The following is a 55,238-nucleotide window of genomic DNA, read 5'->3' on the forward strand; positions in this document are numbered from 1 at the left end:
TTCGCCGGCGGCTACGATACACCGGTGGTCGAGGCGCCCGTAGCGCCCGCGCCGGTCGTGGTGCCTGCCAATGCCAACTGGGACGGCTTCTTCGCGGGGCTGCAACTCGGTTACGGCAAGCCCGATGAACTGCTGACGACGGATGGCGCCTTTGGTGGCGTGAACGCGGGTTACATCAGGGATTACGGCAATTTCGTTCTGGGCGGCGAGCTTGCCTATAATGCGGCCAACATGGATCAGGGCGATGCCGGCAAGGTGAAGGACTTTACCGATCTGAAGCTGATCGCCGGTGTTCCCTACGGCAGGTGGCTGCCCTACGGCACGCTCGGGGCCTCCTACGTCAAGGCCGATGTCGATGGAGAGGGCAAGTCCGATACCTTGCCGGTGGTCGGTATCGGCGTCAAATATCAGGTCAGCGACCAATGGTCGGTCGGTTCGGAACTCGCCTATCGCAAGGGGAACGGCTTTGACGGCACGGGCGAGGATCTGAACATGACCACGCTTGGCGCCAACGTGGCCTTCCGGTTCTGAGGGGCGTTTCCGCGGGAGCGGTTCAGCGGACGGGAACGAGGCCGGGCGGGTTCCGCCCGGCTTCGTCATTTCCGGGGGTCAGGTATCGGGTGGCAGCAGGCCGAGCCCGCGCAGATAGATGCCGATCCCCGATTCCAACAGATCCTCGGGCGTGTAGGGCGCGGCGCCGCCCGGCGCGCGGGCGTAAAGCTCGACCACGCCATGGCTCATCGCGCGGATATGGGCGGCGACCATGCGGGGCGGCGGGCGGCGGGCCTCGGGGATATGGCGGGTCAGCGCCTCGGTCGCGTTCAGGATCACCTGTTCGGCCCGCCCCGCGGCGGCGGCAAGGTCGGGGCTGCGGTTCGGGGAAATGCCGCTTTCGAACATCGCGACGTAATGGCCGGGAAAGCGGCGGGCGAAGGCCAGATAGGCCCGCCCCGTCGCCCCGAACGCCGCCAGCGCCGAGGGCGCGCCGCCGTTCCACGCATGTTCCATCAGATCGGCGAAGATCTGATAGCCCTGCCGCGCGCATTCCGCGATCAGATCCTCGCGCCCGGCGAAATGGCGATAGACGGCGGCGGGCGTCACGCCCGCATCCTTCGCCGCCTCGCTGAGCGAAAAGCCCGTCGGGCCGTTCTTCTCGATCAGGCGCAGCGCGGCCTCGATCAGCGCCTGCCGCAGGTTGCCGTGGTGATAGCCGCGCTTTTCCATCAGCTCAGCAGATCGAGCCCGCCGCAGATGCTGTCGTCGATCTTGCCGATCGCATCCCTGTCCTTGCGGGCATAGTCGATCGCATGCAGCACCGACTGGATCGCGGCGATCCGGGCGCGCTTCTTGTCGTCCGAGCGGATCACCGTCCACGGCGCGTAGCCGGTATGCGACCGTTCCAGCGTTTCGCGGATGGCGATGGTGTATTCATCCCATTTCCGCAGCCCGTCGACGTCGATCCGGCTGAGCTTCCACTGCTTCAGCGGATCGCTTTCGCGGTCGAGGAAACGCTTGAGCTGCTCCGCCCGGTCGACCGACAGCCAGATCTTCACCAGGATCAGGCCTTCCTCGACCAGCAGATGTTCGAAATCCGGCAGCTGGCGAAAGAAGTTCCGGCGCTGTTCATCGGTGCAGAAGCCGAAGACATGTTCCACCACGCCGCGGTTGTACCAGGACCGGTCGAAGATCGCGATCTCGCCCGCGGCCGGCAGCCAGTCGACGTAGCGCTGGAAGTACCATTGCGTCTGCTCGCGTTCGTCGGGCTTCGGCAAAGCGACGATATAGGCCGAGCGGGGGTTGAGGTTTTCGCGCAGCCGGTCGATCGTGCCGCCCTTGCCGGCGGCGTCGCGGCCCTCGAAGATCACGGCGAGCCGCTTGCCCGTGGCCTTCAGGTCCCACAGCATCTTCACCAGCTCGACCTGAAGCGCGGCCATGTGGCTTTCATAGTCCTTGCGCTTCATCTCTTCCCGGTAGGGATAGGATTTCGACAGGATCTCGTCCGGCTTGGCAGTGGCGATGGCCTTGCGGACGGCCTCGGGCGCCTCGGTATTGAGGTAGTTGGTGATCTCGCCGACATAGGGGATGCCGTCGAGCAGCGGGACGGCCGCGGGGGCCGGCTTGTCGTTCTTTCCCATGGGATCCTCGCGGGTATTGGGGCCGGGTTCACTATAGGACGGGGGAGACGCGCCGCAAGGCCGCGCAAGGCGGCACCGTGGCAGGGGGCCAGCCCCCTCGTGCGTTCCGCATTCGGCGGGGCATCCTTCCACTGGAAGGCTGCCTGATCCGCCTCATCCCGGGATATTTATGGAAACACGAAGGGAGAAGAGGTGGCCGGTCTCAGGCGCCGATCCGAGTCAGGTCGTAGGGGGTGTCCTGATAGATCGCGTTGATCCAGTTGCCGTAGAGCAGATGCGCATGGCTGCGCCAGCGGTTCGACGGCTGTTTCGAGGGATCGTCGTCGGGGTAATAGTTCCGCGGCACGTTGATCGCCCGGTGGGCGGCGACGTCGCGGTCATATTCCTCTTTCAGCGTGCCGGAATCGTATTCGAAATGGTTGAACACATACAGCGCGCGGTGACAGGGATCCTCGACCAGACAGGGGCCGGTCTCGTCCGAGGCGATCAGCGTCTTCAGCCCCGCCGCGTCGAATTCCGCCTGATGCATTTCCGTCCAGCGGCTGACGGGGACGAGCACGTCATCCGAAAACCCGCGCAGATAGGGCGAGCAGGGCGCCAGATTGCGGTGCCGGTAGCAACCGAAGGCCTTGCGGTCGAGCAGATGCTTGCGGATTCCGTGGAAGTGATAGGCCATCGCCATGCCCCCCCAGCAGACGCCGAAGGTGGAGAACACATGGCTCTGCGTCCAGTCGAAGATCCGCTGGAGTTCGTCCCAGTAGGTGACCTCCTCGAACGACAGCTGCTCGATCGGGGCGCCGGTGACGATCAGCCCGTCGAATTTCTCGCCCGAGGCCTCGACCTCGGCGAAGGGGCGGTAGAAGGCCTCCATATGCTCGGCGGCGGTGTTCCGGGCGTGGTGCGAGGTGATGCGGATCAGGTGGAAGTCGATCTGCAAGGGCGTCGCGCCGATCAGCCGGGCGAACTGGTTTTCCGTCTGGATCTTCTTCGGCATCAGGTTCAGGAGCGCGATCCGCAGGGGTCGGATGTCCTGCTGCGCGGCGCGGCCGGGGCTCATCACCATGACGCCTTCCTTCGACAGGATGTCAAAGGCGGGAAGCGTCTCGGGCAGGGTGATGGGCATCTTCTTTCTCCGGTTACGCGGCAGGCAGCGCCGCGGCGATCAGCGATGTAAAGTCTTTTTCGTCGCGCACAAGGGCGACATCCTCGGCCTTGACGGCAATCCCCCAGTTGCGGGCCATCGCCGCATAGCGCGGCTGGCGATGGTCGAGCGCCTGCCGGTAGGTCCAGCGCACGAAGGCGTCGGGATCGACCTGATCCTCGGTTTCGTTCCGTTCGGCGCGGTATTGGTCCCACATCCGGGTCAGGAAACCGGGCTGGTAATACATCGGCTTCGGCGCGCGGTCGAAGCGGCGGACGAGTTCCTCGGTATGGGCGTCGGAGCCCTCGATCCAGACCATCAGCGAATGGGCGGAAAGCTCGCGCAGGATCGGGTCCTGCGGATCGTCGGGATCGACCACCTCGCAGATCGAGCCGCCGGAATCGCAGATGAAATGCGGCAGGCCGTAGATGTCCTGCGCGCGGGAGATGAAATGCGTCGTGTCGAGCAGCGCCGAGGTTTCCGCGACGCGGTGCTGATCCTGCCGGTGTCGGTATTCGGCAAAGCTCAGCCCGCCCTTCGCCGGATCGCCGGGCTTGCCCAGATATGTGGACAGCGGCGCCAGATTTTCAAAGGTGATGTTCGAGGCGATATAGACCGAATCCGACATCAGCAATTCGCGCAGGAACGGGTTCTTCATCGCCTCGCGCTTGAAGTTGTCGGCGATGTATTCGCCCATGTAGCGGGTGCCGATCCGGTAATCGACGGAATAGTGGAACCACCCGGAGGGCGAGGCGCGCAGCATCGAGGCAAGCCAGGTCTTCCCCAGACCCGACATGCCGAACATCAGCACGCGGCGATTTTCGGCCGCCAGCCATTCCGCACGATTGCGATAGATCATCCGAACCCCCGGTTTTGCCCCCGTTTAGCGCGCGCGGCGCTGCACGTCACGGGGTTTCATGCGCAGGGGCCAGCCGTTCAGGATGCACAGCCCGGCGGCGATGACGGCGAAGCCCAGCAGTTCCGAGACCGTCAGCCGCTCGCCGAAGGCGACCGTGCCGGCGGTGATCGCGACCGGCGGGATCAGCAGCGTGACGAGCGAGGTGTTCCCCGATCCGGCGATCGCCAGCAGCCGGAAATACAGCAGATAGGCCGCCACCGTGCAGCCGATCACCAGCCACAGCAGCGCCAGATCAACCCGTAGCGGCCAGTCGAAGCGGGGCGCGCCCTCGAAGATCAGCATCGCCGGAATCATCCAGACCGCCGCCGCCGTCAGCATCCCGGCGGCCGCGACCCCGGGGGCGATGCCGCGCGCGGCGACGCGGGTATAGGCGCCGCCGAAGGCATAGCACAGCGAGGCGCCGACAATGGCGAACTGCCCGGCCGAGGTCAGGTTCAGCCCCCGCAGGGCCTCGGGCCCGATGGCGATGACGACGCCCAGAAAGCCCACCGTCACGCCCGCGATGCGGCGCGGGGTCAGGTGTTCGTCGCGAAAGACCATCGCCGCCACCGCCACCCCGAACAGCGCCGCGCTGGCGTTCAGGATGCCCGCCAGCCCCGAGGCGATGAACTGCTGCCCCCAGACGATCAGCCCGAAGGGCAGGGCGCAGTTCAGGAGCCCGATGAACAGGAACCGCGGGATCACCCGCGGGTCGCGCGGCAGCGGGCTGCGCTGCACCAGCACCGCGATCCACAGCAGCACCGCCGCGCCGCCGGTGCGGATCGCCACCACCGTCATCGGCCCCATCCCCTGCAGGGCCAGCCGGTTGCTGAGGAACGAGGTGCCCCACAACAGCGCCAGCCCGCCAAGCAGGATCCAGGCAAGGGGCGTCATCAGGGCGGGCTTGGGCGGCATGGTCTGTCCGTTCGGTTGCCCGCCCCGCATAGCCGGGCACGGCCCCGAACGCCAACGCGATCCTGTGCCCGACACATTTCCGGGTTGCGCGGCGATCCTTTTTGCGTGACCGGGCCGCCAGCCCCTTGCATTCCGCCCCCATGCGTGAAACAGGGGCTTGCCAAACGTTCCCTGTAAGGAGATTCCGATGCAGATTCGCGAGGCGCTCACCTTCGACGATGTTCTTCTCGTTCCCGCCGCTTCCTCGGTGCTGCCGTCGGAGGCCGATGTTTCGACCTTCGTCACGCGGTCGATCCGGCTGAACATCCCCCTTCTGTCCTCGGCGATGGATACGGTCACCGAATCCTCGATGGCCATCGCCATGGCGCAGGCCGGCGGCATGGGGGTCATCCACCGCAACCTGACGATCGAGCAGCAGGCCGAAGAGGTCAGCCGCGTCAAGCGGTTCGAATCCGGCATCGTCTACAACCCGATCACGCTGACGGCGGACCAGACGCTGGCCGATGCCAAGGCGCTGGTCAAACGTTACAATGTCTCGGGCTTCCCGGTCACCGATGAAACCGGCCGCGTCGTCGGCATCGTGACCAACCGCGACATGCGCTTCGCCACCGATGACCGGACCCCGATCCGGGCGCTGATGACAAGCGACAACCTTGCCATCCTGCACGAACCCGCCGACCGCGACGAAGCGATGAACCTGATGAAGGCGCGCCGGATCGAAAAGCTGCTGGTCGTCGATGGCGAAGGCCGCCTGACCGGCCTGCTGACCCTGAAGGACAGCGAAAAGTCGGTCCTGCATCCGCTGGCGACCAAGGATTCCAAGGGCCGCCTGCGCGCCGCCGCCGCCTCGACCGTGGGGAACGAGGGGTTCGAACGCTCGAAGGCGCTGATCGAGGCGGGCTGCGACCTGATCGTGATCGACACGGCGCATGGCCATTCGGCGGGCGTCGCCATGGCGGTCGAGCGGATCAAGAAATACCGCGAGGACGTGCAGGTCTGCGCCGGCAACGTGGCGACCGCCGCCGCCACCCGCGCGCTGATCGACGCGGGCGCGGATGCGGTCAAGGTCGGCATCGGCCCGGGTTCGATCTGCACCACGCGGATCGTCGCCGGCGTCGGCGTCCCGCAGCTCACGGCAATCATGGATGCGGTTTCGGGCGCGGGCGATGTGCCGATCATCGCCGATGGCGGGATCAAGTATTCCGGCGATTTCGCCAAGGCGATCGCGGCGGGCGCAAGCTGCGCGATGGTCGGCTCGGCCGTCTCCGGCACCGATGAAGCGCCGGGCGAGGTGATCCTCTATCAGGGCCGCAGCTACAAATCCTATCGCGGCATGGGCTCGCTCGGCGCGATGGCGCGCGGCTCGGCCGACCGCTATTTCCAGAAGGACGCCGCCTCCGACAAGCTGGTGCCCGAAGGGATCGAGGGGCAGGTGCCCTACAAGGGCTCCGTCGCCACGGTGCTGCACCAGATGGTGGGGGGCCTGCGCGCGGCGATGGGCTACACCGGCAGCGCGACGGTCGCGCAGATGCGCGGCGGCTGCGAATTCGTCCGCATCACCGGCGCGGGGCTGAAGGAAAGCCACGTCCACGACGTGCAGATCACCCGCGAAAGCCCGAACTACCGCATCGGATAATCGACGGCGTGAGCGGCCCTTGCGGGCCGCTCACCACACATCGCCAGAGTACCTCCGGCACCTTGCGGAACGGCTATCGCTCCTGTGGGGCCTGATTTCAAAACCCGGGCCGAGGCGGTGTGGACACTCGCCTTCATGACATTGAAATAAATTCCCTCGCGAAGTCAGCCCGCAGGCCATCGACGCGCGTCGATATGGACATGGGATCCGCTGTGGAGAATCGCATTCTCTGCCGTGTCGCCAGAACCGGGTTTCGACACAGCCTCGGCCCGTTGCCTTTCATCTTTCCGAAAATATCCCGGGGGTGAGGCGCTTGCGCCGAGGGGGCTGGCCCCCTCTCTCCCCATCCGCAGACGCATCCGGCCCCGGAAGGGCCTAAGACGCCTCGACCACGAATTGCGCCGCGACGATCAGCCAGCCCTCGGCGGTATGGGCCAGCGTCGCGCACAGGATCGCGCCGATCCGCCCGGCATCGGTTCCATCCGCCCGCACGATCCCCGACAGGACGAATCGCTGCGACATCACCACGACCTCGGGCACGATCGGGCGGAGCCGGGTCTTGCCGGTCACCAGCCGCGCACGGGCGAAAGCCCCCGCCAGTTCACCGGCGAAGAGTTCCGCGATTTCGTCCCGCCCCTCCGCCGATCCGCCGGTGAGGCTCAGGAATTCCGCATCCGGGGCGAACATGTCAGCCAGCCCCAAGGCATCGCGCGCGCCCCATGTCAGGGCAAAGGCGCGCGGCAGGTCTTCGGGGGATGCAAGCGCCATCAGACTCCCTCCCGATCCGGCACGACCTTGCCCGGGTTGAGGATGTTCAGCGGATCGAGCGCCGCCTTGATCTGCCCCATCACGTCCCAGGCCGCACCATGTTCATCGCGCATCAACCCGCGCTTGCCGACACCGATCCCGTGTTCGCCGGTGATCGTGCCATGCATGGTCAGCGCCATCTCCGCCAGAGCATGGGCCAGATCCTTCGCCCGCGCAAGCTCATCGGCGTTGTCCCGATCCAGCAGCAGGATGGCATGGAAATTGCCATCGCCCACATGACCAAGGATCGGCCCCACAAGCCCGGCCTCCGCGATCATGTCCCGCGCTCGCGCGACGGCCTCGGCGAGATGCGAGATCGGCACGCAGACATCCGTCACCAGCCCCATGCAGCCGGGGCGCGAGGCGATGCAAGCCGCATAGGCGGCATGGCGGATGGTCCACAGGCGGTTGCGGTCCTCGGTCGTCGTGGCCCATTGGAAATCGGCGCCGCCCATCTCGGCCACCACCTCGCCGAAGCGGCGGCTGTCCTCGGCGACCGAGGCCTCGGATCCGTGGAACTCGATCATCAGATGCGGCTTTTCCGGCATCGTCGTGTGGTTGATCCGGTTGAAGATCCGCGCGATCTCGGCATCGACGAATTCGATCCGCGCCATCGGGATCCCCATCTGGATCGTCATCTGCACGGTTTCGACCGCCGCCTCCAGCGTATCGAAGGCGCAGATGGCCGAGGACACTGCCTCGGGCAGGCCATGCAGGCGCAGGGTCAGTTCGGTGATGATGCCAAGCGTGCCCTCGGCCCCCAGCATCAGCGCCGTCAGATCGTAGCCCGAGGCGGATTTCACCGCGCCCGAGCCGGTGCGGATGATCCGCCCGTCGGCCAGCACCACCTCCAGCGCCGCCACATTGTCGCGCATCGTGCCGTAGCGCACCGCCGTCGTCCCCGAGGCGCGGGTCGAGGCCATGCCGCCGAGCGAGGCATCCGCCCCCGGATCGACCGGAAAGAACAGCCCCGTCGCCCGCAGCTCGGTGTTCAGCGCGACGCGGGTGACACCGGGCTGCACGCGGACCAGACGGTCCTCGGGCGCGACTTCGACGATCCGGTCCATGCGGCTCAGATCGAGCGTGATCCCGCCCTGCGTCGCCAGCGAATGCCCTTCAAGCGAGGTCCCCGTGCCCCAGGCGATGACCGGCACCCCTTCGCGCGCGCAGATCTTCAGCACCGCCGAGACCTCTTCGGCCGACAGCGGCCAGACCACCGCATCGGGCAGGGTCAGCGGGAACCACGTTTCCGAATGGCCATGCTGATCGCGATCGGCATGTTTGCGGCTGACCCGTTCGCCCAACAGGGCTTCGAGGGCCGGGATCGCCTGTTCGAGACCCATTTCTTCCTCCGACCTTGAATATCGGCTCCCTCATAGGACGATGCGGTCGCGGAGGAAAGAGCCACGGGCGCACCACACGGAGCGGTGACGGCAAACCGCCGATCCGCGCCCATCTTCGCCGGTCGTTCCGAAACCGGGCGCGCAAGGGGGCGCCGCCCCCTCTGCCCGTGCCGGGCATTCACCCCCGGGATATTTGTGGAAAGATGATTGGAAACAGGCCATCACCCTTGCCGGGCCGGATCGGAAGAAATGCTGGCCTTCATTCTTCCATAAATATCCCGGGGGAGTCTCTGAAAGAGACGGGGGCAGCGCCCCCTTGCGCCCTCAGACGGGGGCGCATGCGGTGTTCAGCCAGTCCTGCGTGGCGGGCCGCAGATGCGGGCCGATGCGCGCGAGCACCTCGGCGTGATAGGCGTTCAGCCAGTCGCGTTCCGCCCGCGACAGAAGCTCGACCGAGATCAGCCGCGTGTCGAACGGCACCCAGGTCAGGTTGCGGAAGGCGAGCATCCTGCGCTGCGGATCGGCGCACGGAAGCTCCGGGGCCTCACTGGTCAGCACGAGGTTTTCGAGCCGGATGCCGAAGGCGCCCTCGCGGTAATAGCCGGGTTCGTCCGACAGGATCATGCCGGGTTCGAGCGGGATTTCTGAGATGCGCGAAATCCGCGCCGGCCCCTCATGGACGCAGAGCGCCGCGCCGACGCCATGCCCGGTGCCGTGGTCGTAGTCGAGCCCGGCCTCCCACAGGGGCGCGCGGGCGAGCGCGTCGAGGTCGCGCCCCGCAAGCCCCTTGGGCCAGCGCGCGCGCTCGATGGTGATCATGCCGCGCAGGACGCGGGTGAAGGGTTCCTTCGCCGCTTCGGGCACCGGGCCGATCGCCACCGTTCGGGTGATGTCGGTCGTGCCGTCGATATATTGCGCGCCCGAATCGACCAGCAGGATTTCCCCCGGGCGGACCGGCCGGTTGGTCTTTTCGTTCACCCGGTAATGGACGATCGCGCCATGTTCGCCCGCCCCGCAGATCGTGTCGAAGCTGATGTCCAGCAGCGCGTTCGTCTCGGCCCGGAAGCCTTCGAGCGCGGTGACCACGTCGATCTCGGTCAGATGGCCCTTCGGCCCCTCGCGGTCCAGCCAGCACAGGAATTCCGTCATCGCCACGCCGTCGCGCAGATGGGCGGCCTCCATCCCGGCGATCTCGGCCGGGTTCTTGCGCGCCTTGGGCAGGATGCAGGGATCGGCACCGGCGAGCGTGGCAACCCCCGCCGCGTCCAGCGCCTGCCAGACGGCTAGCGGCGCCGAGGCCGGATCGACCAGCACCGGCCCCGCCAGATCCTCCAGCGCCTCGGCGAAGGTGCCGATCGGCAGCAGCTCGACATCGGGGCCAAGCGCGGCCAGCACCTCGGCGCCGAACTTCGCCGGATCGGCGAACAGCGCGACACGGCCGGTGTCGTACAGGATGGCGAAGGACTGGACCACCGGATTGCGCGGCACGTCGGCGCCGCGGATGTTCAGCAGCCACGAAATGGAATCGGGCAGCGTCAGCACCGCGCAGACGGCACCCAGACGGGCGATCTCGTCGCCGATGCGGGCGCGCTTGGCGGCGGCGCTTTCGCCGGCAAATTCGATCGGGTGCAGGCGTACCGGAGCCGCCGCCGGGGCGGGGCGGTCGGTCCAGATCGCATCGACCGGATTCGGGCTTGCGACAAGGGCGATATCCTTCGCGGCGGTGGCGATCGCCTCGATCTCGCGCCTCGTATGCAGCCAGGGGTCGAAACCGACCTTCGATCCGGCGGGCAGGCACTGGGCGAGCCAGGGGCCGGGCAGGGTTTCGGGCCAGTCGACGGGGGTGAAGGCCTCAAGGTCGACCTCGGCCCGGACCTGAACGCGGTAGCGTCCGTCGACGAACACCCCGGCGCGATCCTGCGTCACGATGCAGAACCCGGCCGAGCCGGTGAAGCCCGTCAGCCATGCCAGCCGGGCATCCGCCTCGGTCACATATTCGCCCTGCCAGGCATCGGCGCGGGGCACGATGAAGGCGTCGAGCCCGGCCTTCGCCAGTTCCGCCCGCAAGGCCGCCAGTCGCGCGGCCCCGAATTCGGGCGAGGTCTTTGCCGAAAACTCCTGAAACATCGGTCCCTCCGCTATCGCCGGCCGCCCATGGCGCGGGCGCGGGCGCGCGGATCGGCCTCGAACAGCGCGGCCAGCTGTTCGGTCATCGCGCCGGCCAGCTGTTCCACATCGGTGATCGTCACCGCGCGCTGATAGTAGCGCGTCACGTCATGGCCGATGCCGATGGCGATCAGCTCCACCGCCTTGCGCCGTTCCACCATGGCGATCACGTCGCGCAGGTGTTTTTCAAGGAAATTCGCCGGATTGACGCTCAGCGTCGAATCATCGACCGGCGCGCCGTCGGAAATCACCATCAGGATCTTGCGCGATTCGGCGCGCCCGATCATCCGCCGATGCGCCCATTCCAGCGCCTCGCCGTCGATGTTCTCCTTCAGCAGGCCTTCCTTCATCATCAGGCCAAGGTTCGCCCGCGCGCGCCGCCAGGGCGCGTCGGCCTGCTTGTAAATGATGTGGCGCAGGTCGTTCAGCCGGCCGGGCAGGGCGGGCCGCCCCGCCGCCAGCCATTTTTCGCGCGACTGGCCGCCCTTCCAGGCGCGGGTGGTGAAGCCGAGGATCTCCACCTTGACCGAGCAGCGTTCCAGCGTCCGTGCCAGCACATCGGCGCAGATCGCCGCGATGGAAATCGGCCGTCCGCGCATCGAGCCGGAATTGTCCAGCAGCAGCGTCACCACCGTGTCGCGGAATTCGGTGTCCTTCTCGACCTTGAACGACAGGGGCGTGGTCGGGTTCGCCACGACGCGCGCCAGCCGCCCGGCGTCGAGCGTGCCTTCCTCGCGGTCGAATTCCCAGCTGCGGTTCTGCTGCGCCTGCAGACGCCGTTGCAGCTTGTTCGCCAGCCGGCTCACCGCGCCCTTCAGCGGTTCGAGCTGCTGGTCCAGATAGGCGCGCAACCGTTCCAGCTCGACCGGCTCGGCCAGATCCTCGGCCCGGATCTCCTCGTCGAATTCGGTGGTGTAGATCTTGTAGTTCGGATCGGCCTGCGAGGCGGGCGGCGCGGGCTGCGGCTCGGGCGGCGCGTCGGACTGCGGCATCTCGACCTCTTCGCCGTCCTGATCGTCCGAGATCTCCTCGGTCGTCGCGGTGGCGGTGGCCTGATCCTGCTGTTCCTCCTGCGCGCGTTCGGATTGCGACTCGCCGTCATCCTCCTCGCTGTCGTCCATGTCCTGGTCTTGCGAGCTTTCGGGATCGTTCTCGGCGTCCTGCTGGTCGTCGGCCTCATCCTCGTTCGGCGTGTCCGGATCCTCGCCCAGCTGGTCGCCATAGCCGAGATCCGAGATCACCTTGCGCGCCAGCTTGGCGAAGGCGGTCTGGTCGGCCAGCAATTCGTTGATCCGCCCAAGCTCGCCCCCCGCCGACTGGTCGAGGAACGGCCGCCACAGGTCCAGCACGTTTTCCGCCGCGGGCGGCAGCTTGCGCCCCGTCGCCAGTTCCCGCACCAGATAGCCCGCCGCCACGGCCAGCGGCGCCTGATCCTGCGACCGGATCTGGCCGTAGCCGCGCCGGTCGGCGTCCCAGGCGATCTTCGCGTCGATATTGGTCAGCGTGCCCGGCATGTCGCGCGCGCCAAGCGCCTCGCACCGCGCCGTCTCCATCGCCTCGTAGAGCGATTTCGCCATGTCGCCCTGCGGCAGGTAGCGCGAGCCGACGGCGGCATCGTGGTGGCGCTGGTGCAGCGCCAGCGCATCCGCCGTGCCACGGGCGAGCAGCACCTCCTCGCGGGTCATGCGGCGGCTGACCTGCGGCAGGCGCATCGTCTCGCCCGAAACGCCCGAGGGATCCACCGAATAGGTCACCGTCAGATCTGGATCGGCGGCAAGCGTCTTCGTGGCCTCGGCGAGGGCACGTTTGAAAGGATCGGCGGGATTGTCGACGGGCTTTTTCATGGCTTCTGGTAAATCACCCCAAAGGCCCTTCGGCAAGAGGATTGGCACGGTGATCCGCGACAGGTGATCGCGGCGGGGATGTTCCGTCGCGCAGGGGGTCCGTGCGCGGTTGCACCGAAACAAATCCCTGCACCGCGCGTTGTGCGGCTAACCTGTCGGAGCCCCCGCACAGGACCCAACGGAACAGGAGACGGACATGACCGACCCACTGAAAATCGCCATCATCATCAGCTCGACCCGCGACACGCGGCTGGCCGACAAGCCGGCGCAATGGTTCGCCGATTTCGCCGCCACCGAACGGCCGGACCTGACGTTCGAGGTGCTCGACCTGCGCGACTTCGACCTGCCGTTCTTCAACGAGACGGCATCGAACGCCTGGGTGCCCTCGCAATCGCCCGAGGCGGTCGCCTGGCAAAAGAAGATCGCCGAGTTCGACGGCTACATCTTCGTCACGGCGGAATACAACCATTCGATCCCCGGGGCGCTGAAGAACGCGCTGGATCAGGCCTATGTCGAATGGGCGCACAAGCCGATGGGCGCGGTGGGCTATGGCGGTGTCGGCGCGGCCCGCGCGATCGAGCATCTGCGCCTGATCGCCGTCGAATTGCAGATGGTGCCGGTGCGCAACGCGGTGCATATCGGCGGCGGCGATTTCATGGCCATCTCGCCGCTTGGGCAGAACGGCGAGATGTCGGAAATCGCGTCCCATCTGGAAGGCTCGGCCAAGGCCCTGCTGGAGGACATCGCCTGGTGGGGGCGCGCGACCAAGGCCGCCCGCGCCTGAACCGGCCTCCCTCCGGGCGCTACGTCCACGGAACATGGCATTCCCACGCCGGTGCCGCTGACCGTTGCACATCACGGAAACCACCCGGCGCGATCTGCTGCTTTCGTGTTTCCATAAATATCCCGGGGGTGAGGCGCTTGCGCCGAGGGGGCAGCGCCCCCTTTCTCCCCATCCGCATGTCGCGCGATCCCGGTCCTGAACCGCCCGCTAGGATCAGCCCGTTTTGCGTCCCGTCCCCGGACGCATCCACGGCTGGATCAGCTCCCAGCAGCGGGCGAAGGCGACAGCCACGTCGCGGCTGTCCTTCTCGGGCTTCATCCGGTCCAACAGGGCGCGCTTGCCGACAAGCTGGCGCGCATCGCCCGCGCCGCTCATCTGCGCCTTGCGTAGGGCCAGCCCCATCTGCCATTGCGGCACGCGCTTTTCGGCCTCGGCCCGCAGGGCCTGATCGACGGTGGGGGAAATCCCCGCCACCATCGCCGGCTGTTCCTTGCGCAGGGTGCCGAACATCGCGGCGCAATAGGCGTAGATCTGGGCGGTGTCTTCGTCCTCTTCCCCGGCGGGCGCAGGGGCCTGCGGGGCCGGGGTCGGCGTCTGAGCCACCCCGGGGCCGGTCCCGGCCAGCGCCAGTGTCAGCGCGGTCAGGACCGCACGCCCAAGGCTCATTTCGGCGAGACGACCGCCGCGGATTCGGGCAGTTCCTCATCGAACAGGCGCTGATAGAACTCGGCCACGATCGGGCGTTCGAGTTCGTCGCATTTGTTCAGGAATGTCAGCCGGAAGGCATAGCCGACCGAGCGGAAGATCGTCGCGTTCTGCGCCCAGGCGATGACGGTGCGCGGCGACATCACGGTGGACAGGTCGCCGTTCATGAAGGCCTGCCGGGTCAGCGCGGCGACATGGACCATGCGGTTGATGGTCTTGCGGCCTTCCTCGGTGTTGTAGGTGGGCGCCTTTGACAGGACGATCGCCACCTCGGCGTCATGGTTCAGGTAGTTCAGCGTCGCCACCAGCGACCAGCGGTCCATCTGGCCCTGGTTGATCTGCTGCGTGCCGTGATAGAGCCCGGTCGTGTCGCCCAGACCCACGGTATTCGCCGTGGCGAACAGGCGGAAATAGGGATTCGGGGTGATGACCTCGTTCTGGTCGAGCAGCGTCAGCTTGCCGTCCGCCTCCAGAACACGCTGGATCACGAACATCACATCGGCGCGGCCCGCGTCATATTCGTCGAAGATGATCGCGGCGGGGTTGCGCAGCGCCCAAGGCAGGATGCCTTCCTGGAACACCGTCACCTGCTTGCCGTCGACCAGCTTGATCGCGTCCTTGCCGATCAGGTCGATCCGCGACACGTGGCTGTCGAGGTTGACCCGCACGGTGGGCCAGTTCAGCCGCGCCGCGACCTGTTCGATATGCGTGGATTTCCCGGTGCCGTGATAGCCCTGGATCATGACGCGGCGATTGTAGGCAAAGCCCGCAAGGATGGCGAGCGTGGTGTCCCGGTCGAACTTGTAGGTCGCGTCGAGTTCGGGCACCCGTTCCGTGCGTTCGGCGAAGCCCTTGACCTTCATGTCGCTGTCGATGCCGAAGACTTCGCGCACATCGATTTCTTCGGTGGGTTTCGCAGTGATGTCGAGCATGTCCGGGCCTTCCTTCCGCTGGCGCCGCTGTCGCGCCGGATTTCCCTTGGTGTTGTGGAACAAACTGCGCCCGCGTGCAAGGGGCGACGCTTGCGCGGGCCGCATTGCCGGCGCGGCACTCCGCCCCTAGATTGCGGATCGGGGCGGGAAGAACAGGGGGCGGAATGAGCGGTTTGCTCGCATTGCTGGATGACGTGGCGGGGATCGCCAAGATCGCGGCGGCTTCGGTCGACGATGTCGCGGGGCAGGCCGCGAAGGCCGGGGCGAAGGCCGCGGGCGCAGTCATCGACGACGCGGCGGTGACGCCGAAATACGTGCAGGGCTTCGCCGCCGCGCGGGAACTGCCGATCGTCGGCAAGATCGCGCTCGGCTCGATCCGCAACAAGCTGGTCATCCTGCTGCCGCTGGCGTTGCTGCTGTCGTCCTTCGCGCCATGGGCGATCACGCCGCTCCTGATGCTGGGCGGCAGCTACCTGTGTTTCGAGGGGGCGGAAAAGGTCTTCCACGCGCTCTGGCCCGGCGAGGCGCATGAGGATGTGGATGCCAAGGGCGATCCGACCGAGCTGGAGCAGTCCAAGGTCGCCGGCGCGGTCAAGACCGATTTCATCCTATCGGCCGAGATCATGACCATCGCGCTGGCCGCATTGCCGCAGGGCCAGCCGATCTGGATGGAGGCGCTGGTTCTGGCGATCGTCGGCATCGGCATCACCATCGCCGTCTATGGCGGTGTGGCGCTGATCGTGAAGGCGGACGACATCGGGCTGTGGCTTGCCCGCGAGGGACGGGCCGGGGCGACGCGGGCCTTTGGCCGCGGGCTGGTGCGGGTGATGCCGGGCTTCATGAAGGCGCTGATGATCGTCGGCACGGCGGCGATGCTCTGGGTGGGCGGCAGCATCGTGCTGCATGGCGCGGCCGAAACCTTCTGGGCCGTGCCCTACGAGGCGATCCATTATCTGGCCGAAACCCTCGCCCACCGGATGCCCGCGGATTTTCAGGGTGCTGTGAGTTGGGGGGTGACGGCGCTCTGCGACGGCATCTTCGGCGTGGTGTATGGGGCGCTGATGATTCCCGTGGCGAAATGGATCGTCGGGCCGGTGATCGGTTTGTTCCGCAAGGACCCGGTGGCCGGCTGACGGCAAGGGGGGCAGGGGGCCAGCCCCCTCTTGGCCTTCGGCCAATTCACCCCCGGGATATTTATGGAAAAACGACGGGCAAGGGACTGGTAAGGAAGCACGGCGCCCGGACTATTCGATACCCCGGATCAGATGGCTGTCCGGTAGCCGGAGTTTCGGGTCGCGCCCCTCCGCTATCGTCTTCCATGAATATCCCCGGATGAGGCGGATCAGGCGGCCTTCCAGTGGAAGGATGCCCCGCCGAATGCGGATCAGGTGGCCTTCCAGTGGAAGGACGCCCCGTCGAATGCGGATCAGGCGGCCTGCAGGCCAAAGGCCGCTTCGTCGATAAGGTGGCCTTTCATGGAAGAAGGCCGCGCCGAATGCCGGAACGGACGGGGACGGCGCCCCCGGCTATCGCGCAGCTACCGGAAGTTCCGGCTGTCCTTGATCTGGTCCCAGGCCCAGACGACCTCCTGCAGCATTTCCTCCTGCGAGCGGTCGCCGCCGTTCATGTCGGGGTGCAGCACCTTGATCAGCGCCTTGTACTGGGCGCGGATCTCGGTCTTGCTCATCGTGTCGCGGGCGTCGAGGATGTCGAGCGCGCGGCGTTCCGTCGGAGGCAGCTTGCGTCCGACCGTAGTGCGCCCCGGGTTCTGCGTCGCATTGGCGCCGAGCATTTCATGGGGATCGGTGATCCCGTGCCGCGCCCAGCCCATTTCCTCTTTCGTCTTGTGGCCAAAGGGCTTGGTCGGCCGTTCCCAGACCGTCGCATTGTCGAGGAAGCGCTGGAATTCCTCTTCCGACTGACCTTGGAAATAGTTCCAGTTCAGATTGTATTCGCGGATATGTTCCTTGCAGAACCAGTAGTAGTCGTCGAGCACCTTGGGGCTTTTCGGCGCGCGATACTGACCGGGTTCGTTGCAGCCTTCATGGTCGCACTTCCGGGTCGAGGTCTCGAAAGCGCCGGACATGCCGCGCCTGCCTTTGGTGCGCCGCTTCTTGTCGGCGGCTGCCGAGATGTTGAAGCCGAAGGGATCGCCCGTGCTCATCCTTACCTCGTGTTCTGGTCGTCATTCCTCAGGCCGGTTCCGGGGCGGAAGCGGCGCCGGAGCCGGGGCGCGGGGCGTCCGACTCGGGCGAGGCAGTTTAGGGGAAATGGCGGGACTTGTAAGGTCAAAAGCCCCCGGATGCCGCGGATGTCAGGCCTCGGCCTCTTCCGCCGGGCCAAGGCGCGGTGCCCTGCCCTCGGGGGCGAAGGCCGACAGGTGGCCGCTGCGCGGCTGTTCCTGCGTGGGGGCCGAAATCGCGGCAATGGCCTGCGGGGCGCCGCCCCCCTGAACCGGACGGCGGAACACCAGCAGATTGTGGAAGACGGTCGTTTTCGACGTCAGGCCGGTACGTTCCTCGGCGGGCAGGGTATCGGCGCGCCAGTATTCCCAGCCGTCGCGGGCCATTTCATTCATCACCTGCGTCAGCGCATGGGCGAAGCGTTCGGCCCCGGTCTTCAGGCCGCGTTCCTTTTCGCCGCGCGAGGGAGCGGGAATCACATTGTATTCGTAGGACTGCATTGCTGAACCTCGTCTGGCATTGCGGCCGTGCATCTGGGGCCGGGCATCTGGCCGGTGGAACTGCGCCGCTCTAGGCCTTCCCGTCATGCGCGTCAATAAACGATGGAGAGACCGAGATGGGGGCGATGCGGGAAAAAACAAGCCCCGCGTTCCGCGGGGCTTTCGGGGGTCAGAGGCCGAGCTTCTTCGCCACCAGTTCATTCACCGCCGCCGGGTTCGCCTTGCCGCCCGAGGCCTTCATCACCTGACCCACGAACCAGCCGGCGAGCTTCGGATTGGCCTTGGCCTTTTCCACCTGCGCGGGGTTTGCGGCGATGATCTCGTCCACCGCCTTTTCGATCGCGCCGAGGTCGGTGACCTGCTTCATCCCGCGCGCGTCCACGATCTGAGCCGGATCGCCGCCTTCGGTATAGACGATCTCGAACAGGTCCTTGGCGATCTTGCCCGAAATGTCGCCCGACTTGATCAGCCGGATGATGCCGCCCAGCTGCACGGGGCTGACGGGGCTGTCGCCGATCTCGGCGCCGTCCTTCTTCAGTCGGCCGAACAGCTCGTTGATGACCCAGTTCGCGGCGAGCTTGCCGTCTTCGCAGGCGGTCACGACCGCCTCGAAGTAATCGGCGTTCTCGACCTCGGCCGTCAGCACCGAAGCGTCGTATTCGCTCAGGCCCAGATCGGTGACGAAGCGGTGCTTCTTGGCGTCCGGCAGTTCGGGCATGGTCGCGGCGATGTCGTCGACCCAGCCCTGCTCGATTTCCAGCGGCAGGAGGTCCGGGCAGGGGAAGTAGCGGTAATCGTGCGCCTCTTCCTTCGAGCGCATCGAGCGCGTCTCGTTCTTGTCCGGATCATACAGGCGGGTTTCCTGCACCACCTTGCCGCCGTCTTCCAGAATGGCGATCTGGCGGCGCGCCTCGTAGTCGATTGCGGCCTGGATGAAGCGCATGGAGTTCATGTTCTTCAGCTCGCAGCGCGTGCCGAGATGGCCGAAATCCTGCGTTTCCTGATATTTCTCATACTGGCCGGGGCGGCAGACCGAGACGTTCACATCGGCGCGCAGGTTGCCGTTCTGCATGTTGCCGTCGCAGGTGCCCAGATAGCGCAGGATCTGGCGCAGCTTGACGACATAGGCGGCCGCCTCCTCGGGGCCGCGGATATCGGGGCGCGAGACGATTTCCATCAGCGCCACGCCGGTGCGGTTGAGATCGACGAAGGACATGTTCGGATCCATGTCGTGGATCGACTTGCCGGCATCCTGTTCCAGATGGATCCGCTCGATACGCACCTTGCGCGCGACGCCCGGCCCCATGTCGACAAGGATCTCGCCTTCGCCCACGATCGGGTGGTAGAGCTGGCTGATCTGGTAGCCCTGCGGCAGGTCCGGATAGAAATAGTTCTTGCGGTCGAAGGCCGAACGCAGGTTGATCGCCGCCTTCAGGCCAAGCCCGGTGCGCACCGCCTGCGCGACGCAGAATTCGTTGATGACCGGCAGCATCCCCGGCATCGCCGCATCGACGAAGGCCACATGGCTGTTCGGCTCCGCCCCGAAGCCGGTCGAGGCGCCGGAGAACAGCTTGGCGTTCGAGCTGACCTGCGCATGGACCTCCATCCCGATCACCAGTTCCCAATCGTGTTTGGCACCGGCGATGACTTTCGGTTCGGGGGTCTTGTAGCTGAGGTCAAGCATGGTCCGCATCCGTTTCAGGTCCTTCCGCCTTCTAGGACAGCACGGCGACCGGGGCAAGTTCCGAGGCGTCATCCCCGCGGAGAGCGCGCAGGGGGCGCTGCCCCCTCGGCCTTCGGCCTCACCCCCGGGATATTTATGGAAACACGAAAGCCATGCGCTTCTGCCGTCGTTTTTCCAAAAATATCCCGGGGGAGCCCGGAACGGGCGGGGGCAGCGCCCCCTGCGACGGTTCAGCCCAGAAGCCGTGCGGTCATCTCGCCCAGATCGCGGCTGAGGCTCGGCTGCGCGGCGATGCGCGCAAGCTCCGCCCGCATCTTCTCCTGCCGGGCTTTGTCGTAGCGCGCCCATGTCTCGAAGGCCGTGGACATCCGCGCCGCGGTCTGCGGGTTCAGCGGGTCGAGCCGGATCAGCCAGTCGGCATAGAAACGGTAGCCCGCGCCGTCCTTGCGGTGGAAGCCCGCGTGGTTCGCCGACAGCCCGCCGAGGACCGAGCGGAAGCGGTTCGGGTTGCGCCAGTCGAACAGCGGATCCGAGGCGAGCCGGGCGGCGAGGTCCGGGGCCTCGTCCGGTGGGCAGAGCGAAAGCTGCGTGACGAACCATTTGTCCATCACCAGCGGGTTCCCCTGCCACCGCTTGCGGAAGGCGGCGAGTTCGGTTTCGGCCTTGCCCGCGGTCACCAGAATGCCGAGCGCGCCGAGGCTTTCGGTCATGTTGCCGGCCGAGGCATAGAGCGCGCGCGCCCGCGCCGCGTCGTCGCGCAGCGACAGCAGCGACAGGCAGGCGAGCCGCAGCGACCGCAATCCGGCCGAGGCCGCATCGGGCTTGTAGGGGCCGGGGACGGCGCTGGCATCAAAGAGATGCGCGAGCGCGGTTTCATGCCGTTCGGCCAGCGCCGCCATCAGCGCGCGGCGGGCGCGGTGGATCGCATCCGGATCGACGGTCTGGCCCGCGGTGAACAGGCTCTGGGCGATCTCATCCTCGCCGGGCAGGCGCAGGATCAGCGCGCGGAAGGCGGGCGACAGGCTTTCGTCGCCGATCAGCGCGCCGAGCGCCTCGACATAGGCGGGATCGGGTTCCGCGCCGACGGTCATCGCCGTCAGCGTCGCGCGGGCGAGGTTGCGCCCGGCTTCCCAGCGGTTGAACGGATCGGTGTCGTTCGCCAGCAGGAAGGCCTGTTCCTCGGCCGAGGTCTGGCGCTCCAGCACCACGGGCGCGGAAAAGCCCCGCAGGATCGACGGCACCGGCTTCGCGCCAAGCCCGGTGAAGGTGAAGCTCTGCCGGTCGCCGGTCATTTCCAGAACGGTCGTGGGCACCACCTCGTCACCGTTCGGCGACAGAAGCCCGACGGCGATCGGGATATGCCGCGCGGGTTTTTCCGGCTGGCCGGGCGTGGGCCGGGTTTCCTGCGTGAATTCCAGTGTATAGGTGCCGTCCTTGAAGTCATCCGTGACTTTCAGGCGCGGGGTTCCGGCATCGGTATACCAGTGCTTGAACTGGCTCAGGTCGCGGCCCGAGCTGTCCTCGAACACCTTGATCCAGTCCTCGATCGTGCAGGCCTGCCCGTCGTGGCGCTCGAAATAGAGATCGAGCGCCTTGCGATAGCCTTCCGGCCCGACAAGGGTTTTCAGCATCCCCACCACCTCGGCGCCCTTTTCGTAGACGGTGGCGGTGTAGAAGTTGTTGATCTCGCGGTAATGGTCGGGGCGCGGCGGATGGGAAAGCGGGCCTGCATCCTCGCGGAACTGCCGCCCACGAAGCGTGATCACATCCTCGATCCGCTTGACCGGGCCGAGCCGCATGTCCGAGGTGAAGCTCTGGTCGCGGAAGACGGTCAGCCCCTCTTTCAGGCAGAGCTGGAACCAGTCGCGGCAGGTGATCCGGTCGCCGGTCCAGTTGTGGAAGTACTCGTGGCCGATCACCCCCTCGATCCGCTCGTAATCCAGATCGGTGGCGGTTTCCGGCGAGGCGAGGACGAGCTTGGAGTTGAAGATGTTCAGCCCCTTGTTCTCCATCGCGCCCATGTTGAAATCATCGACCGCGACGAGGTTGAAGAGGCTCAGGTCGTATTCCCGGCCATAGGCTTCCTCGTCCCATTTCATCGCGCGGGCGAGCGCGCCGAGCGCGAAGGCGGTGCGGTCCTCGTCGCCCGGGCGCACCCAGATGTTCAGATCGACGGTCTTGCCCGACATCGTGGTGAAGGTGCCATGCGTCGCGACCAGCTCTCCGGCGACGAGCGCAAAGAGATAGGCGGGCTTCGGCCAGGGATCGTCCCATTCGGCCCAGCCGGGGCCATGGCCCACGGGATTGCCGTTCGACAGGAGCACGGGCTGATCCCCCTCGATCCGCACGTGGAAGCGCGCCATCACATCGGGGCGGTCGGGATAAAAGGTAATCTTGCGAAAGCCTTCCGCCTCGCATTGCGTGCAATACATGCCTTTCGACATGTAGAGCCCCTCAAGGGCGGTGTTGTCCTCGGGCGCGATCTCGACCTCGGTTTCGAGGGTGAAGGCGCCTTCGGGCAGCGCGGCGGGATGGATCGTCAGCCCGGCCTCGGTCAGCAGGTAGTCGGCGGGTTTCAGCGCCTGCCCGTCGATGGCCAGCGAGATCAGTTTCAGCTCCTCGCCGTCCAGATGCAGGGGGGCGCCTTCCTCGCGCGGGGCGAGCGACAACGCAGCCTTCACCCGCGTCGCCTTGGGCGCAAGGCGGAAGGTCAGCGAGACGTGATCGAGCGTGAAGGGATAGGGGCGATAGTCGGAAAGATACGTGGTGCCGTCCATGAAAACCTGCCTTTCGGTTGCGCTCAAGCTAGGCATCTGTCCGGGCGGGGGCAAGGTGATGTGAGGGAACGCAGCGGGATTTCGGCTGGACAGCCGCGCGCTTCGTGCCGAAACTCCCCCAAACGGAAAAGGAGGGTCCGATGACCGCACGGGTGGAACGCGAAGGGTTGCAGGTGGCGGCGGAGCTTGCCGACTTCATCGAGGCGCAGGCGCTGCCCGGGACGGGCGTCGATCCGGCGGCCTTCTGGGCGGGGTTTTCGACGCTCCTGCATGATCTTGGCCCGAAGAACCGCGATTTTCTGGCGCGGCGCGAGGCGATACAGGCGCGGATCGACGCCTGGCATCTGGAACACCGGGGCGAGGGGCATGACGCCACCGCCTACCGCGCCTTTCTGGAAGAGATCGGCTATATCGTCCCCGAAGGCCCCGATTTCACCATCGAGACGCCGCGCACCGACCCGGAATTCGCCACCGTCTGCGGGCCGCAGCTTGTGGTGCCGATCATGAACGCGCGCTATGCGCTGAATGCCGCCAATGCGCGGTGGGGCAGCCTTTACGATGCGCTTTACGGCACGGATGCGCTTGGCGATCTGCCGCAGGGCAAGGGCTACGATCCGGCGCGCGGGGCGCGGGTGATCGCCTGGGCGAAGGAGTTCCTTGACGGCGCGGCGCCCTTGGTCGCCGGATCGTGGAAGGATGTCACGCGGCTCTGGGTGCAGGACGGCGGATTGTTCGCCGAGACCTCGGAGGAAACCGGGCTGATGGACCCGGCGGCGTTCGTGGGCTATGCCGGCCCGGCGGATGCGCCGACGGAAATCGTTTTGAAACACAATGACCTGCATGTCATTGTCGAGGTGAATCCTGAACATCCGATCGGCCGCGACGATCCCGCCCATATCGCCGATATGCGGCTGGAATCGGCGATTTCCTCGATCATGGACTGCGAGGATTCCGTCGCCGCCGTCGATGCGCCCGACAAGGTCCTGGCCTATGAAAACTGGCTCGGCCTGATGAAGGGCGATCTGGTCGAGGAGGTCGCCAAGAACGGCAGGACCTTCACCCGCAGCCTCGCCCCGGACCTGACCTTCACCGCGCCTGAAGGCGGCGAGGTCACGCTCAAGGGCCGGGCGCTGATGCTGGTGCGCAATGTCGGCCATCTGATGACCAATCCCGCCATCCTGACCCGCGACGGGGAAGAGGTCTACGAGGGCCTGATGGATGCGATGGTCACCACGCTCTGCGCGATTCACGATCTGCAGAAAACCGAAGGGCCGCGCAATTCGGTCACCGGCTCGGTCTATGTGGTGAAGCCCAAGATGCACGGGCCGCAGGAAGTCGCCTTCGCCGACGAGATCTTTGGCCGGGTGGAGGATGTGCTGGGCCTTCCGCGCTATACCGTCAAGCTTGGCATCATGGACGAGGAACGCCGCACCTCGGTCAATCTGAAGGAATGTATCCGCGCGGCGAAGCACCGGGTGGCGTTCATCAACACCGGCTTCCTCGACCGGACGGGGGACGAGATCCACACCTCGATGGAGGCCGGGCCGATGCTGCGCAAGGGCGAGATGAAATCGCAGCCCTGGATTCAGGCCTATGAGGATCGCAACGTCGATATCGGGCTTGCCTGCGGGCTGGCGGGCAAGGCGCAGATCGGCAAGGGAATGTGGGCGATGCCCGACCGCATGGCCGACATGCTGGCGCAGAAGGTCGGCCATCCGCTGGCCGGGGCGAATTGCGCCTGGGTGCCCAGCCCCACCGCCGCGACGCTGCATGCGACGCATTACCATCAGGTCGACGTCAAGGCCCGCCAGCAGGAGATCGCCACCCGGCACCGTCCGGCGCGGCTCGACGATCTGCTGACCATCCCGCTGGCCTCGGGGCGCAACTATGCCGACGCCGACATCACCGCCGAGATCGAGAACAACGCGCAGGGCATCCTTGGCTATGTCGTCCGCTGGGTCGATCAGGGCGTCGGCTGTTCCAAGGTGCCCGATATCCACGATGTCGCGCTGATGGAGGATCGCGCCACCTGCCGGATTTCCAGTCAGGCGCTGGCGAACTGGCTGCATCACGGCGTGGTCAGCGAGGGGCGGGTGATGGAGGCCCTGCGCAAGATGGCCGCCGTCGTCGACCGGCAGAACGCGGGCGATCCCGCCTATCACCCGATGGCGCCGGATTTCGAGGGGCTGGCCTTTCAGGCGGCCTGCGACCTCGTGTTCCTCGGCCGGGTGCAGCCCTCGGGCTATACCGAACCCGTGCTCCATGCCCGCCGCCAGCAGGTGAAGGCGCAGGCGTGAACGCATCCGCAAGGGGCGGCGGATCCCCGCCGCCGCCCGTATTTTCGGCATATGCCGAAATGCACAGCCTTTGCGCTTTCGCTGGCCTTTTCCTCGCCGCTTTCGCCGATTAGGTTGGCGGCGAAAGGACGGCATCATGGCAAGACCTGTTATCGGTATCATCGGCAATCGCGGGCTGATCAACAACCGCTATCCCGTGCATGAAGGCGGGCAGATGAATTCCTGCGCGGTCGCGCATGTGGCGGATTGCATTCCGATGCTGATCCCCGCCGATCCGGATTACATGTCCATCGGCGAATTGCTGGATGTCTGCGACGGCTTCCTGCTGACCGGCGGGCGGCCGAACGTCCATCCATCGGAATATGGCGAGGAAGAAAGCCCCATCTACGGCACCTTTGACCGGGCGCGGGATGCGATCACCCTTCCGCTGGTGCGCGCCTGCGTGGAACGCGGGCAGCCTTTCTTGGGCATCTGCCGCGGCTTTCAGGAGGTGAACGTGGCGATGGGCGGCTCGCTCCACCCCGAGATCCGCGAGCTGCCGGGCCGGATGAACCACCGGATGCCGCCCGACGGCACGATGGAAGAGGTCTTTGCCCTGCGCCACAAGGTGACCCTGACGCCGGGCGGGCAGTTCGCGCGGCTGTTCGGCGCCGACGAGGTGATGACCAACACCCTGCACGGGCAGGGGATTCACCGGCCGGGCGCGCGCGTCGTCATCGAGGGCACCGCCCCCGACGGCACGCCCGAGGCGATCTATGTGAAGGACGCGCCGGGCTTCACCATGGCCGTGCAATGGCACCCGGAATGGAATGCCGATTCGGACCCCGTATCCCGCCCGTTGTTCACCGCGTTCGGCGATGCGGCGCGGGCCTGGGTCGCGCGCAAATGCCCCTCGGCCCGCGTCGCCTGATCAAAGCTTGCGGGTCACGTCCTTGCGCGCGAAGGATTTGAGGTCTTCGCCATATTCCACAAGCCAGCGGCGCACGCTTTCCGGGTCGCGCTTCGCCAGTGCCGACAGCCAGTCGGCGATGGCCTTCTGGATGAACCAGTTGCGGTCCGGGGCCAGCGTCGCGCACCAGTCCAGAATGCGGTCGCGCGCGGCGCTTTCCTGCGCGTCGGGATGACGGGCGCGGGTCAGGGGCAGGGTGGCCGTCAGCGTCGTCCGCCGGGTCCAGAGGTTGTCGGACGCCAGCCAGCCCGCGATCCCGTCCAGCCGCGCCAGATCCGCCGTCACCCGCCGCGCCGCCGCGGCCGAGACCGCATCGGCGATCGCCCATGTGTCCAGATCGCCGACCCAGCCGCGGATCAGATCCCAGGCCGCATCGTCGGGCCGTATCCGCGCCTGCGTCATCAGCTTCGCCGCCGCGATCTTCGCCTCATGGATGTCGCTGTCCCAGAGCCCGCGTGCCAGCGCGAGCCGTTCCTCCGCCGTGGCCTGCGCCCGCCAGAGCCGCACCTGATCCTCGATCAGCGGCGCCGCGACGCCCAGATAGCGCCGCGCGGTCTTGTGATACTCCGCCGCCTGCGTCGCCCGTTCCGCATCGCCCGAGGCTTCGAGCAACGCGATCGCCTCACCCACCGTCGGCGCGGGGCCGAGGTCTTCGGTCTCCGCCGTTTCCTCATATTGTTGGTAATCCGCGTCCGAGGCGGCATAGGCGCGCGCCTCTTCGGCAAGGCGGGCCTCTTCCTCGGTCATCGGGCGGTTGTCCGCATCGGCGCGGATCACTTTGCTGTTGCGGGCCAAATCTGCATCCCTCGCTGTTCCCCCGACAGATAGCCGCCGAAGGCCCCGCTTGCCAGCGGTCATTCCGCTTGCGCCCGGCGGCGGAACCGGATAGCCCGCCACCCCCGGCACAGGAGGATCCCCGCATGACAGCCCAGACCCTTGCGATCGACTTCGGCACCTCGAACAGCGCGGCTGCCGTGCTCGAGAACGGGCGGGTCCGCCGGCTGCAACTGGCGCCGGGGTCGGATACCGTGCCCACCGCCGTCTTCTTCCCGGCCGACCGCGGCCCGATGCTGATCGGCGCCGATGCGGTCGCTGCGCTGATCGGGGGGGAGGAGGGGCGCTTCATGCGCGCATTGAAAAGCATCCTCGGCACTTCGCTGTTCCACGAAAGCCGGCTGATCGGCGGCAAGCGGCGGACATTGGCGGAGGTCGTCACCGCCTTCCTCGTGACCCTGCGCGAACGCGCGGGGGCGCAGGCGGGCGCCGTGTTCCGCCATGCGCTGTCGGGCCGCCCGGTGCATTTCCATTCCGCCGATCCGGAGCGCGACGCGAAGGCCGAGGCGGACCTGCGCGCCTGCTACCTTGCCGCCGGGTTCGAGACGGTCGATTTCCTGTTCGAGCCCGAAGCGGCGGCGCTGGCCGCGCAGGCCCCGGCGAAGCTGGGGCTGATCGTGGATATCGGCGGCGGCACCTCGGACTTCTCGGTGTTCCGGGTGGAGAATGGCAAGGTCCGCATTCTGGCAAGCCACGGGCTGCGGCTTGGCGGCACGGATTTCGACCAGTCGGTGTCGATGGATCATGCGATGCCGCTTTTGGGCTATGGCGGGTCGCTGCGCCGCACTTTTGGCAACGGGCTGCTGCCGGTGCCGAATGCGATCTATCTGGAGCTTGCGACATGGGCGAAGATCCCCTTCGTCTACACGCCGGAATCGCGCCGTCTGGTGGCCGACATGCAAAAGCACGCGGTGGAGCCGGGCAAGATCGCCCGCCTTGCCACGGTGATCGAGGAGGAACTGGGCCACAGCCTCGCCTTCGCGGTCGAGAAGGGCAAGATCGCGGCCAATTCGGGCGATTACGGCGCGCGGATCGAGATGGGCTTCATCGAGCGCGGTCTGGCCGCGCCGGTGTCGCCCGCCTCGCTGGATGCCTCGCTCGCCGGGTTCCGCGCGCGGCTGGAAGAGGCGATGGTGGAAACGCTGCGCCTTGCCGGCACCGGCGCAGGGGAGATCGGATCGGTCGTGCTGGTCGGCGGGTCGAGCCTGATGTCCATGGTGGGCGCCGCGGCGGCGGTGGTCTGCCCGCAGGCGGAGCAGAGCCGCGCCGAGGCCTTCACCGCCGTGGTCGACGGGCTCGCCCTCGCCACCGCCTGAGGGCTTTCCACGATACGGGAAAGTTCGCGTCAGGCGGGCGTTGGGACTGCGGAAAACGGGGCAGAAGGGGGCCAGCCCCCTCGCCCGTTCCGGGCTCACCCCCGGGATATTTATGGAAGAATGAAGGCAGTATGGCCGGATCGCGGGGAGGGCGCGGCGCGCCTTTGGGGCGTTTCATCCGGCCGGTTTCAACGTCACGTTATGGTTGTGTCTTCTGCGGCGGTTTGCCACAGATGAGCGGTCGCGGCTCGCCCCGTGACGAGGAGGAACAGGCCCCGACAGGCCGTTGAAGAAAACGCCCGGGGTCTTGTCGCACGAACATGGCATCGAGGATCGGCTGCCCGCACCCGCCGGGCGGCTTTCCTGCGATGCCGGGACAGATGACAGAGGAGTGTCACCGCATGAGCATCCTGATTGCTCTCTTCGCCCTTGGGGGTTTGATGCTGATGGCCTATCGCGGCTACAGCGTCATCATTTTCGCGCCGGTCTTCGCCCTGCTTGCGGTGCTGCTGACCGATCCCGCCGCCGTGGCGCCCGCCTTTTCGGGGCTGTTCATGGACAAGATGGTGGGCTTCATCAAGAACTACTTCCCGGTGTTCCTGCTGGGCGCGATCTTCGGCAAGGTGATCGAACTGTCCGGCTTTTCGCGCGCGATCGTGGCCGCGGTCATCAACCTCGTCGGACGGGAAAGGGCGATCCTCGTGATCGTGCTGGTCTGCGCGCTTCTGACCTATGGCGGTGTGTCGCTCTTCGTCGTGGTGTTCGCGGTCTATCCTTTCGCGGCCGAGATGTTCCGCCAGTCGGACATTCCCAAGCGGCTGATGCCGGGGACGATCGCGCTTGGCGCCTTCACCTTCACCATGGATGCGATGCCGGGCACGCCACAGATCCAGAACATCATCCCGACGGCGTTTTTCGGCACGACCGGCTGGGCCGCGCCGTGGCTTGGCCTGATCGGGGCGGTGTTCATTTTCGTGGTCGGGCTGAGCTATCTGGAATGGCGGCGGCGACAGGCGCGTGCGGCGGGCGAGGGCTATGGCACGAACCTGAAGAACGAACCCGCCACGCCCGAGGGGATCGGCCTTGTCCATCCGGTCATCGCCATCGCGCCGCTGGTGCTGGTGGGCGTGGTCAATTTCGTCATGACCCACATGATCCCGAAATGGTATGGCAGCAGCTTCACGCTGGAGCTGGTCGGACTTGCGCAGCCGATCGAGGTGCAGATCACCGCGCTGGTGGGGATCTGGTCGGTGCTGATCGCGCTGCTGGCGGGGATCCTGTTCGTGCTGGCCTTCGCCTGGAAGACGGTGGTGGCGGAGTTTTCCGAAGGCACCAAGCAGGCGGCGGGGGGCGCGATGCTCGCCACGATGAACACCGCCTCGGAATACGGGTTCGGGGCGATCATCGCGGCGCTGCCGGGGTTCCTGCTGATCAAGCAGGGGCTGGCGGCAATCCCCAACCCGCTGATCAACGAGGCGGTGACGATCAACCTGCTGGCGGGGATCACGGGGTCCGCCTCGGGCGGGCTGTCGATCGCGCTCGGCGCGCTGGCGGATCAGTTCATCGCCACGGCGAATGCGGCGGGGATCCCGATGGAGGTGCTGCACCGCGTGGCCTCGATGGCCTCGGGGGGCATGGACACGCTGCCGCACAATGGCGCGGTGATCACGCTGCTGGCGGTGACCGGGCTGACCCACCGGCAGGCCTATGGCGGGATCTTCGCGATGACCTGCATCAAGACCTTCGCGGCCTTCATGGTGATCGGCGTCTATTACCTGACCGGCATCGTCTGACGGGCGGGAACGCCGCCCTTCGGGGCGGCGTTCCTGTTTTGTTTGCCTCATCCGCCGGGATATCCTAAGCTGCCACGACGCAAGGAGTGGACCGCATGACGACGTTTTCCGGCCCGGACGGGCGCCCGCGTTGCGGCTGGTGCGCCGCGACGCCCGCCTATACCGCCTATCACGATCACGAATGGGGATTTCCCGTCGATGACGATCGGCGCCTGTTCGAGAAGATCTGCCTCGAAGGGTTCCAGTCCGGGCTGAGCTGGCGCACCATTCTGGAAAAGCGCGAGAATTTCCGCGCGGCCTTCGCCGGGTTCGATTTCCGCAAGGTCGCGGAATTCGACGAGGCGGATGTGGCGCGGCTGTTGCAGGACGCGGGCATCGTGCGCCACCGCGCCAAGATCGAGGCGACGATCAACAACGCCCGCCGCGCCTGCGAGATGGTCGCGGCGGAGGGATCGCTGGCAGCCTTCTTCTGGCGCTACGAGGCGGCGCCCGCGGGGGTGCGCGCCACCTCGCCGGAATCCCAGGCATTGTCGAAGGAATTGCGCAAGCGCGGCTGGAAATTCGTCGGGCCGACCACGGCCTATGCCTTCATGCAGGCGATGGGGCTGGTGAACGATCACGCCGAGGGCTGCGCCATCCGCGACGAGGTCGCGGCGAAGCGGGCCGGTTTCACCCGGCCCGCCTGAGGTCAGCGCCAGCCAAGGGCCGGGGCCACCTCTTTCAGGATCGTCTCGATCACATGGGCGTTGTAATCGACGCCCAGCTGGTTCGGCACGGTCAGGAGCAGGGTATCCGCCTCGGCGATGCCTTCGTCCTGTTTCAGCTGTTCGATCAGCCTGTCGGGCTCCGCCGCATAGCCGCGCCCGAAGATCGAGCGGGTCTTGTCGATGAAGCCGACCTGATCGCGGTCATTGGCCTCGGCGCCGAAATACATCCGGTCGGTATCGTTCACGAGCGCGAAGATCGAGCGGCTGACCGAGGTGCGCGGCTCGCGCTTGTGCCCGGCCTCTTTCCACGCCTCGCGGTAGGCGCGGATCTGTTCGGCCTGCTGGACGTGGAAGGGCTTGCCGTTTTCATCGTCCTTCAGGGTCGAACTTTGCAGGTTCATCCCCATCTGCGCCGCCCAGATCGCCGTGGCGTTCGAGCCGGCACCCCACCAGATGCGGTCCCGCAGCCCCTCGGAATGGGGTTCGAGGCGCAGCTTGCCCGGCGGGTTCGGGAACATCGGGCGCGGGTTCGGCTCGGCGAATCCCTTGCCCTTCAGCACTTCGAGCAGCACCTGCGCGTGGCGCCGGCCCATGTCGGCGTCGGTTTCGCCCTCGGCCGGTTCATAGCCGAAATAGCGCCAGCCGTCGATCACCTGCTCGGGCGAGCCGCGGCTGAGGCCGAGCTGCAGCCGACCGCCCGAGATCAGGTCCGCCGCCCCGGCATCCTCGGCCATGTAGAGCGGGTTTTCGTAGCGCATGTCGATGACGGCGGTGCCGATCTCGATCTTCTTCGTGCGCGCGCCGACGGCGGCCAGCAGCGGGAAGGGCGAGGCGAGCTGCCGCGCGAAATGGTGGACGCGGAAATAGGCGCCGTCCGCGCCCAGTTCCTCGGCTGCGACGGCAAGGTCGATGGATTGCAAAAGCGCGTCCGAGGCCGAGCGCGTCCCCGATTGCGGCGAGGGCGACCAATGGCCGAAGGACAGGAAGCCGATGTTTTTCATGGTCTCGTTCCGATCTGGCCGCGCCGGGGCGCGGCGAATTGCAGGGCGTCCGGGTCCGGCCCGGATCAGCGATTGCAGGGGATATAGGTGCCCGGGACGCTGAACCGAAGGACAAAAGGCCGGCGGTTCGGTGCATGCGGGCACAGAAACCGTGCAGGGGCGGGATCGGCGATGGTTAGGGGTTCGTTCACCATTCTCTTCCATTGTCGCCGGAACGGAACGGGATGGAGACGGGAATGCGTTTTCTGGTGCGGCTGACGATTTGCGCGATTTTCTGCGCCATGGTGGTGACGCAGGCGGCGCTGGCCGGGGATGCGGGGAATAAGGTGCGTGTATGGGGATCGGAGCCGCTGGTGGAGGCGGTGCAGGGGGCCAGCCCCCTCGCGCGTTCCGCGCTCACCCCCGGGATATTTGTGGAAAGATGAATAGCAGAAGCGCGCTTGGGCGGTTTGGAACGTGCCGGGTGTGGGTTGTCTTGCGGGAGTGGGCGTGGCCGCAGGGGATGTGCCTCTGCGCACGGGGGCTGCGCGCGGCCTCGGGCTTCGCCGGGCGGGGGTTTCGCCCTATCTAGGGGCCAGCCACCCAAGTCAGGAGCATGCCATGAGCTGGAGCCCCATTCTCGACCACAGTATTCCGACGGGTGACGCCGTCGATTCGATCGAAACGGTCATCGTGCCGCGCGCCCGCGATCTGGGTGGGTTCGAGGTGCGCCGCGCGCTTCCCTCGGCCAAGCGCCAGATGGTCGGCCCGTTCATCTTCTTTGACCAGATCGGCCCGGTGGAATTCCTGACGGGACAGGGGATCGACATCCGCCCGCATCCGCATATCGGGCTGGCGACGGTGACCTATCTGCTGCGCGGGCGGCTGCATCACCGCGACAGCCTCGGCTCGAACCAGTGGATCGAGCCGGGCGCGGTGAACTGGATGAGCGCGGGCCACGGCATCACCCATTCCGAACGGACGGACGGGCCGGTGCGCGACACGGGGCAGGAGCTGGCCGGGGTGCAGACCTGGGTGGCGCTGCCGAAGGATGCCGAGGACGGCGGGGCGAGCTTCACGCATGTCGGGGCCGCGGAACTGCCGTTCCTTGACGCCGAGGGGAAGAAGGTGCGGCTAGTGCTGGGCAATGCCTGGGGCGAACGCGCGCCGCTCGCCATGCCGTCCGAGCTGTTCTATGCCGATGCGGAGCTTGCGCCCGGTGCCTGGCTGCCGCTGCCGGAGGAGCATGAGGACCGGGGGATCTATATCCTGTCGGGCTCGGTCACCTCGGGCCGGGATAGCTATGAGGCCGGGCGGATGCTGGTCTTTCGCCCCGGCGACCGCGTCGCGGTGCAGGCGGGACCGGCGGGCGCACGGCTGGTGGTACTGGGCGGCGCGACGCTGGAAGGGCCGCGCTTCATCTGGTGGAACTTCGTCGCCTCTTCGCGCGAGAGGATCGAGGCGGCGAAGGAGGCCTGGCGCGCGGGCGACTGGATGCATGGCCGTTTCCGCCTTCCGCCCGATGACGACAGGGAATTCATCCCCGCGCCGGACCGCTAGGGATTGCCTGCAACATTTTGAAAAGTCGTCGTTATTCCCTCGCCTCCAGCCGCGCCGAAAAAAATCGGGGGAAATGCGAAGTTTTCGCGCGGCGCGGCTTGACGGGGGGCGTGGGGCTGCGTAAACACCGCGACACGCTCGGACGGCGATCCGGCGGATGGTGAGCGGTTGTAGCTCAGTTGGTTAGAGTACCGGCCTGTCACGCCGGGGGTCGCGGGTTCGAGCCCCGTCAACCGCGCCATCATCCGGATCGCCGAGCGTGAGATATGCGCGGTTGTAGCTCAGTTGGTTAGAGTACCGGCCTGTCACGCCGGGGGTCGCGGGTTCGAGCCCCGTCAACCGCGCCATTTCCCTTCATTCCGGAAGTTGCGCTTAGCGCCGCCCATGACCGGCGGCGCTTGCCGCGTTTCGGCGCATGGCCTATATCGGCCGCAGGAAGGGAGCCCGCCATGAAAGACATCTCGGACGCCAAGGGCCTGATCGACACGATGGGGGCTGCCGCGCGCGACGCGGCCGCGGAGCTGGCCTTTGCGCCAGCGGCGGCAAAGCGGCAGGCGCTGCTGACCGCGGCGGATGCGGTCTGGGACCGGCGCGCGGACATCATCGCCGCGAATGGCGAGGACATGACCTATGGCAGCGAAAAGGGCCTCCGCCCGGCGATGATGGACCGGCTGATGCTGGACGAGGGCCGGATCGAGGGCATCGTCAAAGGACTGCGCGCCGTCGCCGACCAGCCCGACCCGGTGGGCGAGATCATCAAGGAATGGGACCGTCCCACCGGCCTGCACATCCAGCGCGTGCGCACGCCCATCGGGGTGATCGGGGTGATCTACGAATCGCGCCCGAACGTCACGGCGGATGCCGGGGCGCTGTGCCTGAAATCCGGCAATGCGGTGATTTTGCGCGGCGGCTCGGAAAGTTTTCATTCCTCGCGCGCGATCCATGCGGCGATGGTCGAGGGGCTGCGCGACGCGGGCCTGCCCGAGGCGGCGATCCAGCTTGTGCCGACGCGCGACCGGGCGGCGGTGACCGCCATGCTGCATGCGGTCGAACTGATCGACGTGATCGTGCCGCGCGGTGGCAAGGGGCTGGTTGGCCTCGTGCAGACCGAGGCGCGGGTGCCGGTCTTTGCCCATCTCGAAGGTATCTGCCACGTCTATGCGGATGGTGCCGCCGATCTGGACAAGGCGCGCAGGGTCGTGCTGAACGCCAAGACGCGGCGGACGGGGATCTGCGGCGCGATGGAGTGCCTGCTGATCGACCGTGCCTTCCACGAAAAGCACGGCCCGGTTCTGGTCGAGGATCTGGTTGCGGCGGGGGTCGAGGTGCGGACCGAGGGTGATCTGCTGAAGGTCGAGGGCACGGTCCCCGCGACGGCGGATGATTTCGGGCGCGAGTTCCTTGACATGATCTGCGCGGCGAAGATCGTTGACGGGGTGGATGGAGCCATCGCCCATATCCGCGAATACGGGTCCAGCCACACCGAATCGATCCTGACCGAGGATGATGCGGCGGCGGCGCGGTTCTTTGCGCGGCTCGATTCGGCGATCCTGATGCGCAATGCCTCGACCCAGTTCGCCGATGGCGGCGAATTCGGCATGGGGGCCGAAATCGGCATCGCCACCGGCAAGCTGCATGCGCGCGGCCCGGTGGGGGCGGAACAGCTGACCTCGTTCAAATACCTCGTCACCGGCGACGGCACCTGCCGCGCCTGACGGGTCAGAGGGAAATCACCGCCTCGCCTTCCGTGATCGACCAGCGGATCCGGCGGCCCAGAGCCGGGGCGTCGCGGGCGAGCAGGCCGAACTGCACCTCGGACGGGGCGAGGGCGCGGGGCTGGCCGTCGAGCGTCGCCCAAAGCTCCGGATCGGGCTTCGTGCGCAAGGTGGTGCCGCGGATCGTCCAGACCGGCAGGCCCGCCGTGCTGTCGCAGGTGACGGTGATCTTGCCGCCGCGTGGCATCGCGGGTTCAAGGCACAGGACCGCAAGGCAGACCAGCCGGATGTGATCGCGGCTGTGATCCTCCTCGACCTGCCAGTCCACGGCGATGCGGTTGCCCTCGGAATATTGGCTCATCAGGCCGGCCATCTCGGGCCGGCCGACGCGCTGTTCCCCGGCGCGGCCGAAGGCGAAGCGGAAGAACTTCACCCGCGCATTCGCCGCCGCGACGCTTTCGGCGATCAGTTGCAGTTCGGCGCTGGATGTGCGCATGGTCATGGCCAGAAGCTCGACCCCGTTGCCGATCGCCCCCAGCGGGCTGATGAGATCATGGCACAGCCGTGATCCGACGAGCGAGGCCAGATCATCCGGCTCGGGGGGCAGAGATGTGATGGGTTCGGACGGCATGTATTTCCCCTTGCAGGAGGCGGTATGAACGAATTTCTTGAACCAGGGATGCTCGTACGAAATCCGTCGGCCCCCGAATGGGGGATCGGCCAGGTGCAATCGCGCATCGGCGACCGGATCACGGTCAATTTCGAACACGCGGGAAAGCAGGCGATTGACGGCAAAAGACTCCAGTTGTTTCTTGTTATTCCCGATCAGCATTGACGAAAGGTTAAGGCTGACCGGTGCGGAGGAGTCTGACAGAGATGCGGGGAATGTCAAACCTCGCGGCGGGCATGGTGGGGGCCATTGCATCGGCGGCGGGGGTCGTCATATCTAGGGCCGAACGGGACGGGAGCCGATGACCCCAGACACACCGACATACGAGGTCAGGCTGGCGCGCGACGATCGTGATCTGCGCGCGTCGCAACGGCTGCGCTACAAGGTCTTCGTCGAGGAGCTTGGCGGCAGCGGGCCGATGGTCGATCACGCGGCGCGGCTTGAGCGCGACGAATTCGACGCGGTCTACGACCATCTGATCCTGATCGACCCGGCGCGCGAGGCGGAGGGCGGGCTCGATTACGTCGTCGGCGCCTACCGGCTGCTGTCGTCCGACCGGGCGGCGACCTGCGGCGGGTTCTACTGCGCGGGCGAATACGACCTGTCGCCGCTGATCGATTCGGGGCGGCGGCTGCTGGAGCTGGGGCGGTCCTGCGTCGACCGCAAGCTGCGCGGCGGGTCCGCGATGTTCCTGCTGTGGAACGGGCTTGCGGATTATGTGCTGGATCACGGGATGGAAATCCTGTTCGGCGTGGCCTCTTTCCACGGCACGGATGTCGAGGCGCTGAAGATGCCGCTGTCCTGGCTGCACGAACATCACCTTGCACCGCCGGACATGCGCCCGCGCGCGCTGCCCGCGGCGTTCCAGCCGATGGATCTGGTCCCGCCTGCGGAGCTGGACCGGGCGCAGGCGATGGCGCAGATGCCCAATCTCATCAAGGCCTATCTGCGGCTTGGCGGTTATGTGGGCGAGGGGGCCTTTGTTGACCGGGCCTTCAACACGACGGATGTGCTGCTGCTGATGGATACCAAGGCGATGTCCGACAAGCATCTGGCCTTCTACACCCGTCGGCATGAAACCCGGGGCGAGGGGCCGGCGTGATCACCTGGCAAAGCGACGCGCCGCCGCCCGCCGCGCGCCGGATCGGCCCGGCGGGCTGGTTGCGCGTGGCCGGACGCGGCGTGGTTATCGCGGTGCTGCTCTATGGCGGGCTGGCGGTGCTGTTCGCGCTGCGCGGGGGCGAAAGGCTGTTGTGCGGCCAGCGCCGGCCGTTGACGCCGTGGATGCCGCGCCTTGTCTGTCGCGCGGTGCTGGCGATCCTTGGCATCCGCTACCGCACGCGCGGCGCGCCGATGGCGCAGCCGGGCGCGGTGGTCGCCAATCATTCCTCCTGGCTCGACATCTTCACGCTGAACGCCTGTCAGGGGCTGTTCTTCGTCTCCAAGGCCGAGGTCGCGCGCTGGCCCGGCATCGGCTTCCTCGCCCGCGCGGCGGGAACGCTGTTCATCCAGCGCGATCCGAAGGCGGCGAAGGCCCAGCAGGCCGCGATGGAGGACCGGATCCGTCTGGGTCAGCGGTTGCTGTTCTTTCCCGAAGGCACGTCGAGCGATGGCCTGCGCGTCCTGCCGTTCAAGTCGACGCTGTTTCAGGCCTTCTTCGCCGAGGGGCTGCGCGATCTGATGTGGGTGCAGCCGGTGACGGTGGTCTACCGCGCCCCCCCGGGCGAGGATCCGCGGTTCTACGGCTGGTGGGGCAGCATGGAGTTCGGGCCGCATCTGCTGCAATTACTGGCCGCGCCGCGCGGCGGGGCGGCGGAGGTGATCTTCCATCCGCCGCTGCGGGTCGCGGATTTCGCGTCTCGTAAAGAGCTTGCAGCGGCCTGCGAGGCCTTGGTGCGGGCGGGTTACGCGGAAGCGGATTGAGGGGTGGAGAGGGTGCAGAGGGGGCCAGCCCCCTCGCCCGTTCCGCGCATTCGGCGGGACATCCTTCCACTGGAAGGATGTCTAATCCGCCTCATCCCGGGATATTTATGGAAAAACGACGGCAGGAAGGCTGTTTCAGGGGGAGGGGGGAGCGCACTTTTCCTGATAATAGGCCAGAACGAACAGCCGGATCGCGGTGGCGAGGCCGGTGTCTGCGGGGCGTTCGATGTCGATACGGCTGGCCTGCGCGTTGATCCCGGTGCCGCGTTCGGCGCAGATCATCCGGAATGCCTTCCAGAATTCCGGTTCGAGCGAGACCGAGGTGCGGTGCCCCTCAAGCGTCAGGGAATGTTTCTCGGGGCGGCTCATGCCTCTTCCCCGTCGTTGCGCCTATGCGCGTCGAGCAGGGCGCGCGCCTTTTCGGCCTGCGCTTCCTCCTGTTCGCGCTGCGCGCGGGTGCGGCCGAATTTCGCCGCATTCGCATCGGCCCCGGCGCGGCGTTCGGCGCGGGCCTTCTGCTTGCGGAAACGGTTGAGGTTGGTGATCTCGGCCATGAACAATCCTCTCATGCCTGCCAGCGGATTTCGAGTCTTTCGAGGCCGTGGAAATGATAGAGATCGGAATAGCGGGGCGGCGCGGCGAGGCGCAGGCCCGGCAGGCGCTGGAACAGGATCGGCAGCGCCGTGACCAGTTCGAGCCGGGCGAGCGGCGCGCCGATGCAGAAATGCGCCCCGGCGCCGAAGCTGAAATTCGTCTGCACCGGGCGGGCGGGATCGAAGCGGGCGGGATCTTCCCACGGGCCGGGGTCGCGGTTCGCGCCGCCCAGAAGCAGGCCGATCCGATCGCCGCGGCGGAAGGTCTCGCCGCCGAGGTCGATATCCTCAAGGACCCAGCGGGTGAACATGTGGAGCGGCGGGTCGTGGCGCAGGATTTCCTCGATCGTGCCGGGGGCGCGATCGGGCGTCAGCCAGTCCGCGCCGGTGCCGGTTTCGAGGAGTGTCTTCACCCCGTTGCCGATGGTGTGGACCGTCGCCTCATGCCCCGCGTTCAGCAGCAGGATGCAGGTGGTGATCAGCTCCGCACGCGACAGCCGGTCACCGGCCTCTTCCGCGGCGAGAAGCTCCGAGATCAGGTCGTTCGCCGGCGTGCGGCGGCGGAGCGTGGCGTAGCTGTCGATGAAGTCGACGAAAGCCTCGGTCGCGGCGACGGCGGCGTCTTCGCTCGCGCGGGTGCGTTTCGCCTGATACATGCCGACCATCGCGTTCGACCAGCGCAGGAGATCGTCCGCGCGGTCCTCGGGCACGCCGAGCAGGCGCGCGATCACGATCACCGGGATCGGCTGGGCGAAATGGGTGATGAGATCGCAGCCGCCGGTCGGGAAGCGGTCGATCAGGTCGTGGGCGAGCACGGCGATTTCGGGCGCGAGCGTGGCGATGCGGTTCGAGGTGAAGGCGCGCAGCACCAGCCGCCGCAGGCGGGCGTGATGCGCACCGTCGCGTTCGAGCATGGAATGCGCCTCGACCGCGTAGAAGGGCTTCAGGTGGTCGGGGATGGCGGGGGCGCATTCGGCCGGGGCCTCGCGCCCGAGGCGGCGGTCGCGGAATGCGGCGCCGGTGACATGGGCGCGGGCGGTGACGGGCAGGCCGTAGTCTTCCCAGAAGGCGAAGGGGCCGGCGGCGCGGACCCGGTCGTAAAAGGGCCAGGGGTTCTGGACGAAATCGGGATCGAGGGGGGATTGTGCGATGCGTTGCATGGTGGCTCCGGGTCCTGCAGCGTTGAAAGCGCAGGACGGGGGCGGATGCAAGGCTTGTGTCCGGGCGCGGACCGGCGTTCAGTGGGGAAAAGGAGACTGCCATGAGCCTGACGATTTCACCCGTGGACTATGACGACCGGCCCGACTGGGAAGCCCTGTTCCAGGGCTATGCCGATTTCTACGACACGGATGCGCGGGGCGCGATCGGCACGGTCTGGAGCTGGATCCTCGATGCCGAAGAGCCGTTCTGGGCGGATATCGCGCGGGACGGCGAGGGGCGGGCGCTTGGGCTGGTGCAATACTCGCTGCTGCACCGGTCGCTGTCGGGGGGGCGGGTGATCTATCTGTCCGACCTGTTCACCGTCCCCGAGGCGCGGGGCAAGGGCGTCGGGCGGGCGCTGATCGACCATGTGCGCGCCTTCGCGCGGGAGAACGGCTATGGGTCCGTCCGCTGGCTGACGCATGAGACGAACGACACCGCGCGGCGGCTGTATGACAGCTATGCGCCGGCCTCGGGGTTCATCCTTTACACGATGCCTTCGGGCGGCTGAGCCCGGCGGCGTTTTGCCCCGGCGAGGCGTTCGGCGATGCGCGCGCGGTTGAGCGCCATCGCCTCCGCCGTCGGCACCCAGTCGGCACGCCAGAGAGGCGGGATGCCGGCGATCAGGCTTTCGGGATCGGTAAAGCCGGGGGAGAAGCCGCGGGCCCGCATCTCGGCGATCAGGGCGGTCTGGCGGCGGAGCAGATAGCCGGTGCGGGGGAAGAAGAACCGCACATGCCCGGTGCCGAGGCGATAGGTCCGAGGATTGCGCGGGTCATCCGGCGTTTCGCCGCGCGCGATCGCGGCGCGGACGAGGCCGAAGATGCGCGGCAGCTCGCGGTATTCGGCGACGAGATGCGGGCCGGTCAGCTCTTCCGGCGGGATGCAGTTGATGCGGGTCACGATGCGCCTGTTCAAAGGAGAAGGGCGGCCGGGGCCGCCCTTCAAGACGATCTCTCGGCCAGATCAGCCCTTCGGGCCGATCATGTCCTCGGGGCGGACGATCTTGTCGAAGGTCGCCTCGTCGACGAAACCGAGCTTCACGGCCTCTTCGCGGAGCGTGGTGCCGTTCTTGTGCGCGGTCTTGGCGACCTTGGTGGCGTTGTCGTAGCCGATGGTGGGCGCAAGCGCTGTGACCAGCATCAGCGATTCCTTCATCAGCTTTTCGATCCGGCTGGTGTTCGCCTTGGTGCCGACGACCATGTGGTCGGTGAAGGAGCCCGCCGCGTCGCCCAGAAGCTGCATCGACTGGAGGACGTTGTAGCTCATCATCGGGTTGTAGACGTTGAGCTCGAAATGCCCCTGCGATCCGGCGAAGCCGACGGCCGCGTCATTGCCCATGACATGGGCGCAGACCATCGTCAGCGCCTCGGCCTGCGTCGGGTTGACCTTGCCCGGCATGATCGAGGAGCCGGGTTCGTTTTCCGGCAGGATCAGCTCGCCCAGACCCGAGCGCGGGCCGGAGCCGAGGAGCCGCAGGTCGTTGGCGATCTTGAAGCACGAGGCCGCGACCGTCTTGAGCGCGCCCGAGAACATCACCATCGCGTCATGCGCGGCCAGCGCCTCGAACTTGTTCGGCGCGGTGATGAAGGGCAGGTTGGTGATCTCGGCGATCTGGGCGGCGATGCGGGTGTCCCAGCCGACCTTGGTGTTCAGCCCGGTGCCGACGGCGGTACCGCCCTGCGCCAGTTGGTAGATGTCGCCGAGCGCCCATTTCACCCGCGCGATGCCCTTGTCGATCTGCGTCGCATAGCCCGAGAATTCCTGGCCCAAAGTCAGCGGCGTCGCATCCTGGGTATGCGTCCGGCCGATCTTGATGATGTCCTTGAATTCCTCGGACTTGGCCCAGAGCGCCTTCGACAGCTTTTCCAGACCCGGCAGCAGCACGTCGCGCGCCTGCATGCCGATGGCGACGTGCATCGCCGTCGGGAAGGTGTCGTTCGACGACTGGCCCATGTTGACGTGATCGTTCGGGTGGACGGGCTTTTTCGAGCCCTTCACGCCGCCCAGAATCTCGATCGCGCGGTTCGAGATCACCTCGTTCGCGTTCATGTTCGACTGCGTGCCGGAGCCCGTCTGCCACACGACCAGCGGGAAGTTGTCGTCGAACTTGCCGTCGATCACCTCCGTCGCCGCCTCGATGATCGCATCGGCGAGCTCGGGGGCCAGATCGCCCTGTGCCTTGTTGACCGTCGCCGCGGCCTTCTTGATCACGCCGAGGGCGCGGATGATCGGCACGGGCTGATGTTCCCATCCGATCGGGAAATTGATGATCGAGCGCTGCGTCTGCGCGCCCCAGTATTTGTCGGCGGGAACTTCGAGCGGACCGAAGCTGTCGGTCTCGGTGCGGGTCGCGGTCATCAGGGCCTCCGTGAAAACCTATGGACTGCATGGGTTCTAGGGCGGTGGGGCGGTCTTTGCAATCCGTATGCGCGCGACCGTATGCGAAGGTATGCAGACTTGATCCAGCGCAAGGACGCAAGCGCCGCGCGGGCGTAGCCGGAAGGGCGATGCGATCGTTCTGCCCGGTGCAGCGACGCGCGGTCCGGGGAACGGCCCGATGGCCCATTTCCCGTCCCGGAAACAGAAGGATGAGAGACATGGATGAGATGACTTCGGGTCCGAGGGAAAGGCTGATCCTGCCGTTCCTGGCGCCGTTCTATCACGGCTTCGCGCAGCCATGGGGCTGGCTCGCGTTCCGGGTGATTGTCGGCGGGATGCTGGTGATCGAGGGCTGGCCGAAGATTCTCGCGCCGATGGCGCAGGTGGGCTTCGTCGAGGCGATGGGGTTCCATCCGGGGTGGCTGTTCTCGCCGCTGCTGGCGGTGATGCAGGTGTTCGGGGGCGCGGCGATCGTGCTGGGCCTGCTGACGCGGCCGATGGCGCTGGCCAGTGCGGTGATGCTGGCGATCACGCTCTATTACCACATCACCCGCCCGTTCGGACATGCCTTCCTGACGCCCGAGGGGCTGGCCTTCCTCAAGGATAATGCGCAGTTCCTGACGCCGCAGGGGCAGGCGCGGCTGCTGCTCGATGGCGGCACGGCCTTCCTTGAAACGGTGCAGACCAAGGCGGAGCAGAATTCGCTGTTCTGGGCGGCGGGGGCGGCGATCATCGCGGCCTTCGGCGGGGGGCGGATTTCGCTCGACCGGGTGATCGGCAAGGAATTCTGAACAGGCCCCCTTGAGACGACTGCGCCCCGCGATGCGGGGCGCTTTGCATTCAGGGCTTGCGGAACTTGTCGAGGCTGACGACCTCCCCCGGCGTGCGGGGTTTTTCCTCGGCGGCCGGGGCGGCTTCCTCGGCGTCGTCCTCTTCGTCCTCGTCATCCTCGTAATCCTGCGTCTCGAACCGCAGGCCGAATTCGACCGAGGGATCGACGAAGGTCTGCACCGCGTCGAAGGGGATATACAGCGGCTCCGGCGAATTGCCGAAGTTCAGCGTGATCGAGAAACCCTCGTCCGTGACGGTCAGGTTTTCATACCAGTGCTGGATGACGATGGTCATTTCCTCGGGGTAGCGGGTCTTCAGCCAGTCGGCCATTTCAACCCCGGGATGCTGGCTGTCGAAGGTGATGAAGAAGTGGTGCGGTTCCGGCAGGCCGTTCTGCGCCACGTCCTCCAGCACGGTCTGGATGAGCCCGCGCATGGCCCGGTGCATGAGATTTCCGTAGTCGATGCTGCGCGTCATGGCTGCTCCTTCTGTTTGCTCCAACATAGGAGATTCGCGGCGCAAGGGAAGGGGGGACGCGCGCCGCGCGCCGGAACCCGCCCCCACGTCGCGCGGGTGTTGCGGCCCGGTATTGTGCGGGCGGCAAACGGTATTACATTCCTGTCATGCGAAGGGAGATGACGGATGGCCGGTGGCTGGGCGCGCGATGGCGCGGTGAACGAACAGATCGACGCCTCGATCGAGGATGAGCTGAAACGCCTGCAATCGCGGCCGAAGCCGGTCGGCGAAAGCCTGACCCATTGCGCCGAATGCGACGAGCCGATCCCCGAGGCGCGGCGTCGTGCGATCCCCGGCGTGAAGCTGTGCATCGACTGCCAGAATGCCCACGACCATCGCCCGAAACAGCGCGGCGGGATCAACCGCCGCGCGTCGAAGGATGCCTTGCTGAAGTGAGCCTCGGAGCCTGTTTCAACGCCTCGCGAAGCGGCCTTTTCCCTTTCATCTTTCCACAAATATCCCGGGGGTGAGGGCCAAGGGCCCGAGGGGGCGGCGCCCCCTGCCACGCCTCCGCCGGCGCGCCCGGATCGGGTTTCGGAACCCCCTCTCAGGGCACGTGGTGCAGCCAGGCCTCGGTCCCGAACTTCTCCTGCACGAGCTGTTCGGCCGCGGCATATTCCGCGGGGGTGATGTCGCCCGGCGTGCCGCCGTGCAGATCGACGAAGGTCTGCTTCATCCGCTCGATCACCACGCGCCGTTCCAGCCCGGTCTGGCTGCGCACCGGATCGACGCGCTTCGCCGCGCTGGCGATGCCCTTGTCGGAAATCTTCTCGCGACCGATGCGCAGCACCTGCATCATCTTGGCCGCATCCATGTCATAGGCCATGGTGACATGGTGCAGCACCGTGCCGCCCGCATATCGTTTCTGCGCCGCGCCGCCGATCTTGCCCTTGGAACTCGCGATGTCGTTCAGCGGCTTGTAGAAGGCGTCGATGCCCAGATCGTTCAGCGCCTTGAGCACCCATGCATCGAGGAAGGCGTAGGAGGCCGCGAAATCCATGTCCGCCACCAGATCGGCGGGCGCGTAGAGCGAATAGGTGATGGTCGAGCCGGGTTCGACGAACATCGCCCCGCCGCCCGTCACGCGCCGCACCACCTGCACACCGAAACGGGCAGTGGCTTCCTGATCGACCTCGTTCCTCAGCGACTGGAAGTTGCCGATGATGATCGCCGGGCGTTCCCATTCCCAAAAGCGCAGGGTCGGCGGGCGCCGCCCGGCCGCCACCTCGCGCGCCAGAACGTCATCCAGCGCAAGATGCATCGCGGGGGGAACGGCCTTGGAATCGATCACCTGCCATTCGTAGTCGCGCCAGGTCTTGGCCACGCCAAGCGCGCGCCGCACCGCGATCGCCACGGATTCGAAGGTGAAGCCGATCAGCGCCGCGCCGGGGCGCAGCCCGGCCCGCTGCGCCGACACCATATCCTCGACCGACGCGGTCTCTGGCAGGCCGTTCAGCGCCGCGCGCAGATCGGCCAGCGCCTCGGCCGGTTCCAGAAAGAAATCGCCCGATATCTGCACATCGGCCAGACGGCCGTCAACGACCGCCACATCCGCCACGACGAGCTTGCCACCCGGAACCTTGTATTCGCCATGCATCGGCTGTCCTCCTTTTCGTTCTTTGGCCGTCAGGGGGCGATGAACGTCACGCCCGGCATCGCGGCAAGGCGGCTGACGTCGTCCTCATACAGATCGGTCAGGTCGTGGACGAGATCCTCGGACCAGCCGGGGATCGAGATTTCCTGATCCATCCGCCCGGGCCGTGCGTGCCGGTCCAGCGCCGCCACGGTCAGCGCCCGCCGCGCCGCAATAGCCTGCGGCGGCAGGGGGGCGAGGTCGTCCTGCAGCTCCCGCAATCCCTCGGGCGTCAGCAGTGCGCGCAGGAGCAGATCCTCGGACCGCAGCTGTGTCGAGGGGTCGAGCGCGGCGAGGCTGCGAACCACCTCGGGCAGGATCAGGGGCAGGTCCTCGTTGCACCAGACGACCAGCCTGCGGCCCTGCGCGGCCTCGGCCATGCGCGCGATCACCGGCGACCACAGCAACTGTTCGGGGGGGCGGCCATCCAGCAGCTCGGCATAGTCGCGCTTGCGGCTCAGCGATTGCAGCAGCAGCACCGGGCTGATGATCGAGAAGTGGAACTCCACCTCGTCCTGCGGGAAGAGATTGGCGAGCGCGCCGATCCGCTGCGGGGCGAGGGGATAGAGCCCCTCGGCCGTCACCGCCCGGTCCGGCCCCGCCAGCAGGCCGCGCTGCGTGATGACCAGCCGGTCGACATCGCCGGGCGGGCGCCCGGTGCAGGCCATGACCACCTGATCGCGCATCCCGGCGCTGGCGACGCCGCCGCGCAGGGCGACCAGCGGCTCGCGCAGGGCGTTGCCATATTCTTCCGGCGAGGCAATGATGACGCCCTCTTCCTCAAGGATGTCGTCATTGGCGCGCAGGATCCGGATCGGGATATCCGATTCCGTATCGAAGGCGCCGACGTGGAACGCGACCTGCATTGTTCTTCCTTTTCAGTCCCGTGCCGGACCATAGCGGCAGCGCGGGGGCGAGGGAAGATCGCAAAAGAGAAACCCCCGGCGGGGCCGGGGGTGTCATTCGTTCCGCGGGATGGCTCAGGCCAGCATCGCCAGCGGGTTTTCCAGATTCTCGACGATCGCCGCCAGCAGTTCCGCCCCGAGCGCGCCGTCGATCACCCGGTGATCGACCGAGAGCGTCATCGACATCACCGTGGCGACCTCGATCTGGTCATCCGCGCCGACGACCGGCTTCTTGACGCCCGCGCCGACGGCGAGGATCGCGCCATGCGGCGGGTTGATCACCGCGTCGAAGCTGTCGATCCCGAACATGCCGAGGTTGGAGATCGCGAAGCTGCCGCCCTGATATTCGTGTGGGGCGAGCTTGCGGTCGCGGGCGCGCTTGGCCAGATCCTTCATCTGCGCCGAGAGCTTGGACAGCGACTTCGATTCCGCATCCTGCAGGACCGGGGTGAACAGGCCACCCTCGATCGCCACGGCAACGGCCACGTCCGAGGCCTTCATCTTCAGGATCCGGTCGCCGGCCCAGACCGCATTCGCATCCGGCACCTGTTGCAGCGCCAGCGCGCAGGCCTTGATGATGAAGTCGTTGACCGAGAGCTTCACCCCCCGCGCCGCCAGCTTCTTGTTCAGATCGGCGCGGAAGGCCAGCAGCGCATCCAGCTTCACCTCGCGGCGGAGGTAGAAATGCGGGATGGTCTGCTTCGCCTCGGTCAGGCGCGCGGCGATGGTGCGGCGCATGCCGTCGAGGGTGACTTCCTCATAGGCGCGGCCTTCATACATCTTGGCGACGGTTGCGGCCGACATGCCCTGCGGCGCCGCGGCGGCGGGGGCCGCAGCCGGAGCCGGGGCGGCGGCAGGCGCGGCCTTGGGCGCAGCTTGCACTGCCTCGACATCCGATTTGACGATCCGGCCATGCGGGCCGGAGCCCTTGACCGCCGTCAGGTCGAGCCCCTTTTCCGCCGCGATGCGACGGGCAAGCGGCGAGGCGAAGATGCGCTTGCCGTCCGCCTTCGGCGCGGCGACCGCGGCGGGGGCCGCCTCGGCCTTCGGAGCCTCTTTCGCGGCCTCGGCTTTCGGGGCTTCGGCCTTGGGGGCGGGCGTCGCATCGACGCTTTCGCCTTCCTCGACCAGAACGGCGATCGGCGTGTTGACCTTGACGCCCGAGGTGCCCTCGGGGATCAGGATCTTGCCGAGGACGCCTTCGTCCACCGCCTCGAATTCCATCGTCGCCTTGTCGGTCTCGATCTCGGCGATGATGTCACCGGATTTGACCTCGTCGCCCTCTTTCTTCAGCCATTTGGACAGCGTTCCCTCTTCCATCGTGGGGGAAAGCGCCGGCATCAGGATTTCGGTAGCCATGTTGGTGACCCCTTACCGATAGGTGACTTTGCGGACCGCCTCGACGATTTCGTCCGAGGTGATCAGGGCGAGCTTTTCGAGGTTCGCGGCATAGGGCATCGGAACGTCCTTGCCGGTCAGGGCCAGCACCGGCGCGTCGAGATAGTCGAAGGCGCGTTCCATGATGACCGAGGCCATGTAGCTGGCCAGCGAGCCGACCGGGAAGCCTTCCTCGACGATGACGGCGCGGTTGGTCTTCTGCACCGAGGCGAGCACCGTGTCGTAGTCGATCGGGCGCAGCGTGCGCAGGTCGATCACCTCGGCCGAGATGCCGAGCGCCGCGAGCTTGTCGGCCGCTTCGAGCGCGTGGCCCACGCTGATGCCCCAGCTCACCAGTGTCACATCGGCGCCCTCGCGCCAGATGCGCGCCTTGCCGAAGGGGATGGTGAAGTCGGGCAGGTCCGGCACCTCGAACGAACGACCATAAAGGATCTCGTTCTCAAGGAAGATCACCGGGTTGTTGTCGCGGATCGCGGTCTTGAGCAGGCCCTTGGCGTCCGATGCCGAATAGGGCATGACGACCTTGAGGCCCGGGATCGAGGCATACCATGCCGCATAATCCTGGCTGTGCTGCGCGCCCACGCGGGCGGCGGCGCCGTTCGGGCCGCGGAACACCATCGGCGCGCCCATCTGGCCGCCCGACATGTACAGCGTCTTCGCCGCCGAATTGATGATCTGGTCGATCGCCTGCATGGCGAAGTTGAAGGTCATGAACTCGACGATCGGGCGCAGGCCGCCAAAGGCCGCGCCGACGGCGATGCCGGTGAAGCCCTGCTCGGTGATCGGCGTGTCGATCACGCGCTTCGCACCGAATTCGTCCAGCAGGCCCTGCGAGATCTTGTAGGCGCCCTGATATTCGGCGACTTCCTCGCCCATCAGGAAGACATTCTCGTCGGCGCGCATTTCCTCGGCCATCGCTTCGCGCAAGGCCTCGCGCACGGTGATGGTCTTCATCGGCGTGCCTTCCGGCCAGTCGGGCGAGGCCTTGGACACGATCTCGACCGGGGCCGCGGCCTCGGCGGGGGCCGGGGCGGCTTCGGCCTTGGGCGCGTCAGCCGCTGCCGGGGCAGGGGCCTTTATGTCGTCGGCGCTTTCGCCTTCCTCGACCAGAACGGCGATCGGCGTGTTGACCTTGACGCCCGAGGTGCCCTCGGGGATCAGGATCTTGCCGACCGTGCCCTCATCGACCGCCTCGAATTCCATCGTCGCCTTGTCGGTTTCGATCTCGGCGATGATCTGGCCGGATTTGACGTCGTCGCCTTCCTTGACCAGCCATTTCGACAGGGTGCCTTCCTCCATCGTGGGGGACAGGGCGGGCATCAGGATTTCGGTTGCCATGGTTCAGTCCCTCAAGCGTAGATGTCGGTCCAAAGCTCGCTCAGCGCGGGCTCGGGGCTTTCCTTGGCGAATTCCGCCGCCTCGTTGACGACGGCCTTGATGTCCTTGTCGATCGCCTTCAGGTCATCATCCGTCGCATGGCCGCCGGTCAGCAGCAGGTCGCGCACATGTTCGATCGCATCGCGTTCGTCGCGCATCTTCTGCACCTCCTCGCGGGAGCGGTATTTCGCCGGGTCCGACATCGAATGGCCGCGATAGCGATAGGTCATCACTTCGAGGATGTAGGGGCCCTTGCCCGCCCGGCAATGCGCCACGGCCTTCTGCGCCGCCGCCTTCACCGCCAGCACGTCCATGCCGTCCACCTGTTCGCCCGGAATGCCGTAGGCGACACCGCGCCCGAACAGCGTCTGCGACTTGGTGGACCGCTTGACCGAGGTGCCCATCGCATACTGGTTGTTCTCGATCACGAAGATCACCGGCAGGTCCCACAGCTCGGCCATGTTGTAGGTCTCGTAGACCTGACCCTGGTTCGCCGCGCCATCGCCGAAATAGGCGAAGGTGACGTTGTCGTTGCCCTTGTACTTGTCCGAGAACGCCAGCCCCGCGCCAAGCGGCACCTGCGCGCCGACGATGCCGTGGCCGCCGTAGAAATGCTTCTCTTTCGAGAACATGTGCATCGAGCCGCCCTTGCCCTTGGAATATCCGCCTTCGCGGCCCGTGAGCTCGGCCATCACGCCTTTCGGGTCCATGCCGCAGGCAAGCATGTGCCCGTGGTCACGGTAGGAGGTGATGCGCTTGTCGCCTTCCTTCGTCGCGGCCTCGATGCCGACGACGACGGCTTCCTGGCCGATGTAGAGGTGGCAGAAACCGCCGATCAGGCCCATGCCGTAAAGCTGGCCGGCCTTTTCCTCGAATCGCCGGATCAGCAGCATTTCGCGGTAGTATTCGAGAAGTTCCTCCTTCGAGACATTGGCGCCCGTCTGGGCTTCCGTCTCGGGGGTCTTGCGAGTAGCCATCAGGCGTTCCTCCCCTGCGCAGAAAATAGTTCAACGTTAAACAATCCCATACAGCATGCGGGTTTGCGATGCAATCGCGGCTGCGTCGGGATGCGAAATCCTGCTGTCGACACAGCAAGCCTAGGGGCGAAAACACAAACGCGCAACGCCCGTGGCGCTGCGCGACCGGCGGAAAATGGCGGAAAATTCAGCGGATGACGATCTCGTCCGGGCGCACGGTGCCCAGCACCTCGCGCGCGCGTTCGTCAAGGAGGTCGAGGTCCAGATAGTCGTCCGACAGCCGGCGGGTGAGGTTGGCCATCCGCTCCGCCTCGGTGCGCAGGGCGTTGCGTTCGGTGGTCAGCGTCTCGATCTCGGCGTCGATCTGCACCCGGCGCAGGATGCCGTAGGATCCCTGCACCGCGGCGAAGGTGAAATAGGCGCCAAGGATGAAAGCGAGGAAGAAGAAGATGAGTGGTCCGATGGACCAGTTCTTGCGGAACATGCTGCTGCCCTCTGCCCCGGTTCGGGGATGATCTGCGCCTCTGACGGGCGATATGGGGCCACTGTGCCACAGCCCGCGCGCTTTGGGAACAACCCGCGCGCATGAAAAACGGGGGCCGAAGCCCCCGTTTCCGTTCGTCCCGCGCGGTTCAGTCTGCGACCGTTCAGCCGGCGACGGAAGCCTTGTGGATCGAGATGATCGCCTCGCGCAGCGCGTCGTTGAATTCATCGTCGCTTTGCTGCGCGCTCAGCCCTTCGGTCAGCGCGCGGCTGAACGAGGCGATGATGCCGGTGTTCTGCGACAGGATCTCGTTCGCCTCGTCGCGCGAATAGCCGCCCGACAACGCCACGACCTTCAGCACCTTCGGGTGGTCCACCAGCGGCTTGTAGAAGTTCGGCACCGTCGGCAGGGTCAGCTTCAGCATCACCTGCTTGCCGTCTTCGAGCTGTTCGAGCTGTTCGAGAATCGCCTCGCGCAGGATCGCCTCGGCCTCGACCTTGTCGGCGATCGAGATCGTCACTTCCGGCTCGATGATCGGCATCAGCCCATGCGCCAGCACGGTCTTGCCCAGCTCGAACTGCTGCGCCACGGCGTCATAGATGCCCTCGCGGTTCGCGGCGTTGATGACCGAGCGTTCCTTGGTGCCGAAGATCCCGGCCTTTGCCGCGCGGTCGAGCAGCGCGTCGACGCCCAGGATCGGCTTCATCAGCTGCACGCCGTTCTTTTCCGCCTCGAGCCCCTTGTCGATCTTGAGGAAGGGGACGACGTGGCGTTCCTCCCACAGGAAGGTGGCGGTGGGCTTGCCGTCGATCTCGCGGTCCATCGTCTGTTCAAAGAGGATCGCGCCGATCACCTTGTCGCCGGTGAAGGCGGGCGACTTGATGATGCGCGACCGCATCTTGTGGATCAGGTCGAACATTTCCTCTTCGCCCGAATATTCGGACTCGGTCACGCCATAGAGCCGCAGCGCCTTCGGCGTCGAGCCGCCCGACTGGTCGAGCGCGGCGATGAAGCCGTTGCCCTTTTTCATCTGTTCGGTTTGAGCAGCGTTGGTCATCGTCAATTCCCCCGGGAATAGTGCCTGTCATGGGCGCGGTGCGCCTTGCCCTGTTTTCCGTAACCCCTTGCCCGGTGCCGTGCAATTCTGAGAACGCTAACAGCGGGCGGGGCAGGGAACAGGCGGCCGGTTGTCGCCTGTTCCGGTTGCGCTTCAGACGGTAAGGGCCGCGACGCCGGGCAATTCCTTGCCCTCCATCCATTCGAGGAAGGCGCCCCCCGCCGTCGAGATATAGGTGAAGTCGCCCGCGACGCCCGCCTTGTTCAGCGCCGCGACCGTATCGCCGCCGCCGGCGACGGAAATCAGGCTGCCCTCGCGGGTCAGCTCGGCGGCCTTCTGCGCGGCGGCATTGGTCGCGGTGTCGAAGGGCGGGATCTCGAACGCGCCAAGCGGGCCGTTCCAGATCAGCGTCTTCGACGCCTCGAAGACCTTGCCGATTTCCGCCACGGTTTCCGGCCCGGCATCAAGGATCATCGCATCCGGCGGGCAGGAATCGGCGGCGACCACCGCATTCGTCGCCCCCGCCTTGAACTCGCGCGCCACGACCACATCGACCGGCAGCACGATCCGGCAGCCGGCTTCCTCGGCCTTGGCGAGGATTTCCTTCACCGTATCGGCCATGTCACGTTCGGCGAGCGACTTGCCCACGTCGATCCCCTGCGCGACGAGGAAGGTGTTCGCCATGCCCCCGCCGATCACCAGATTGTTGACCTTGGTCACGAGGTTGCCGAGCAGGTCGAGCTTGGTTGAGACCTTGGCCCCGCCGACCACCGCCGTCACCGGCCGTTCCGGATTGCCGAGCGCGGCTTCCAGCGCCTTGAGTTCCGCCTCCATCAGCCGCCCGGCGCAGGAGGGCAGGATATGGGCGATCGCCTCGGTCGAGCTGTGCGCCCGGTGCGCGGCGGAAAAGGCGTCGTTCACATAGACCTCGCCAAGCGCCGCCATCCCGGCCGCAAGCTCGGGATCGTTCTTTTCCTCACCCTCGTGGAAGCGGGTGTTTTCCAGCAGCACCACATCGCCCGGTCCCATTTCGGACACGGCGGTCTTGGCCGGGGCGCCGATGCAATCCTCGGCGAAGATCACGTGATGGCCGAGCGCCTTTTCCAGCACCGGGACCAGCGGCTTGAGGCTCATTTCGGGCACGACCTGGCCCTTGGGGCGGCCGAAATGCGCCAGCAGCACCGGCTTGCCGCCCTTGGCGATGATGTCGGTCACCGTCGGCACGATCTTCTCGATCCGCGTCGCATCGGTCACCACGCCGTTTTCCACCGGCACGTTGATGTCGACGCGCACGAGCACCACCTTGCCCGAAAGATCCATGTCGTCGAGCGTTTTCCAGGGCATCCTCTTCCTCCCGATTCTGTTTTGCCCGGAATTGCGGGCACTTGGAGTTCACGCAAACTTGCCTTGCCCTCCGGGTAACGTCAACGGCGGGACCGCGCTTTCGGCTTTTCTATTCCGGGCCGCTTGCCTAAAGTCCGCCCGACAAGCGAGGAGACCAGAAATGGCCGAGATCAAAGATCCTGAAAACACGATCATCATCGAACTGAAGGACGGCCCCGTCGTCGTCGAACTGCTTCCCGATGTCGCACCGAAACATGTCGAGCGGATGAAGCAGCTGGCCCGTGACGGCGCCTATGACAACGTGGCGTTCCACCGGGTGATCGAAGGTTTCATGGCGCAGACGGGCGACGTCGAGAACGCCAATATGGAAAAGGACTACAACCCCCGCCGCGCCGGCACGGGCGGTTCGTCCTACCCCGATCTTCCGGCGGAATTTTCCAAGCTGCCGCATGACCGCGGCACGATCGGGGCGGCGCGCTCGATGAACCCGAATTCGGCGAACAGCCAGTTCTTCATCAATTTCAAGGACAACCACTTCCTGAACGGGCAATATACCGTTTACGGGCGGGTGCTGTCGGGGATGGAATTCGTCGACAAGATCCAGCGCGGCGAGCCGCCGGCGAACCCGGACCGGATGATCTCGGTGAAGGTCGCGGCCGATGCTCAGGCGTGATCTTCTGCGCGCGGGCCTGATGGGGGTCGCGCTGTCGGTTTCGGCGATCGGCGCCTCGGCGCAGACCGCGGACGGGCCGGGGCCGAATCTGGTGCTGGAGGTCGCGGGGGCCCATCCGGGCCGCATCGTGATCGACCTGTTCCCGGATGTCGCCCCGCAGCATGTGAAGCGGATCGAGCAACTGGTGACGGATCATGCCTATGACGGCGTGGTCTTTCACCGGGTGATCGACGGTTTCATGGCGCAGACGGGTGATGTGCAGTTCGGCAAGCGCGAGGGCGATACCTCGATGGCGGGGATGGGCGGTTCGTCCTACCCGGACCTGAAGGCCGAATTCTCGGACAAGCCGTTCGAGCGCGGCACCGTCGGCATGGCGCGGTCCTCGAACCCGAATTCGGCGAACAGCCAGTTCTTCATCATGTTCGCCCCCGCGCCGCATCTGAACGGGCAATACACCGTCTTCGGTCAGGTGATCGAGGGGATGGATATCGTCGATGCGATCAAGAAGGGCGATGCCGCCCGCAACGGTCTGGTGACGGAGCCGGACTACATCGCCTCGGCCACGATCGAATGATCTCTGCGCCGGGCCGCCTTGGGCTGGCCCGGCGTTTTCGGTGGTGGTCGCATCCATGCGTGGGTGTGGGCGGACAGGGGGCAGGGGGCCAGCCCCCTCGGCGCAAGCGCCTCACCCCCGGGATATTTATGGAAACACGAAGGCAGGAAGAGGCGCGCGCGTTCAGTGCGGTGTGCTGATCTGCCCGCCGCCGATCAGGGCGGGCACGCCCGTGGTGGTCGGCCCCGAGGTCGGCAGGCCGCGCGTGACGCGCACCGCCAGATAGGCGAAGGCCTGCGCCTCCAGCATGTCGCCGTCGAGGCCGAGATCCTCGACCGGGGCGACGGGCAGGGTGCCGCGCCGCGCGATTTCCCCCATCATCGTCGCGTTCAGCCGTCCGCCGCCGGTGACATAGACGGCCTGCGCCGGTTCGGGGAAATGCTCGAAGCCCGCCGTGACCGAGGCGGCGGCGCAGGCTGTCAGGGTGGCGGCGGCATCGGCGTCCGAAAGCCCCTCGACCCGCCGCAGCAGGTCATGGAAATCGTTCCGGTCCAGCGATTTCGGCGGCATGCGGCGGAAATAGGGGTGGGACAGGAAGCGGTTGAGCACCGGCGCGTCGATCCGGCCTGACGCGGCCAGCGCCCCGTCCTCGTCGCGCTCGCGGCCAAGGCGGCGCATCATCAGGTCGTTGATCGGCGCATTGGCGGGGCCGGTGTCGAAGGCCAGCACCGCGCCCGCGGCCTCTGGCCCCGGTTTGCGCGGATCGACCCAGGTGACATTGCCCACGCCGCCGAGGTTCAGGAAGGCCACCGGCGCCGTCAGCCCCGCCCATTTCGCGCAGGCGAAATGGAAGAAGGGCGCGAGCGGCGCGCCTTCGCCGCCCATCTCGACGTCCGAACTGCGGAAATCCCAGACCACCGGGCGGCCGAGCGCCCGGGCCAGATGCGCGCCGTTCCCCGCCTGATGCGTGCGGCGTGGCCCGGCCAATCCGCGCGGATCATGCGCCAGCGTCTGCCCGTGAAAGCCGATCAGCTCCGCCGCGCCGAACCGTGCGAGGAGTTCGGCATGCGCCGCCTCGACCACCGCCGCGGCGGCGTCGACGCCCGGTTCGCCCGGCCAGCGGCCAAGCGCCGCGCGCAACACCGCGCGTTCCTCGGTGGAATAGGGGCGGTAGGCGGTGGCGCCGAAGGCGATGATCCGTTCGCCATCCGTCACCACCTCGGCCGCGTCCACGCCGTCGAGCGATGTGCCCGACATCGTGCCCGCCGCGCGCAGGGCAGCCGTCCGGTCGCGTTCAGTCATGACTTTCCCTTTCATTGCCTGACCGATATATGCAGGTCACCAAACAAGGGACAAGCACGATGACCTACCATCCCAAATCCGACTTCCTGTCGATCATCATCGAGCGTGGCTACCTTGCGGATTGCACCGATCTGCAGGAGCTGGACACGACGCTGAAGAAGGGGATGGTGACCGCCTATATCGGCTATGATGCGACGGCGGCCTCGCTGCATGTCGGGCATCTGCTGAACATCATGCTGCTGCGCTGGTTCCAGAAGACCGGCAACAAGCCGATCACCCTGATGGGCGGCGGCACGACCAAGGTCGGCGATCCGTCCTTCCGGTCGGAAGAGCGCCCGCTGCTGACGCCCGAGAAGATCGACGAGAACATCGACGGCATGGGCCGGGTTTTCGCGCGCTACCTCGACTACGGCGATGCGCCGAACGGTGCGCGGATGCTGAACAATGCCGAATGGCTCGACAATCTGAACTACCTCGAGTTCCTGCGCGACATCGGGCGGCATTTCAGCGTCAACCGGATGCTGTCGTTTGAATCGGTGAAGTCGCGGCTCGACCGGGAACAGAGCCTGAGCTTCCTCGAATTCAACTATATGATCCTGCAGGCCTATGACTTCCTCGAACTGAACCGCCGCTACGGCTGTCTGTTGCAGATGGGCGGCTCGGACCAGTGGGGCAACATCATCAACGGCATCGACCTGACGCGCCGGGTGCTGGACACCGACCTGTTCGGGCTGACCACGCCGCTGCTGACCACTTCGGACGGCCGCAAGATGGGCAAGTCGCAGGGCGGCGCCATCTGGCTGAACGGCGAGATGCTGT

General features: G+C 66.6%; 54 protein-coding genes and 2 tRNA genes (2 of these 56 running past the window's edge). 23 read left to right on the top strand and 33 right to left on the bottom strand.

Translation table 11 applies throughout. From position 1 onward, the window contains the following. On the top strand, positions 1-531 hold the 3' portion of the coding sequence (locus D2T30_RS01270) for an outer membrane protein (RefSeq protein ID WP_128207307.1). It extends 54 nt beyond the left edge of the window; the window shows 531 of its 585 coding nt (coding positions 55-585); its start codon lies beyond the left edge, outside the window; the stop codon is at positions 529-531. A gap of 78 nt (positions 532-609) precedes the next feature. Here D2T30_RS01270 and D2T30_RS01275 read toward each other — a convergent pair whose 3' ends face one another. From D2T30_RS01275 to D2T30_RS01295, 5 genes are all read right to left on the bottom strand, one after another. After that, positions 610-1,224, bottom strand: a complete 615-nt coding sequence (locus D2T30_RS01275) for a TetR/AcrR family transcriptional regulator (RefSeq protein ID WP_128207308.1) — start codon at positions 1,222-1,224, stop codon at positions 610-612. Further along, positions 1,224-2,135 carry a polyphosphate kinase 2 gene (ppk2, locus tag D2T30_RS01280; RefSeq protein ID WP_128184142.1) on the bottom strand — a complete coding sequence of 304 codons (912 nt, stop codon included), beginning with the start codon at positions 2,133-2,135 and terminating at the stop codon, positions 1,224-1,226. The genes D2T30_RS01275 and ppk2 overlap by 1 nt, the downstream gene beginning before the upstream one ends. Positions 2,136-2,337: 202 nt before the next feature. Beyond that, positions 2,338-3,258 (bottom strand): homoserine O-succinyltransferase, encoded by a 921-nt coding sequence (locus D2T30_RS01285; protein WP_128207309.1) that lies wholly within the window; start codon positions 3,256-3,258, stop codon positions 2,338-2,340. Between the two features lie 13 nt (positions 3,259-3,271). Beyond that, positions 3,272-4,135 (bottom strand): ATPase, encoded by an 864-nt coding sequence (locus D2T30_RS01290; RefSeq protein WP_128207310.1) that lies wholly within the window; start codon positions 4,133-4,135, stop codon positions 3,272-3,274. A 24-nt stretch (positions 4,136-4,159) separates the two neighbouring features. After that, a complete protein-coding gene (locus D2T30_RS01295; RefSeq protein WP_241651159.1) occupies positions 4,160-5,089 on the bottom strand; it encodes a DMT family transporter in 930 nt (309 codons plus the stop codon). A gap of 187 nt (positions 5,090-5,276) precedes the next feature. On the opposite strand from D2T30_RS01295, the gene guaB reads away from it, so the two are divergent. Beyond that, positions 5,277-6,725: an IMP dehydrogenase gene (guaB, locus tag D2T30_RS01300; RefSeq protein WP_128207311.1), complete on the top strand. Its 1,449-nt coding sequence runs from the start codon at positions 5,277-5,279 to the stop codon at positions 6,723-6,725. Between the two features lie 375 nt (positions 6,726-7,100). On the opposite strand, the gene D2T30_RS01305 is transcribed toward guaB, so the two are convergent. The 4 genes from D2T30_RS01305 to cobT all read right to left on the bottom strand — a co-directional run bounded on the left by D2T30_RS01305 (position 7,101) and on the right by cobT (position 12,885). Continuing rightward, positions 7,101-7,493: an SgcJ/EcaC family oxidoreductase gene (locus D2T30_RS01305; RefSeq protein ID WP_128207312.1), complete on the bottom strand. Its 393-nt coding sequence runs from the start codon at positions 7,491-7,493 to the stop codon at positions 7,101-7,103. Further along, positions 7,493-8,875 (bottom strand): FAD-binding oxidoreductase, encoded by a 1,383-nt coding sequence (locus D2T30_RS01310; protein ID WP_128207313.1) that lies wholly within the window; start codon positions 8,873-8,875, stop codon positions 7,493-7,495. The genes D2T30_RS01305 and D2T30_RS01310 overlap by 1 nt, the downstream gene beginning before the upstream one ends. Positions 8,876-9,199: 324 nt before the next feature. Continuing rightward, complete coding sequence (locus tag D2T30_RS01315) at positions 9,200-11,002, bottom strand: aminopeptidase P family protein (protein ID WP_128207314.1); 1,803 nt, start codon at positions 11,000-11,002, stop codon at positions 9,200-9,202. 11 nt (positions 11,003-11,013) lie between these two features. Next, positions 11,014-12,885, bottom strand: a complete 1,872-nt coding sequence (gene cobT / locus D2T30_RS01320; RefSeq protein ID WP_128184156.1) for a cobaltochelatase subunit CobT — start codon at positions 12,883-12,885, stop codon at positions 11,014-11,016. Positions 12,886-13,081: 196 nt separating this feature from the next. Between cobT and D2T30_RS01325 the strand changes: the two genes are divergently transcribed. After that, positions 13,082-13,669 (top strand): NADPH-dependent FMN reductase, encoded by a 588-nt coding sequence (locus tag D2T30_RS01325; RefSeq protein WP_128207315.1) that lies wholly within the window; start codon positions 13,082-13,084, stop codon positions 13,667-13,669. Positions 13,670-13,882: 213 nt separating this feature from the next. Here the strand turns inward: D2T30_RS01325 and D2T30_RS01330 are convergent, their stop codons facing one another. Both D2T30_RS01330 and cobS read right to left on the bottom strand, forming a co-directional pair. Then, entirely contained in the window at positions 13,883-14,335 is a 453-nt protein-coding gene (locus D2T30_RS01330) for a hypothetical protein (RefSeq protein WP_128207316.1), read from the bottom strand. Then, positions 14,332-15,306, bottom strand: coding sequence for a cobaltochelatase subunit CobS (gene cobS / locus D2T30_RS01335; protein WP_128184162.1), 975 nt, complete (start codon positions 15,304-15,306; stop codon positions 14,332-14,334). Before cobS ends, D2T30_RS01330 begins: the two co-directional genes overlap by 4 nt. 164 nt (positions 15,307-15,470) lie before the next feature. Here cobS and D2T30_RS01340 point away from each other — a divergent pair, with 164 nt between their 5' ends. Then, the gene (locus D2T30_RS01340; RefSeq protein ID WP_128207317.1) at positions 15,471-16,439 is read left to right on the top strand and encodes a DUF808 domain-containing protein; all 969 of its coding nucleotides are present in this window, start codon (positions 15,471-15,473) and stop codon (positions 16,437-16,439) included. Positions 16,440-16,843: 404 nt separating this feature from the next. On the opposite strand, the gene D2T30_RS01345 is transcribed toward D2T30_RS01340, so the two are convergent. From D2T30_RS01345 to pepN, 4 genes are all read right to left on the bottom strand, one after another. Further along, positions 16,844-17,470 carry a J domain-containing protein gene (locus tag D2T30_RS01345; RefSeq protein ID WP_128184166.1) on the bottom strand — a complete coding sequence of 209 codons (627 nt, stop codon included), beginning with the start codon at positions 17,468-17,470 and terminating at the stop codon, positions 16,844-16,846. 150 nt (positions 17,471-17,620) lie between these two features. After that, positions 17,621-17,989 (bottom strand): DUF4177 domain-containing protein, encoded by a 369-nt coding sequence (locus D2T30_RS01350; RefSeq protein WP_128207318.1) that lies wholly within the window; start codon positions 17,987-17,989, stop codon positions 17,621-17,623. Between the two features lie 169 nt (positions 17,990-18,158). Continuing rightward, positions 18,159-19,673 carry an Asp-tRNA(Asn)/Glu-tRNA(Gln) amidotransferase subunit GatB gene (gatB, locus tag D2T30_RS01355; RefSeq protein WP_128207319.1) on the bottom strand — a complete coding sequence of 505 codons (1,515 nt, stop codon included), beginning with the start codon at positions 19,671-19,673 and terminating at the stop codon, positions 18,159-18,161. A 230-nt stretch (positions 19,674-19,903) separates the two neighbouring features. After that, a complete protein-coding gene (pepN, locus tag D2T30_RS01360) occupies positions 19,904-22,450 on the bottom strand; it encodes an aminopeptidase N (RefSeq protein WP_128207320.1) in 2,547 nt (848 codons plus the stop codon). Positions 22,451-22,590: 140 nt separating this feature from the next. Between pepN and D2T30_RS01365 the strand changes: the two genes are divergently transcribed. Continuing rightward, complete coding sequence (locus tag D2T30_RS01365; protein ID WP_128207321.1) at positions 22,591-24,747, top strand: malate synthase G; 2,157 nt, start codon at positions 22,591-22,593, stop codon at positions 24,745-24,747. A gap of 136 nt (positions 24,748-24,883) precedes the next feature. Beyond that, a complete protein-coding gene (locus tag D2T30_RS01370) occupies positions 24,884-25,657 on the top strand; it encodes a gamma-glutamyl-gamma-aminobutyrate hydrolase family protein (protein ID WP_128207322.1) in 774 nt (257 codons plus the stop codon). Here D2T30_RS01370 and D2T30_RS01375 read toward each other — a convergent pair whose 3' ends face one another. Beyond that, positions 25,658-26,491, bottom strand: a complete 834-nt coding sequence (locus tag D2T30_RS01375; protein WP_241651160.1) for a DNA alkylation repair protein — start codon at positions 26,489-26,491, stop codon at positions 25,658-25,660. A 125-nt stretch (positions 26,492-26,616) separates the two neighbouring features. Here D2T30_RS01375 and D2T30_RS01380 point away from each other — a divergent pair, with 125 nt between their 5' ends. The 3 genes from D2T30_RS01380 to D2T30_RS01390 all read left to right on the top strand — a co-directional run bounded on the left by D2T30_RS01380 (position 26,617) and on the right by D2T30_RS01390 (position 30,325). Beyond that, complete coding sequence (locus D2T30_RS01380) at positions 26,617-27,846, top strand: Hsp70 family protein (RefSeq protein WP_128207323.1); 1,230 nt, start codon at positions 26,617-26,619, stop codon at positions 27,844-27,846. Between the two features lie 401 nt (positions 27,847-28,247). Next, entirely contained in the window at positions 28,248-29,639 is a 1,392-nt protein-coding gene (locus tag D2T30_RS01385) for a GntP family permease (protein ID WP_128207324.1), read from the top strand. A 95-nt stretch (positions 29,640-29,734) separates the two neighbouring features. Continuing rightward, positions 29,735-30,325 (top strand): DNA-3-methyladenine glycosylase I, encoded by a 591-nt coding sequence (locus D2T30_RS01390; protein ID WP_128207325.1) that lies wholly within the window; start codon positions 29,735-29,737, stop codon positions 30,323-30,325. A gap of 2 nt (positions 30,326-30,327) precedes the next feature. On the opposite strand, the gene D2T30_RS01395 is transcribed toward D2T30_RS01390, so the two are convergent. Next, complete coding sequence (locus tag D2T30_RS01395; RefSeq protein ID WP_128207326.1) at positions 30,328-31,347, bottom strand: LLM class flavin-dependent oxidoreductase; 1,020 nt, start codon at positions 31,345-31,347, stop codon at positions 30,328-30,330. 236 nt (positions 31,348-31,583) lie between these two features. Here D2T30_RS01395 and D2T30_RS01400 point away from each other — a divergent pair, with 236 nt between their 5' ends. The 5 genes from D2T30_RS01400 to D2T30_RS01420 all read left to right on the top strand — a co-directional run bounded on the left by D2T30_RS01400 (position 31,584) and on the right by D2T30_RS01420 (position 34,601). Further along, on the top strand, positions 31,584-31,772 hold the full coding sequence (locus D2T30_RS01400) for a hypothetical protein (RefSeq protein ID WP_128207327.1): 189 nt from the start codon (positions 31,584-31,586) through the stop codon (positions 31,770-31,772). Positions 31,773-31,947: 175 nt separating this feature from the next. Next, complete coding sequence (locus D2T30_RS01405; RefSeq protein WP_128207328.1) at positions 31,948-32,886, top strand: pirin family protein; 939 nt, start codon at positions 31,948-31,950, stop codon at positions 32,884-32,886. 164 nt (positions 32,887-33,050) lie between these two features. Beyond that, positions 33,051-33,127 (top strand) — tRNA-Asp (locus D2T30_RS01410). Between the two features lie 29 nt (positions 33,128-33,156). Next, positions 33,157-33,233: transfer RNA gene (locus D2T30_RS01415), tRNA-Asp, on the top strand. A gap of 102 nt (positions 33,234-33,335) precedes the next feature. After that, positions 33,336-34,601: a glutamate-5-semialdehyde dehydrogenase gene (locus tag D2T30_RS01420; RefSeq protein ID WP_128207329.1), complete on the top strand. Its 1,266-nt coding sequence runs from the start codon at positions 33,336-33,338 to the stop codon at positions 34,599-34,601. A gap of 4 nt (positions 34,602-34,605) precedes the next feature. On the opposite strand, the gene D2T30_RS01425 is transcribed toward D2T30_RS01420, so the two are convergent. Continuing rightward, positions 34,606-35,232 (bottom strand): histidine phosphotransferase family protein, encoded by a 627-nt coding sequence (locus D2T30_RS01425; RefSeq protein ID WP_128207330.1) that lies wholly within the window; start codon positions 35,230-35,232, stop codon positions 34,606-34,608. Between the two features lie 24 nt (positions 35,233-35,256). Between D2T30_RS01425 and D2T30_RS01430 the strand changes: the two genes are divergently transcribed. The 3 genes from D2T30_RS01430 (at position 35,257) to olsA (ending at position 37,194) form a co-directional block, all read left to right on the top strand. Beyond that, positions 35,257-35,436, top strand: coding sequence for a DUF3553 domain-containing protein (locus tag D2T30_RS01430; protein ID WP_128207331.1), 180 nt, complete (start codon positions 35,257-35,259; stop codon positions 35,434-35,436). A 136-nt stretch (positions 35,437-35,572) separates the two neighbouring features. Continuing rightward, positions 35,573-36,373, top strand: coding sequence for an L-ornithine N(alpha)-acyltransferase (gene olsB / locus D2T30_RS01435; RefSeq protein WP_128207332.1), 801 nt, complete (start codon positions 35,573-35,575; stop codon positions 36,371-36,373). Then, the gene (gene olsA / locus D2T30_RS01440; protein WP_128207333.1) at positions 36,370-37,194 is read left to right on the top strand and encodes a lyso-ornithine lipid O-acyltransferase; all 825 of its coding nucleotides are present in this window, start codon (positions 36,370-36,372) and stop codon (positions 37,192-37,194) included. The genes olsB and olsA overlap by 4 nt, the downstream gene beginning before the upstream one ends. A 135-nt stretch (positions 37,195-37,329) precedes the next feature. Here olsA and D2T30_RS01445 read toward each other — a convergent pair whose 3' ends face one another. Genes D2T30_RS01445 through D2T30_RS01455 form a run of 3 tightly spaced genes read right to left on the bottom strand, consistent with a single transcriptional unit; the run spans position 37,330 to position 38,947 of the window. Next, a complete protein-coding gene (locus tag D2T30_RS01445) occupies positions 37,330-37,563 on the bottom strand; it encodes a ribbon-helix-helix domain-containing protein (protein WP_128207334.1) in 234 nt (77 codons plus the stop codon). Further along, entirely contained in the window at positions 37,560-37,748 is a 189-nt protein-coding gene (locus D2T30_RS01450) for a DUF4169 family protein (protein ID WP_128207335.1), read from the bottom strand. The genes D2T30_RS01445 and D2T30_RS01450 overlap by 4 nt, the downstream gene beginning before the upstream one ends. A gap of 11 nt (positions 37,749-37,759) precedes the next feature. Then, on the bottom strand, positions 37,760-38,947 hold the full coding sequence (locus tag D2T30_RS01455; protein WP_128207336.1) for a cytochrome P450: 1,188 nt from the start codon (positions 38,945-38,947) through the stop codon (positions 37,760-37,762). 101 nt (positions 38,948-39,048) lie between these two features. Here D2T30_RS01455 and D2T30_RS01460 point away from each other — a divergent pair, with 101 nt between their 5' ends. Further along, positions 39,049-39,498, top strand: a complete 450-nt coding sequence (locus D2T30_RS01460) for a GNAT family N-acetyltransferase (RefSeq protein WP_128207337.1) — start codon at positions 39,049-39,051, stop codon at positions 39,496-39,498. Here D2T30_RS01460 and D2T30_RS01465 read toward each other — a convergent pair. Together D2T30_RS01465 and fumC are read right to left on the bottom strand one after the other, a co-directional pair. Then, positions 39,474-39,890, bottom strand: coding sequence for a pyrimidine dimer DNA glycosylase/endonuclease V (locus D2T30_RS01465; protein WP_128207338.1), 417 nt, complete (start codon positions 39,888-39,890; stop codon positions 39,474-39,476). The two genes, D2T30_RS01460 and D2T30_RS01465, sit on opposite strands and share 25 nt — an antisense overlap. Before the next feature lie 63 nt (positions 39,891-39,953). Beyond that, complete coding sequence (fumC, locus tag D2T30_RS01470; protein WP_128207339.1) at positions 39,954-41,348, bottom strand: class II fumarate hydratase; 1,395 nt, start codon at positions 41,346-41,348, stop codon at positions 39,954-39,956. Between the two features lie 239 nt (positions 41,349-41,587). Between fumC and D2T30_RS01475 the strand changes: the two genes are divergently transcribed. Beyond that, on the top strand, positions 41,588-42,160 hold the full coding sequence (locus tag D2T30_RS01475; RefSeq protein WP_241651161.1) for a DoxX family protein: 573 nt from the start codon (positions 41,588-41,590) through the stop codon (positions 42,158-42,160). A 49-nt stretch (positions 42,161-42,209) separates the two neighbouring features. Here D2T30_RS01475 and D2T30_RS01480 read toward each other — a convergent pair whose 3' ends face one another. Beyond that, on the bottom strand, positions 42,210-42,677 hold the full coding sequence (locus D2T30_RS01480) for an SspB family protein (protein ID WP_128207340.1): 468 nt from the start codon (positions 42,675-42,677) through the stop codon (positions 42,210-42,212). A 165-nt stretch (positions 42,678-42,842) separates the two neighbouring features. Between D2T30_RS01480 and D2T30_RS01485 the strand changes: the two genes are divergently transcribed. Then, the gene (locus D2T30_RS01485) at positions 42,843-43,112 is read left to right on the top strand and encodes a DksA/TraR family C4-type zinc finger protein (RefSeq protein WP_128184224.1); all 270 of its coding nucleotides are present in this window, start codon (positions 42,843-42,845) and stop codon (positions 43,110-43,112) included. A 151-nt stretch (positions 43,113-43,263) separates the two neighbouring features. On the opposite strand, the gene D2T30_RS01490 is transcribed toward D2T30_RS01485, so the two are convergent. The 8 genes from D2T30_RS01490 to D2T30_RS01525 form a co-directional block, all read right to left on the bottom strand. Next, entirely contained in the window at positions 43,264-44,313 is a 1,050-nt protein-coding gene (locus D2T30_RS01490; RefSeq protein WP_128207341.1) for a lipoate--protein ligase family protein, read from the bottom strand. A 29-nt stretch (positions 44,314-44,342) separates the two neighbouring features. Then, positions 44,343-45,215 (bottom strand): hypothetical protein, encoded by an 873-nt coding sequence (locus D2T30_RS01495; protein ID WP_128207342.1) that lies wholly within the window; start codon positions 45,213-45,215, stop codon positions 44,343-44,345. A 114-nt stretch (positions 45,216-45,329) separates the two neighbouring features. Beyond that, positions 45,330-46,613 carry a pyruvate dehydrogenase complex dihydrolipoamide acetyltransferase gene (locus D2T30_RS01500; protein ID WP_128207343.1) on the bottom strand — a complete coding sequence of 428 codons (1,284 nt, stop codon included), beginning with the start codon at positions 46,611-46,613 and terminating at the stop codon, positions 45,330-45,332. Positions 46,614-46,625: 12 nt separating this feature from the next. Then, a complete protein-coding gene (locus D2T30_RS01505; protein WP_128207344.1) occupies positions 46,626-47,990 on the bottom strand; it encodes a pyruvate dehydrogenase complex E1 component subunit beta in 1,365 nt (454 codons plus the stop codon). 11 nt (positions 47,991-48,001) lie between these two features. Next, complete coding sequence (gene pdhA, locus D2T30_RS01510; RefSeq protein WP_128184234.1) at positions 48,002-49,006, bottom strand: pyruvate dehydrogenase (acetyl-transferring) E1 component subunit alpha; 1,005 nt, start codon at positions 49,004-49,006, stop codon at positions 48,002-48,004. Between the two features lie 187 nt (positions 49,007-49,193). Beyond that, entirely contained in the window at positions 49,194-49,490 is a 297-nt protein-coding gene (locus tag D2T30_RS01515; protein WP_128184236.1) for an FtsB family cell division protein, read from the bottom strand. 163 nt (positions 49,491-49,653) lie between these two features. Next, complete coding sequence (locus D2T30_RS01520) at positions 49,654-50,547, bottom strand: fructose bisphosphate aldolase (protein ID WP_128207345.1); 894 nt, start codon at positions 50,545-50,547, stop codon at positions 49,654-49,656. Positions 50,548-50,700: 153 nt separating this feature from the next. Further along, on the bottom strand, positions 50,701-51,891 hold the full coding sequence (locus tag D2T30_RS01525; protein ID WP_128207346.1) for a phosphoglycerate kinase: 1,191 nt from the start codon (positions 51,889-51,891) through the stop codon (positions 50,701-50,703). A 160-nt stretch (positions 51,892-52,051) separates the two neighbouring features. Here D2T30_RS01525 and D2T30_RS01530 point away from each other — a divergent pair, with 160 nt between their 5' ends. After that, positions 52,052-52,564 (top strand): peptidylprolyl isomerase, encoded by a 513-nt coding sequence (locus D2T30_RS01530; RefSeq protein ID WP_128184242.1) that lies wholly within the window; start codon positions 52,052-52,054, stop codon positions 52,562-52,564. Beyond that, positions 52,551-53,138 carry a peptidylprolyl isomerase gene (locus D2T30_RS01535; protein ID WP_128207347.1) on the top strand — a complete coding sequence of 196 codons (588 nt, stop codon included), beginning with the start codon at positions 52,551-52,553 and terminating at the stop codon, positions 53,136-53,138. The genes D2T30_RS01530 and D2T30_RS01535 overlap by 14 nt, the downstream gene beginning before the upstream one ends. A 162-nt stretch (positions 53,139-53,300) precedes the next feature. Here the strand turns inward: D2T30_RS01535 and D2T30_RS01540 are convergent, their stop codons facing one another. Then, the gene (locus D2T30_RS01540; RefSeq protein WP_128207348.1) at positions 53,301-54,419 is read right to left on the bottom strand and encodes an anhydro-N-acetylmuramic acid kinase; all 1,119 of its coding nucleotides are present in this window, start codon (positions 54,417-54,419) and stop codon (positions 53,301-53,303) included. Between the two features lie 59 nt (positions 54,420-54,478). Here D2T30_RS01540 and tyrS point away from each other — a divergent pair, with 59 nt between their 5' ends. Further along, a protein-coding gene (gene tyrS / locus D2T30_RS01545; RefSeq protein ID WP_128207349.1) for a tyrosine--tRNA ligase crosses the window boundary here: on the top strand, positions 54,479-55,238 show its 5' portion. 491 nt of this gene lie beyond the right edge of the window; the window shows 760 of its 1,251 coding nt (coding positions 1-760); its start codon is at positions 54,479-54,481; the stop codon falls past the right edge of the window.

The organism is Paenirhodobacter populi, assembly GCF_004022215.1.
GTDB classification, from domain to species: domain Bacteria; phylum Pseudomonadota; class Alphaproteobacteria; order Rhodobacterales; family Rhodobacteraceae; genus Rhodobacter; species Rhodobacter populi.

Bases quoted from the DNA above. Each gene is read 5' to 3' on its own strand.
- D2T30_RS01275 (WP_128207308.1), bottom strand. From the start codon at position 1,224: ATGGAAAAGCGCGGCTATCACCACGGCAACCTGCGGCAGGCGCTGATC.
- ppk2 (WP_128184142.1), bottom strand. From the start codon at position 2,135: ATGGGAAAGAACGACAAGCCGGCCCCCGCGGCCGTCCCGCTGCTCGAC.
- D2T30_RS01285 (WP_128207309.1), bottom strand. From the start codon at position 3,258: ATGCCCATCACCCTGCCCGAGACGCTTCCCGCCTTTGACATCCTGTCG.
- D2T30_RS01290 (WP_128207310.1), bottom strand. From the start codon at position 4,135: ATGATCTATCGCAATCGTGCGGAATGGCTGGCGGCCGAAAATCGCCGC.
- D2T30_RS01295 (WP_241651159.1), bottom strand. From the start codon at position 5,089: ATGCCGCCCAAGCCCGCCCTGATGACGCCCCTTGCCTGGATCCTGCTT.
- guaB (WP_128207311.1), top strand. From the start codon at position 5,277: ATGCAGATTCGCGAGGCGCTCACCTTCGACGATGTTCTTCTCGTTCCC.
- D2T30_RS01305 (WP_128207312.1), bottom strand. From the start codon at position 7,493: ATGGCGCTTGCATCCCCCGAAGACCTGCCGCGCGCCTTTGCCCTGACA.
- D2T30_RS01310 (WP_128207313.1), bottom strand. From the start codon at position 8,875: ATGGGTCTCGAACAGGCGATCCCGGCCCTCGAAGCCCTGTTGGGCGAA.
- D2T30_RS01315 (WP_128207314.1), bottom strand. From the start codon at position 11,002: ATGTTTCAGGAGTTTTCGGCAAAGACCTCGCCCGAATTCGGGGCCGCG.
- cobT (WP_128184156.1), bottom strand. From the start codon at position 12,885: ATGAAAAAGCCCGTCGACAATCCCGCCGATCCTTTCAAACGTGCCCTC.
- D2T30_RS01325 (WP_128207315.1), top strand. From the start codon at position 13,082: ATGACCGACCCACTGAAAATCGCCATCATCATCAGCTCGACCCGCGAC.
- D2T30_RS01330 (WP_128207316.1), bottom strand. From the start codon at position 14,335: ATGAGCCTTGGGCGTGCGGTCCTGACCGCGCTGACACTGGCGCTGGCC.
- cobS (WP_128184162.1), bottom strand. From the start codon at position 15,306: ATGCTCGACATCACTGCGAAACCCACCGAAGAAATCGATGTGCGCGAA.
- D2T30_RS01340 (WP_128207317.1), top strand. From the start codon at position 15,471: ATGAGCGGTTTGCTCGCATTGCTGGATGACGTGGCGGGGATCGCCAAG.
- D2T30_RS01345 (WP_128184166.1), bottom strand. From the start codon at position 17,470: ATGAGCACGGGCGATCCCTTCGGCTTCAACATCTCGGCAGCCGCCGAC.
- D2T30_RS01350 (WP_128207318.1), bottom strand. From the start codon at position 17,989: ATGCAGTCCTACGAATACAATGTGATTCCCGCTCCCTCGCGCGGCGAA.
- gatB (WP_128207319.1), bottom strand. From the start codon at position 19,673: ATGCTTGACCTCAGCTACAAGACCCCCGAACCGAAAGTCATCGCCGGT.
- pepN (WP_128207320.1), bottom strand. From the start codon at position 22,450: ATGGACGGCACCACGTATCTTTCCGACTATCGCCCCTATCCCTTCACG.
- D2T30_RS01365 (WP_128207321.1), top strand. From the start codon at position 22,591: ATGACCGCACGGGTGGAACGCGAAGGGTTGCAGGTGGCGGCGGAGCTT.
- D2T30_RS01370 (WP_128207322.1), top strand. From the start codon at position 24,884: ATGGCAAGACCTGTTATCGGTATCATCGGCAATCGCGGGCTGATCAAC.
- D2T30_RS01380 (WP_128207323.1), top strand. From the start codon at position 26,617: ATGACAGCCCAGACCCTTGCGATCGACTTCGGCACCTCGAACAGCGCG.
- D2T30_RS01385 (WP_128207324.1), top strand. From the start codon at position 28,248: ATGAGCATCCTGATTGCTCTCTTCGCCCTTGGGGGTTTGATGCTGATG.
- D2T30_RS01390 (WP_128207325.1), top strand. From the start codon at position 29,735: ATGACGACGTTTTCCGGCCCGGACGGGCGCCCGCGTTGCGGCTGGTGC.
- D2T30_RS01395 (WP_128207326.1), bottom strand. From the start codon at position 31,347: ATGAAAAACATCGGCTTCCTGTCCTTCGGCCATTGGTCGCCCTCGCCG.
- D2T30_RS01400 (WP_128207327.1), top strand. From the start codon at position 31,584: ATGCGTTTTCTGGTGCGGCTGACGATTTGCGCGATTTTCTGCGCCATG.
- D2T30_RS01405 (WP_128207328.1), top strand. From the start codon at position 31,948: ATGAGCTGGAGCCCCATTCTCGACCACAGTATTCCGACGGGTGACGCC.
- D2T30_RS01420 (WP_128207329.1), top strand. From the start codon at position 33,336: ATGAAAGACATCTCGGACGCCAAGGGCCTGATCGACACGATGGGGGCT.
- D2T30_RS01425 (WP_128207330.1), bottom strand. From the start codon at position 35,232: ATGCCGTCCGAACCCATCACATCTCTGCCCCCCGAGCCGGATGATCTG.
- D2T30_RS01430 (WP_128207331.1), top strand. From the start codon at position 35,257: ATGAACGAATTTCTTGAACCAGGGATGCTCGTACGAAATCCGTCGGCC.
- olsB (WP_128207332.1), top strand. From the start codon at position 35,573: ATGACCCCAGACACACCGACATACGAGGTCAGGCTGGCGCGCGACGAT.
- D2T30_RS01445 (WP_128207334.1), bottom strand. From the start codon at position 37,563: ATGAGCCGCCCCGAGAAACATTCCCTGACGCTTGAGGGGCACCGCACC.
- D2T30_RS01450 (WP_128207335.1), bottom strand. From the start codon at position 37,748: ATGGCCGAGATCACCAACCTCAACCGTTTCCGCAAGCAGAAGGCCCGC.
- D2T30_RS01455 (WP_128207336.1), bottom strand. From the start codon at position 38,947: ATGCAACGCATCGCACAATCCCCCCTCGATCCCGATTTCGTCCAGAAC.
- D2T30_RS01460 (WP_128207337.1), top strand. From the start codon at position 39,049: ATGAGCCTGACGATTTCACCCGTGGACTATGACGACCGGCCCGACTGG.
- fumC (WP_128207339.1), bottom strand. From the start codon at position 41,348: ATGACCGCGACCCGCACCGAGACCGACAGCTTCGGTCCGCTCGAAGTT.
- D2T30_RS01475 (WP_241651161.1), top strand. From the start codon at position 41,588: ATGGATGAGATGACTTCGGGTCCGAGGGAAAGGCTGATCCTGCCGTTC.
- D2T30_RS01480 (WP_128207340.1), bottom strand. From the start codon at position 42,677: ATGACGCGCAGCATCGACTACGGAAATCTCATGCACCGGGCCATGCGC.
- D2T30_RS01485 (WP_128184224.1), top strand. From the start codon at position 42,843: ATGGCCGGTGGCTGGGCGCGCGATGGCGCGGTGAACGAACAGATCGAC.
- D2T30_RS01490 (WP_128207341.1), bottom strand. From the start codon at position 44,313: ATGCATGGCGAATACAAGGTTCCGGGTGGCAAGCTCGTCGTGGCGGAT.
- D2T30_RS01495 (WP_128207342.1), bottom strand. From the start codon at position 45,215: ATGCAGGTCGCGTTCCACGTCGGCGCCTTCGATACGGAATCGGATATC.
- D2T30_RS01500 (WP_128207343.1), bottom strand. From the start codon at position 46,613: ATGGCTACCGAAATCCTGATGCCGGCGCTTTCCCCCACGATGGAAGAG.
- D2T30_RS01505 (WP_128207344.1), bottom strand. From the start codon at position 47,990: ATGGCAACCGAAATCCTGATGCCCGCCCTGTCCCCCACGATGGAGGAA.
- pdhA (WP_128184234.1), bottom strand. From the start codon at position 49,006: ATGGCTACTCGCAAGACCCCCGAGACGGAAGCCCAGACGGGCGCCAAT.
- D2T30_RS01515 (WP_128184236.1), bottom strand. From the start codon at position 49,490: ATGTTCCGCAAGAACTGGTCCATCGGACCACTCATCTTCTTCTTCCTC.
- D2T30_RS01520 (WP_128207345.1), bottom strand. From the start codon at position 50,547: ATGACCAACGCTGCTCAAACCGAACAGATGAAAAAGGGCAACGGCTTC.
- D2T30_RS01525 (WP_128207346.1), bottom strand. From the start codon at position 51,891: ATGCCCTGGAAAACGCTCGACGACATGGATCTTTCGGGCAAGGTGGTG.
- D2T30_RS01530 (WP_128184242.1), top strand. From the start codon at position 52,052: ATGGCCGAGATCAAAGATCCTGAAAACACGATCATCATCGAACTGAAG.
- D2T30_RS01535 (WP_128207347.1), top strand. From the start codon at position 52,551: ATGCTCAGGCGTGATCTTCTGCGCGCGGGCCTGATGGGGGTCGCGCTG.
- D2T30_RS01540 (WP_128207348.1), bottom strand. From the start codon at position 54,419: ATGACTGAACGCGACCGGACGGCTGCCCTGCGCGCGGCGGGCACGATG.